Source organism: Mesorhizobium dulcispinae (genome assembly GCF_033977345.1).
Classification (GTDB): domain Bacteria; phylum Pseudomonadota; class Alphaproteobacteria; order Rhizobiales; family Rhizobiaceae; genus Mesorhizobium; species Mesorhizobium dulcispinae.
The window spans coordinates 390,119-437,939 of record NZ_JAVIIY010000004.1 but is presented as its reverse complement, the minus strand read 5'-3'; the positions used below and the strand labels follow the sequence as shown (position 1 = coordinate 437,939).

At 64.9% G+C, this 47,821-nt stretch carries 46 protein-coding genes (1 of these 46 only partly in view); 25 read left to right on the top strand and 21 right to left on the bottom strand.

Annotated features, from left to right (window positions below; all coding sequences use genetic code 11):
• Positions 1 to 80 precede the first annotated feature (80 nt).
• Positions 81 to 260: a YdcH family protein gene (locus RFN30_RS13090; protein WP_040998838.1), complete on the bottom strand. Its 180-nt coding sequence runs from the start codon at positions 258 to 260 to the stop codon at positions 81 to 83.
• 251 nt (positions 261 to 511) lie between these two features.
• Here RFN30_RS13090 and RFN30_RS13085 point away from each other — a divergent pair, with 251 nt between their 5' ends.
• A complete protein-coding gene (locus RFN30_RS13085; protein ID WP_067001951.1) occupies positions 512 to 715 on the top strand; it encodes a YdcH family protein in 204 nt (67 codons plus the stop codon).
• Between the two features lie 17 nt (positions 716 to 732).
• Here the strand turns inward: RFN30_RS13085 and RFN30_RS13080 are convergent, their stop codons facing one another.
• Entirely contained in the window at positions 733 to 1,533 is an 801-nt protein-coding gene (locus tag RFN30_RS13080) for an IclR family transcriptional regulator (protein WP_320262480.1), read from the bottom strand.
• Positions 1,534 to 1,700: 167 nt separating this feature from the next.
• Between RFN30_RS13080 and RFN30_RS13075 the strand changes: the two genes are divergently transcribed.
• From RFN30_RS13075 to RFN30_RS13040, 8 genes are all read left to right on the top strand, one after another.
• Complete coding sequence (locus RFN30_RS13075) at positions 1,701 to 2,531, top strand: transporter substrate-binding protein (RefSeq protein ID WP_320262479.1); 831 nt, start codon at positions 1,701 to 1,703, stop codon at positions 2,529 to 2,531.
• A 117-nt stretch (positions 2,532 to 2,648) separates the two neighbouring features.
• A complete protein-coding gene (locus RFN30_RS13070; RefSeq protein WP_320262478.1) occupies positions 2,649 to 3,314 on the top strand; it encodes an amino acid ABC transporter permease in 666 nt (221 codons plus the stop codon).
• Positions 3,314 to 3,964: an amino acid ABC transporter permease gene (locus RFN30_RS13065; protein ID WP_320262477.1), complete on the top strand. Its 651-nt coding sequence runs from the start codon at positions 3,314 to 3,316 to the stop codon at positions 3,962 to 3,964. Before RFN30_RS13070 ends, RFN30_RS13065 begins: the two co-directional genes overlap by 1 nt.
• 4 nt (positions 3,965 to 3,968) lie before the next feature.
• Complete coding sequence (locus RFN30_RS13060; RefSeq protein ID WP_320262476.1) at positions 3,969 to 4,763, top strand: amino acid ABC transporter ATP-binding protein; 795 nt, start codon at positions 3,969 to 3,971, stop codon at positions 4,761 to 4,763.
• Between the two features lie 69 nt (positions 4,764 to 4,832).
• Entirely contained in the window at positions 4,833 to 5,294 is a 462-nt protein-coding gene (locus RFN30_RS13055) for a RidA family protein (protein WP_067001934.1), read from the top strand.
• A gap of 16 nt (positions 5,295 to 5,310) precedes the next feature.
• Positions 5,311 to 6,516, top strand: a complete 1,206-nt coding sequence (locus RFN30_RS13050; protein ID WP_320262475.1) for an aminotransferase class V-fold PLP-dependent enzyme — start codon at positions 5,311 to 5,313, stop codon at positions 6,514 to 6,516.
• 87 nt (positions 6,517 to 6,603) lie between these two features.
• Entirely contained in the window at positions 6,604 to 7,101 is a 498-nt protein-coding gene (purE, locus tag RFN30_RS13045; protein WP_320262474.1) for a 5-(carboxyamino)imidazole ribonucleotide mutase, read from the top strand.
• Positions 7,098 to 8,174 (top strand): 5-(carboxyamino)imidazole ribonucleotide synthase, encoded by a 1,077-nt coding sequence (locus RFN30_RS13040; RefSeq protein WP_320262473.1) that lies wholly within the window; start codon positions 7,098 to 7,100, stop codon positions 8,172 to 8,174. The genes purE and RFN30_RS13040 overlap by 4 nt, the downstream gene beginning before the upstream one ends.
• An 8-nt stretch (positions 8,175 to 8,182) precedes the next feature.
• Here the strand turns inward: RFN30_RS13040 and RFN30_RS13035 are convergent, their stop codons facing one another.
• Complete coding sequence (locus RFN30_RS13035) at positions 8,183 to 8,605, bottom strand: lysozyme inhibitor LprI family protein (protein ID WP_320262472.1); 423 nt, start codon at positions 8,603 to 8,605, stop codon at positions 8,183 to 8,185.
• A gap of 243 nt (positions 8,606 to 8,848) precedes the next feature.
• Between RFN30_RS13035 and ykgO the strand changes: the two genes are divergently transcribed.
• The 3 genes from ykgO to RFN30_RS13020 all read left to right on the top strand — a co-directional run bounded on the left by ykgO (position 8,849) and on the right by RFN30_RS13020 (position 10,966).
• Positions 8,849 to 8,974: a type B 50S ribosomal protein L36 gene (gene ykgO, locus RFN30_RS13030; RefSeq protein WP_040974291.1), complete on the top strand. Its 126-nt coding sequence runs from the start codon at positions 8,849 to 8,851 to the stop codon at positions 8,972 to 8,974.
• A gap of 167 nt (positions 8,975 to 9,141) precedes the next feature.
• Complete coding sequence (locus RFN30_RS13025) at positions 9,142 to 9,759, top strand: tetratricopeptide repeat protein (RefSeq protein ID WP_320262471.1); 618 nt, start codon at positions 9,142 to 9,144, stop codon at positions 9,757 to 9,759.
• A 139-nt stretch (positions 9,760 to 9,898) separates the two neighbouring features.
• On the top strand, positions 9,899 to 10,966 hold the full coding sequence (locus RFN30_RS13020; protein ID WP_320262470.1) for an alpha/beta fold hydrolase: 1,068 nt from the start codon (positions 9,899 to 9,901) through the stop codon (positions 10,964 to 10,966).
• Positions 10,967 to 10,976: 10 nt separating this feature from the next.
• On the opposite strand, the gene pyk is transcribed toward RFN30_RS13020, so the two are convergent.
• Positions 10,977 to 12,404 (bottom strand): pyruvate kinase, encoded by a 1,428-nt coding sequence (pyk, locus tag RFN30_RS13015; protein WP_320262469.1) that lies wholly within the window; start codon positions 12,402 to 12,404, stop codon positions 10,977 to 10,979.
• Entirely contained in the window at positions 12,401 to 12,889 is a 489-nt protein-coding gene (locus RFN30_RS13010; RefSeq protein ID WP_126089678.1) for a DUF1036 domain-containing protein, read from the bottom strand. The genes pyk and RFN30_RS13010 overlap by 4 nt, the downstream gene beginning before the upstream one ends.
• 348 nt (positions 12,890 to 13,237) lie before the next feature.
• On the opposite strand from RFN30_RS13010, the gene RFN30_RS13005 reads away from it, so the two are divergent.
• Positions 13,238 to 14,035 (top strand): N-formylglutamate amidohydrolase, encoded by a 798-nt coding sequence (locus RFN30_RS13005; RefSeq protein WP_320262468.1) that lies wholly within the window; start codon positions 13,238 to 13,240, stop codon positions 14,033 to 14,035.
• Between the two features lie 28 nt (positions 14,036 to 14,063).
• Entirely contained in the window at positions 14,064 to 14,372 is a 309-nt protein-coding gene (locus tag RFN30_RS13000; protein WP_320262467.1) for a DUF1244 domain-containing protein, read from the top strand.
• A gap of 24 nt (positions 14,373 to 14,396) precedes the next feature.
• Here RFN30_RS13000 and RFN30_RS12995 read toward each other — a convergent pair whose 3' ends face one another.
• Entirely contained in the window at positions 14,397 to 14,990 is a 594-nt protein-coding gene (locus RFN30_RS12995; RefSeq protein ID WP_320262466.1) for a hypothetical protein, read from the bottom strand.
• A gap of 178 nt (positions 14,991 to 15,168) precedes the next feature.
• Here RFN30_RS12995 and RFN30_RS12990 point away from each other — a divergent pair, with 178 nt between their 5' ends.
• On the top strand, positions 15,169 to 16,350 hold the full coding sequence (locus tag RFN30_RS12990) for an MFS transporter (protein ID WP_320262465.1): 1,182 nt from the start codon (positions 15,169 to 15,171) through the stop codon (positions 16,348 to 16,350).
• On the opposite strand, the gene RFN30_RS12985 is transcribed toward RFN30_RS12990, so the two are convergent.
• Positions 16,308 to 17,222: a LysR family transcriptional regulator gene (locus RFN30_RS12985; RefSeq protein ID WP_320262464.1), complete on the bottom strand. Its 915-nt coding sequence runs from the start codon at positions 17,220 to 17,222 to the stop codon at positions 16,308 to 16,310. The two genes, RFN30_RS12990 and RFN30_RS12985, sit on opposite strands and share 43 nt — an antisense overlap.
• 96 nt (positions 17,223 to 17,318) lie before the next feature.
• Here RFN30_RS12985 and RFN30_RS12980 point away from each other — a divergent pair, with 96 nt between their 5' ends.
• The gene (locus tag RFN30_RS12980) at positions 17,319 to 18,275 is read left to right on the top strand and encodes an SDR family oxidoreductase (protein WP_320262463.1); all 957 of its coding nucleotides are present in this window, start codon (positions 17,319 to 17,321) and stop codon (positions 18,273 to 18,275) included.
• A gap of 54 nt (positions 18,276 to 18,329) precedes the next feature.
• Here RFN30_RS12980 and RFN30_RS12975 read toward each other — a convergent pair whose 3' ends face one another.
• The 6 genes from RFN30_RS12975 to RFN30_RS12950 form a co-directional block, all read right to left on the bottom strand.
• Positions 18,330 to 18,488, bottom strand: coding sequence for a DUF3309 family protein (locus RFN30_RS12975; RefSeq protein ID WP_126087157.1), 159 nt, complete (start codon positions 18,486 to 18,488; stop codon positions 18,330 to 18,332).
• Positions 18,489 to 18,587: 99 nt separating this feature from the next.
• On the bottom strand, positions 18,588 to 21,764 hold the full coding sequence (locus RFN30_RS12970) for an efflux RND transporter permease subunit (RefSeq protein ID WP_320262462.1): 3,177 nt from the start codon (positions 21,762 to 21,764) through the stop codon (positions 18,588 to 18,590).
• Positions 21,765 to 21,839: 75 nt separating this feature from the next.
• On the bottom strand, positions 21,840 to 23,012 hold the full coding sequence (locus RFN30_RS12965; RefSeq protein ID WP_320262461.1) for an efflux RND transporter periplasmic adaptor subunit: 1,173 nt from the start codon (positions 23,010 to 23,012) through the stop codon (positions 21,840 to 21,842).
• A gap of 365 nt (positions 23,013 to 23,377) precedes the next feature.
• Positions 23,378 to 24,799 carry a coniferyl aldehyde dehydrogenase gene (locus RFN30_RS12960; protein ID WP_320262460.1) on the bottom strand — a complete coding sequence of 474 codons (1,422 nt, stop codon included), beginning with the start codon at positions 24,797 to 24,799 and terminating at the stop codon, positions 23,378 to 23,380.
• 121 nt (positions 24,800 to 24,920) lie between these two features.
• Positions 24,921 to 26,051, bottom strand: a complete 1,131-nt coding sequence (locus RFN30_RS12955; RefSeq protein ID WP_320262459.1) for a patatin-like phospholipase family protein — start codon at positions 26,049 to 26,051, stop codon at positions 24,921 to 24,923.
• Positions 26,052 to 26,252: 201 nt separating this feature from the next.
• The gene (locus RFN30_RS12950) at positions 26,253 to 27,338 is read right to left on the bottom strand and encodes a citrate synthase/methylcitrate synthase (protein WP_320262458.1); all 1,086 of its coding nucleotides are present in this window, start codon (positions 27,336 to 27,338) and stop codon (positions 26,253 to 26,255) included.
• A gap of 92 nt (positions 27,339 to 27,430) precedes the next feature.
• Here RFN30_RS12950 and RFN30_RS12945 point away from each other — a divergent pair, with 92 nt between their 5' ends.
• Entirely contained in the window at positions 27,431 to 28,576 is a 1,146-nt protein-coding gene (locus RFN30_RS12945; protein WP_320262457.1) for a citrate/2-methylcitrate synthase, read from the top strand.
• Positions 28,577 to 28,588: 12 nt separating this feature from the next.
• Here the strand turns inward: RFN30_RS12945 and phaR are convergent, their stop codons facing one another.
• Positions 28,589 to 29,182 (bottom strand): polyhydroxyalkanoate synthesis repressor PhaR, encoded by a 594-nt coding sequence (gene phaR / locus RFN30_RS12940; RefSeq protein WP_320262456.1) that lies wholly within the window; start codon positions 29,180 to 29,182, stop codon positions 28,589 to 28,591.
• A 302-nt stretch (positions 29,183 to 29,484) separates the two neighbouring features.
• Here phaR and RFN30_RS12935 point away from each other — a divergent pair, with 302 nt between their 5' ends.
• From RFN30_RS12935 to RFN30_RS12910, 6 genes are all read left to right on the top strand, one after another.
• Entirely contained in the window at positions 29,485 to 30,669 is a 1,185-nt protein-coding gene (locus RFN30_RS12935) for an acetyl-CoA C-acetyltransferase (protein ID WP_320262455.1), read from the top strand.
• 125 nt (positions 30,670 to 30,794) lie between these two features.
• A complete protein-coding gene (locus RFN30_RS12930) occupies positions 30,795 to 31,517 on the top strand; it encodes a beta-ketoacyl-ACP reductase (protein ID WP_320262454.1) in 723 nt (240 codons plus the stop codon).
• A 709-nt stretch (positions 31,518 to 32,226) separates the two neighbouring features.
• A complete protein-coding gene (locus tag RFN30_RS12925) occupies positions 32,227 to 35,571 on the top strand; it encodes a helicase-related protein (protein ID WP_320262453.1) in 3,345 nt (1,114 codons plus the stop codon).
• 15 nt (positions 35,572 to 35,586) lie between these two features.
• Positions 35,587 to 35,973: an RNA-binding S4 domain-containing protein gene (locus tag RFN30_RS12920; protein WP_320262452.1), complete on the top strand. Its 387-nt coding sequence runs from the start codon at positions 35,587 to 35,589 to the stop codon at positions 35,971 to 35,973.
• Between the two features lie 149 nt (positions 35,974 to 36,122).
• Complete coding sequence (gene fdxA / locus RFN30_RS12915; protein ID WP_126087145.1) at positions 36,123 to 36,461, top strand: ferredoxin FdxA; 339 nt, start codon at positions 36,123 to 36,125, stop codon at positions 36,459 to 36,461.
• A gap of 376 nt (positions 36,462 to 36,837) precedes the next feature.
• On the top strand, positions 36,838 to 37,419 hold the full coding sequence (locus RFN30_RS12910) for a CarD family transcriptional regulator (protein WP_040974338.1): 582 nt from the start codon (positions 36,838 to 36,840) through the stop codon (positions 37,417 to 37,419).
• Between the two features lie 252 nt (positions 37,420 to 37,671).
• On the opposite strand, the gene RFN30_RS12905 is transcribed toward RFN30_RS12910, so the two are convergent.
• From RFN30_RS12905 to RFN30_RS12895, 3 genes are all read right to left on the bottom strand, one after another.
• Entirely contained in the window at positions 37,672 to 38,442 is a 771-nt protein-coding gene (locus tag RFN30_RS12905) for an amino acid ABC transporter ATP-binding protein (protein ID WP_320262451.1), read from the bottom strand.
• On the bottom strand, positions 38,439 to 39,119 hold the full coding sequence (locus tag RFN30_RS12900) for an amino acid ABC transporter permease (protein WP_320262450.1): 681 nt from the start codon (positions 39,117 to 39,119) through the stop codon (positions 38,439 to 38,441). Before RFN30_RS12900 ends, RFN30_RS12905 begins: the two co-directional genes overlap by 4 nt.
• A 125-nt stretch (positions 39,120 to 39,244) precedes the next feature.
• Positions 39,245 to 40,018 carry an amino acid ABC transporter substrate-binding protein gene (locus RFN30_RS12895; RefSeq protein WP_320262449.1) on the bottom strand — a complete coding sequence of 258 codons (774 nt, stop codon included), beginning with the start codon at positions 40,016 to 40,018 and terminating at the stop codon, positions 39,245 to 39,247.
• 306 nt (positions 40,019 to 40,324) lie between these two features.
• Between RFN30_RS12895 and RFN30_RS12890 the strand changes: the two genes are divergently transcribed.
• Positions 40,325 to 41,188 carry an RNA polymerase factor sigma-32 gene (locus RFN30_RS12890; RefSeq protein WP_320262448.1) on the top strand — a complete coding sequence of 288 codons (864 nt, stop codon included), beginning with the start codon at positions 40,325 to 40,327 and terminating at the stop codon, positions 41,186 to 41,188.
• A 156-nt stretch (positions 41,189 to 41,344) separates the two neighbouring features.
• Positions 41,345 to 43,375 carry a caspase family protein gene (locus RFN30_RS12885; protein ID WP_320262447.1) on the top strand — a complete coding sequence of 677 codons (2,031 nt, stop codon included), beginning with the start codon at positions 41,345 to 41,347 and terminating at the stop codon, positions 43,373 to 43,375.
• Between the two features lie 76 nt (positions 43,376 to 43,451).
• On the opposite strand, the gene RFN30_RS12880 is transcribed toward RFN30_RS12885, so the two are convergent.
• From RFN30_RS12880 to thiB, 4 genes are all read right to left on the bottom strand, one after another.
• The gene (locus RFN30_RS12880) at positions 43,452 to 44,858 is read right to left on the bottom strand and encodes a M48 family metalloprotease (protein ID WP_320262498.1); all 1,407 of its coding nucleotides are present in this window, start codon (positions 44,856 to 44,858) and stop codon (positions 43,452 to 43,454) included.
• A 216-nt stretch (positions 44,859 to 45,074) separates the two neighbouring features.
• On the bottom strand, positions 45,075 to 45,863 hold the full coding sequence (gene thiQ / locus RFN30_RS12875) for a thiamine ABC transporter ATP-binding protein (RefSeq protein ID WP_320262446.1): 789 nt from the start codon (positions 45,861 to 45,863) through the stop codon (positions 45,075 to 45,077).
• A complete protein-coding gene (thiP, locus tag RFN30_RS12870; RefSeq protein ID WP_320262445.1) occupies positions 45,860 to 47,482 on the bottom strand; it encodes a thiamine/thiamine pyrophosphate ABC transporter permease in 1,623 nt (540 codons plus the stop codon). Before thiP ends, thiQ begins: the two co-directional genes overlap by 4 nt.
• Before the next feature lie 233 nt (positions 47,483 to 47,715).
• Positions 47,716 to 47,821, bottom strand: the 3' portion of a protein-coding gene (thiB, locus tag RFN30_RS12865) for a thiamine ABC transporter substrate binding subunit (protein ID WP_320262444.1). It continues 905 nt past the right edge of the window; the window shows 106 of its 1,011 coding nt (coding positions 906-1,011); its start codon lies off the right edge, out of view; it ends in the stop codon at positions 47,716 to 47,718.

Sequence of the window (47,821 nt, the reverse complement as noted above, 5' to 3'; positions counted from 1 at the left end):
CAGTCAATACGAATCGGTCCATCAAAAGCTTGAATCACATCGCCAAGCTTTGGTGAATCCCCACAGGCCTTAGAGGAGCTTCAGTGTGCCGTCGGTTTCGCCTTCAGCTTTTCAATCTCGTCCTTGATTGCCAACTTGCGCCGCTTGAGAGTGGCGATCTCGAGGTCGTCTACCGATGGATGATTCATCGCGTCGATAAGTTCACGCTCGATGTCGCCATGCTTCCGCTGCAGCTCATCAAGATGGGACGCAAGAGACATGATTGGTTCTCCCTTTCATGGTTTCCTCGATTGCAGCCGTCGCAGGCACGTCCACCGCAGGTCGCTACTGTGACGGCACAATGACAGTTTGCCACCAACCAATCTCGATGTCGAATGCCGTGTGGTAGCATTCCACGACAATGTGAAATGTGATATGGGCTGCGCGCCGGTGACAAGACCGACAAGTCACAAACCCCACCGGCCCCGCCCAAAGGCCCATCCCTGGGCGACGCATACGCAGACGGTAGATAATGTCCGAACAGGAACAGGCAGAAATACGCCTAGAATATTCCCGGCTCAAACAGGAACACGCCGATTTCGACGCCGCCATCAACGCGATGATCGCCATGGGTTGCGACCCGCTGCAGATCCAGCGCATGAAGAAGAAGAAGCTGATGTTGAAGGACCGGCTGATGGCGCTCGAAGATCGCATCATCCCCGACATCATTGCCTGACCGGCAGCTTTCCTTCGCTACGAGATCGAGAGCCTGGCGGCGCGCTCGCGCAGCAGCGCGACCAGTTCGCCTGTCCGCTCTTCCGACGTGTCGATCGGAACCACCAGGCACATCGTTGCCTCGACCTTGCCGGGTGCCGAAAAGACCGGCGCCGCCAGGCACTTGGTGTAGGCGTCGACAAGGCCTGAGGTCACGCAATAGCCGGTGACGCGGGCCTTTCCGATGTCATCGATGAAGTCGTCGAGCTCGATCTTGCGGCCGTCCGGCAGCACGAGGTCGTCCTGCGAGATCATGGCTTCGATCCGGCCCCTGTCGAGGCCTGCGAGCAGCAGCCGGCCGGAAGCGGCCCAGGGAAGCGGTATCTGCAGGCCGGTGGCCGAGCTGATGCGAAACGGCCTGGTGCCCGGGCTCGAATGCACGATCGTGTAGCGGCCGCTCTGCAGCATGCAGAGCTCCGAGGTCTCCCCCGTCTCTCGCGACAGCGTGTCGACCTCCTGCCGTCCGCGCCTGAGCAGGTCGTTGCCGCGCATGTAAGCCATTCCGTAGAGATAGAGCTTCTTGCCGAAATAGACGCGGTTGCCGTCGCCGGCCATCTCCAGGAGCCCGGCATCGACCAGCTCGCGCACCAGCGTGTAGGTCGTCGAGCGCGGGGCGTTCAGCCCCTTGGCCAGCTCGCCGATGCCGATCGCGCGCTGGGTGGCGTGCAGAAACTCCAGAATGTGCAGCACGCGGTTGAGACCCTTCTCGCGTGAGTTCGCGGGCCTCTCCTCGTCCGTGCCATCGGTCGGCCACTCCGCCAGCGTCTCGCCATCTTGCATTGTCGATTCCCGGTGTTAGTATCTGTCTTGTACAGGATACATACGTCTCTTGTAAGAGACAATCGCTATGTTGATTACCGACGCGTGTATTCGTGAGGGGAACACAACACGAGAGGGAGATCGCCGTGAACGACACATCCGGAAGACGTGATTTTCTGAAATTGGGAATGGCGGGACTTGCCACCGCCGGCGCGCTCACTGCGGTCAGCGCCGAGAAGGCCGCCGCGCAGGCCGCGTCCGACAGCGTGCTGCGCACCGCGCTCGATCGCGGCAAGCTGATCGTTGGCACCGGCAGCACCAATGCGCCCTGGCATTTCGAGAATGATGCCGGCGAGCTGGTCGGCATGGACATCACCATGGGCCGCATCCTCGCCAAGGGCCTGTTCGACGATCCGACCAAGGTCGAGTTCGTCATGCAGGACCCTGCGCAGCGCATCCCGAACGTCACCACCAACAAGGTCGACATCACCATCCAGTTCATGACCATGACCGCGCAGCGCTCGCAGCTGATCCACTTCTCGCGGCCCTATTACGTCGAGGGCGTCGCACTGCTGACGCTGCCCGGCTCCGAGAATAAGACCTTCGACAAGCTGCTTGCAGGAGGCTCGGCCACGCGCGTCTCGATCCTGCAGAATGTCGATGCCGAAAGCTCGGTGCATTATGCCTTGCCGCAGGCGCAGGTGATGCAGATCGACACCCAGGCGAACGTCTTGCAGGCGCTGGAATCGAAGCGCGTCGACGCCGCCGCGGTCGACCTCTCCACCGTGCGTTGGCTCGCCTCGCGCAACCCTGACAAATATTTCGACGCCGGCAAGAGCTGGTATTCGATGCTTTACGGCGCGGCGCTCAGGCAAGGCGATCTCGACTGGCTGACCTATGTCAACCAGACCTTCACCATCGCGATGTTCGGCCACGAAACGGCGCTCTACGACGCCGCCTTCAAGGAGTATTTCGGCCAGGAGCCGCCGCCGCGCCACCCGGGCTTCCCGGTCATTTGACCAAGCCCATCTGACAAAGCCGGCGGAGGGGCACGCCCTTCCGCCTGTTTCTCCTCGACACAGGCCTGGCGAGTGGCGGATGCTCGATCCGTCACCACAGGCCATTGAGACGGACGCATGGGCTATACGCTCAATTTCAACCTCATCTGGCGGCATTTCGACAAGCTTTCGGGCGGGCTGCTGCTCAGCCTCGAGCTTGCCGTGATCTCGATCGCCATCGGCATCGTCATCGGCCTGGTGCTGGCGGTCTGGTACGTGTCGGCCGGGCGCCTCGTGCGCGGCATCATCGCGGCTTACGTCGAATTCATCCGCAACGTGCCGCTGATCCTTTTGGTCTATCTGGTCTTCTACGGCCTGCCGACCGTCGTCGACCTCGTCTACAGCGCCCAAACCTCCTTCGTGGCGACGCTTGCGCTTTACAGTGGCGCCTATCTGGTCGAGGTGTTCCGTTCCGGCCTCGAAGCCGTGCCGCGCGGCCAGATCGACGCCGGCAAGGCGATCGGCCTCACCCCCTGGCAGCGCCTTATCCATGTGCGCCTGCCGACAATGATGCGCATCACCCTGCCGGCGCTGTCGAACACCTTCATCTCGCTGTTCAAGGACACGTCCGTCGCTTCCGTCATCTCGGTGCCGGAACTGACCTATGGCGCGCAGTGGATCAACTTCAACACCTTCCGCATCGTCGAGGTCTATCTCGTCGTGACGGCGATGTATCTGGTGACGGGCTACGCCCTGCTCTTCGCGCTGCGGCTGGTCGAGCGCTGGTACAGGACGGCGCGCTGATGCTTGGCCAGATCGCCTATGCCCTGCCGTTTCTTGCCCAAGGCTTCGCGCTGACGCTTTGGGTGTCCTTGCTGGTCGTGGTGCTGTCGCTGGTCGCCGGCGTGATCCTCGGCGTCGGCCTCGTCTACGGACCGGCGCCATTGCGCTGGGCGGTGCGCATCTTCAGCGACACCATCCGCGGCATCCCGATCCTGGTGCTGATCTTCTTCGTCTATTACGGCCTGCCGGCGGTCGGCGTTCACCTGCAGTCCTTCTGGGCGGCGGTGCTGGCGCTGACCTTGTTCAAGACCGCCCAGGTCGTCGAATATCTGCGCGGCGCCGTCGCCTCGATCCCCAAGGGCCAGTCGGAGGCGGCGATGGCGATCGGCCTGACCTTTCGCCTGCGGCTTGCCTATGTAATCTTCCCGCAGGCCTTCCGGCGCTTCCTGCCGCCCTGGATCAACGGCGTCACCGATGCGGTGAAAGGCAGCGCGCTGGTCTCGCTGCTCGGCATCACCGACCTGATGCAGGCCATCAACCAGGTCATCGGCCGCACCTATGAGGCGATGCCGCTCTATATCCTCGGCGCCCTCCTCTATTTCGCCGTCAACTACGCGCTCTCGCTCGCCAGCCGCCGGCTCGAGCAGCGCTTCGCCTTCATCCGGGAATAGCACGATGGCCACCAGCTCCAACCACAGCCCGGCGCTTCTCGATATTGCCGAAGTCTCGAAATCCTTCGGCTCGGTCGAGGTGCTGCGCTCGGTCAGCCTCCAGGTGGCAAAGGGCGAGGTGGTCACCGTCATCGGCCCGTCGGGCAGCGGCAAGACCACGCTGCTGCGCTGCGTCAACTTCCTCGAAAGCTACGACAGCGGCTCGATCCGCATCGATGGCAAGGAGGTCGGTTTTCGCGACGGCGGCGCGCGCCAGCGGCGCAGCGAGCGCGATTTGGCCGCCATGCGCGCCGAAACCGGCATGGTGTTCCAAGGCTTCAACCTCTTCCCGCATCTGACCGCGGCCGGCAACATCATGCTCGGCCTCACCAAGGTGCGCGGCAAGAGCAATGCGGAAGCGCGCTCGATCGCCGAGCATTGGCTGGGTCGTGTCGGCCTCGTCCACAAGGCCGACAGCCTGCCGGCGGAGCTTTCCGGCGGCCAGCAGCAACGCGTCGGCATCGCCCGGGCGGTCGCCATGGAGCCGAAAATCCTGCTCCTCGATGAGATCACCTCGGCGCTCGATCCGGAACTCGTCGGCGAGGTGCTGGCGGTGGTGAAGAGCCTCGCCGAAGACGGCATGACCATGGTGATGGTGACGCACGAAATGGCCTTCGCCCGCGACGCCTCCAGCCGCATCGTCTTCATGGCCGATGGCGGCGTCTCGGCAGTCGGTCCGCCGAAGGCGGTCCTCGCCGCGGAGACCACCAACGAGCGCCTTCGCACCTTTCTGGCGCGCTTCCGCGCCTCGCAGTTCTGATATCGGATGGCCCCGGGCCGTTCACCTTTGACATCGGATGGCCAAGGCCATCCAAGGGAGCCTTCTTCCATGACGCCTTACACCCGGCTCGCCGAACTCGGCCTGACCTTGCCCGAGCCGCCGACGCCCATCGCCAACTTCGTCACCCATGCCGAGAGCGGCCGGTTGATCTTCCTCTCCGGCCAGGGACCGCTGCGTGCCGACGGGACGCTTTGCACCGGCAAGGTCGGCGAGGACGTAACCGTCGAGCAGGCCTATGAGCATGCCCGCCTCACCGGCCTCAACCTGCTTGCCGTCATGCATGCGGCGGCGGGAGACCTCGGCCGCATCGTGCGTGTGGTGAAACTGCTCGGCTTCGTCAACGCGACGCCGACCTTCAGCGACCACCCCAAAGTGGTCAACGGCTGCTCCGACCTCTTCGCCGATGTCTTCGACAAGATCGGCGGCCATGCGCGTTCGGCGATCGGCGTCGGCTCGCTGCCTGGAAACATCACCGTCGAAATCGAGGCGGTCGTCGAGATCGCCGCCTGACATAGGATCTGCTGCCATGAAAACCTATTCCGAGACCGGCTCCAACACCACGATCCGCGAGCGGCTGGGACTGCGTCCGATCATCAACGTCTCCGGTACGATGACGACGCTGGGCGCCTCGATCATCGTTCCGGAAGCGATCAGCGCCATGGCCGAGATCGCCTCGCAATGGGTGGAGATGGACGATCTGCAGCGCGCCGCGAGCGCGGTCGTCTCGCGCCTCACCGCCGGCGAGGCCGGCTTCATTACCGCCTGCTGCGCCTCAGGCATCACCATGACGATCGCGGGGGCGATGACCGGCACCAATCTACTGGCGATCGAGCGCCTGCCGGACGACACCGAAGGGCTGAAGTCGGAGGTCGTCATCCAGCTCGGCCATATCGTCAACTACGGCGCGCCGATCGACCAGTCGATCCGCGTTGCCGGCGCAAAGGTAATCCCAGCGGGTACTGTCAGCGTCACCCAGGATTATCACGTGCGCGAGGCGCTCAATGAGCGCACGGCGGCCGCGCTCTACGTCGTCGCGCATCACACTGTGCAGTACGGCATGCTTTCGCTCGAGGAGTTCTGCGAGATCTGCCACGCCAAGGGTGTGCCGGTGATCGTCGACGCTGCCTCGGAATATGACCTGCGCAGCTTCCTCGCGCGCGGCGCCGACATCGTCGTCTACAGCGGCCACAAATTCCTGAGCGGCCCGACCAGCGGCATCGTCACCGGGCGCAAGGACCTGGTGCGCGCCGCCTATCTGCAGAACCGCGGCGTCGCTCGCGCAATGAAGGTCGGCAAGGAAAGCATCGCCGGCACCATGGCGGCGCTCGAAGCCTGGGAGAAGCGCGACCACGCCGGCATCCGCCGGCGCGAGGAGGCTGCACTCAATCTGTGGAAGGAAGCGCTGCAAGGCATTCCAGGTATCGGCGCCCAGATCGTGCCCGACCCGACCGCCAATCCGCTCGATCGCCTGCAGGTGTTCGTGCGCCCGGAAAGCCGCTTCACCGCTGCCGGCCTCGCCTCGGCCTTGGCCGCCGGCTCGCCGCCCGTCATCGTGCGCAACCACGAGGTCGAGCGCGGCCACTTCTTCCTCGACCCGTGCAACCTCCATCCCGGCGAGGCCGAGATCGTTGCCGAGCAGCTGCGCGCCGTGCTGACCGCGAAAGAGCGTCCTGCCGACGCGATGAAAGCGGCGCGCAAGGATTCGGCCGGCGCGTTGCGCTGGCCGGATTGAACTCTCTCCGGAGCGGCAGCCGCGACAATCCTTGCGGCTCTTAGCGAATTCCGCTAAGGCGCGCCTTTGCCGCCGGGAGCGAAAACCTTGACCGATCAGCGTGCCGACGTCGCCATCATCATGGGCAGCCAGTCCGACTGGGCGACGATGCGCCAGGCGGCCGAAACGCTGGAAGCGCTGGGCATTCCCCACAAAAGGCTGATCGTCTCGGCGCACCGCACGCCAGACCGCCTCTATGAATTCGCCAAGGGCGCCAAGGCGGCCGGCTACAAGGTGATCATTGCCGGAGCCGGTGGCGCGGCGCATCTGCCCGGCATGACGGCGGCGATGACGCCGCTGCCCGTCTTCGGCGTGCCGGTGGAATCCAAGGCGCTGTCCGGGCAGGATTCGCTGCTTTCCATCGTGCAGATGCCGGCCGGCATTCCGGTCGGCACGTTGGCGATCGGCAAGGCCGGCGCCGCCAACGCGGCCCTTCTCGCCGCCGCGGTTCTCGCGCTCAACGATGAAAAACTCGCCGCCCGGCTCGACGCCTGGCGCGCCGCCCAGACCGCCAAGGTCGCCAACGAGCCGGCGGATACGCCGTGAATCTCGCCCCCGGATCGACCATCGGCATCATCGGCGGCGGCCAGCTCGGCCGCATGCTGGCGATGGCCGCCGCTCGCCTCGGTTACCGTACCATCGTGCTGGAGCCGCAGGCCGACTGCCCGGCGGCGCAGGTCGCCAACCGGCAGATCGTCGCCGCCTATGACGATCTGACAGCCCTTGCGGAACTCGCTGCCGCCAGCGCCGTCGTCACCTACGAGTTCGAGAATGTGCCGGTTCAAGCCGCGGAGACGCTCGCCGCGCGCGTTCCGGTCTATCCGCCGGCGCGCGCGCTCGAAGTCGCGCAGGATCGCGTGACCGAGAAGAGCTTCCTGAACGGCATCGGCATTCCCACAGCCGAATTCTGCCCCGTCGACAATGACGATCAGCTGACAGTGGCGCTGAAGAAATTCAGCGGCAGCGGCGTGCTGAAGACGCGTCGCCTGGGCTATGACGGCAAGGGCCAGCGCGTCTTCCGCAACATGGAGACAGGCGGCTTTGCCGGCACCTGCGAGGCGATGGGCAATGTGCCGCTGATCCTCGAATCGCTCGTCGCTTTCGAGCGCGAGATTTCGGTCATCGCCGCGCGGGCACAGGACGGCTCGACGGCCGCTTACGATCCGGCCGAGAATATCCACCGCAACGGCATCCTTCGCACCTCCACCCTGCCGGCCGGTATCAGGCCGGAAACGGCCGCGGCAGCCAAGGAGGCGGCGGCAAAAATCCTCGCGGCGCTCGACTATGTCGGCGTCATCGGCGTCGAGTTCTTCGTCCTTGCCGACGGCTCGTTGCTGGCCAACGAGCTGGCGCCGCGCGTCCACAATTCCGGTCACTGGACCGAGGCCGCCTGCCTCGTCTCGCAGTTCGAGCAGCATATCCGCGCGGTCGCCGGCCTGCCGCTCGGCTCGCCCGCGCGGCATTCCGACTGCGTGATGGAAAACCTGATCGGCGACGACATGCTGAAGGTGCCGGCGCTGCTCGCCGAGCCCGACGTGATGCTGCATCTCTACGGCAAAGCCGAGTCCCGCCCCAGCCGCAAGATGGGCCATTTCACCCGAGTTCGTCGTCGCGGTTAGTCGGCGACTTACTGCATATTCTGGTCTTCGTCCTCGTCCGGGCTGGCGCAGCTCGGATCGCCGTCCTGGCAATTGGGACCGGAAGTGAGCTGCTTGGTGCGCTCGTTGGTCAGCTCCGTCAGGCACTGCGAGACCTCCATCGGATGGATGGAGCCGCCCTCGCTGTCGGCGGTCGAATAGGCGCATTCGGCATCGCGAAAGGCGATCCAGGCGCGCTGCGCCGTCTGCAGCAATTTGTTGGCCTTCTCGTCATTGCCGCCGACGAGATCCTTGTAGGCGGCGTTGAGCTTGGCGTCGGCCGCCTCATAATCGGTGTTGGCGCAAATGGTCATCATCGACTGGCTGTCGTCGCTTCGGTCGCATTCCTGTCCCCAGGCCGCCGGGGCGGTTGCCAGGAGGATGAGACAGGCTGGCAGGAAGAGACGGCGCATGCTGGATCTCCAATCGCTTTGCGTCGTGCCAGCATTCCAGCCGCTCTTGAGTCGCGCAATGCGGCGCGATCCGGATGGCGAATATTTGATGAGCACGCCGGTTGCGGTATCAGAGTTGCGCGCTTGCGGTTGACACGGGCAAGGCTCCTCGTTTATGAGCCACGCAAGTTCAAAGGCGCGCTTTTTCCGGGCGCGCCTTTAAAATTCGGCCCGGGACCGGGCCCCGACCGAACAGGCAAGACCATGAAGATCAAGAATTCGCTCAAGGCGCTCAAGGCGCGTCACCGCGACAACCGGCTGGTTCGCCGCAAGGGACGCATCTACATCATCAACAAGACCGCTCCGCGCTACAAGGCGCGCCAGGGCTGAGACTTCGCGCGGTTTAATGCATGTCGCCCAAAAGCGCGCAGCGGTTTTGGGCTAACGATATGCATAAAACAAATAGGCCGCGCCGCGCTTGATGTCGATTGCCGGTTCGCCGGCCTCTCACGCTAAAATCATTTTGACGATCCGCCGTCCGGCATTAGATTCCGGCGATGCGGATTCTTTTTGCTTCTTTCGCCGCCCTGCTTTTCCTCGGCACAGCCATGCCCGCATGGGCGCAGGACCAGGCCTCGCCGCCCGCCGCCTCGCCTGCACCCGGCATCACGCCGCCGCCGGTCGTCTCGACCAGGCAGGGCCGGCTCGACCAGCTCTTTGCCGATCTCAAACGCGAGCGCAACGAAAAGGCCGCCGAACGCATCGCCGGCCGCATCTGGAACGAGTGGAACCAGTCCGGCAGCGCCTCGATCGACCTGATGATGCATTGGGCGCAAAAAGCGACGGAAGACCAGAAATTCGACGTCGCGCTCGATTTTCTCGACCAGGTCGTGACCTTGCAGCCCGACTATGCCGAAGGCTGGAACCGCCGCGCCACCGTGCATTTCCTGATGAAGAATTACGGGAAGTCGATGTCGGACATCGACCATACGCTGCATCTCGAACCCCGCCATTTCGGCGCGCTCTCGGGCCTCGCGCAGATCATGGCCGAAACCGGCCACAAGCAGTCGGCGCTGGAAGCCTGGCAGAAAGTGCTCGCCATCTATCCGATGATGCGCAGCGCCCAGGATCAGGTCTCGGCGCTTTCGGAAGAACTGGCCGGCGAAGGCATTTGATTCCTTAAGGGAGTAAGGGAATAGGGGAGTAAGGGAGTATGTTCTAAGCACTGTAGAACGGCACTCGGAAATGCTTCCCCTACTCCCCTACTCCCCTACTCCCCTAAACTAATTCCGCTCCGCCCCGTATCTCTCCCGCATGAACCTGATCTGCGCCGCGCTTCTCTTCCTCATCGCGTTTTTCTTCGCCCTCGCCGGCATCACCCGCACCGGCGTCTGGCTGATCGAGCGCCGCAATCCGCCGGTCGGCGCGTTCGCCGAGATCAACGGTGCCCGTATCCACTACGTCCATATCCCGGCGCCCACCGGCGCCGATCTGCCGCCGGTCGTCTTCATCCATGGCGCCAGCGCCAACCTCAGGGACCAGATGCTGCCGCTGAAGCCCCTGCTCGAAGGCCGCGCCGAGTTGCTCTTCCTCGACCGTCCGGGCTTCGGCTGGTCGGAGCGCGGAGCGGGCAACAACGAAACCCTGGCCGCGCAGGCAGACACCATCGCCGCGCTGATGGACCGCCTCGGCATCGAGAAGGCGATCATCGTCGGCCATTCCTTCGGCGGGGCGGTCACGACAGCCTTTGCGCGGACGCATCCCGGAAAGACGCTCGGCCTCGTCTTCCTCGCGCCTGTCAGCCATCCATGGCCGGGCGGCGCGACCGCCTGGTACTATAAGCTGACGGCCACGCCGATCATCGGCTGGCTGTTTTCGGAGACACTGGGCTATCCGGCGGGCATGCTGCAGATCGGCGATGCGACGACCTGCGTCTTTTCGCCGAACAAAGTGCCGGACGGCTATGTCGATGCTACTTCGATCCCGCTGGTGCTGAGGCCGCGCGCGTTCCGCGCCAACGCCCGCGATGTCGCCCAGCTCTACGACTATGTGCGCGCGGCTTCGCCCGGCTACCGTGACATCAAGGCGCCGACGGTCGTCATCTCTGGTGATCGCGACAAGGTGGTCTACGCCACCATCCATTCGGTCGGCCTCGAACGAGACATTCCCGGCGCCGAATTGGTCTGGGTCCGCAACCTCGGCCACAAGCCCGACTGGGTCGCGCCCGACCTCGTCGTCGGCGCCATCGAAAAGGCTGCCGGCGGGGCGGTCGATCTCCAGGCCATGGCAAGGGCAGTGGAAGGCCGCATCGCCGGCGACACACAAGGCGCCGGCAGATGTCCCGAACTCAAGGTTTCCGACGCGGAGCTCGCGCCGGGCTAACGTTTAGAGGTTAATGGGTCTCCGATCCGACATACGCAATACGCAGCATGTTGGTCGAGCCTGGGGTCCTCAGCGGCACGCCCGCCGTAATGATCACCCGGTCGCCCGGCTTGCCAAAGCCTTCGTCGAGCGCGATGCGGCAGGCCCGGTCGACCATGTCGTCGAGGTCGATGGCGTCTTCCGAAACCACGCAATGCGTGCCCCACAGAAGCGACAGCCGGCGCGCCGTGTTGACGATCGGCGACAGCGCCACGATCGGCACCTGCGGCCGCTCGCGCGCGGCGCGCAGGCCCGTGGTGCCGGAGGCGGTGTAGGTGATGATCGCCGACAGCTTCAGCGTCTCGGCGATCTCGCGCGCCGCGAGCGAAATCGCGTCCGCCCCCGTCGCTTCCGGCTCCGAACGCTGCGCGTTGATGATGCCGGCATAGGTCGGGTCGGTTTCGACCTTGGTTGCGATGCGGTTCATCATGGCGACCGCCTCGACCGGATAGGCGCCGGCAGCGGATTCGGCCGAAAGCATGATCGCATCCGCGCCCTCGAACACGGCGATCGATACGTCCGAGACCTCGGCGCGGGTCGGCACGGGCGCGGTGATCATCGATTCCAGCATCTGGGTGGCGATCACCACCGGTTTGCCGGCGCGCCGCGCGGCGCGCGTGATCTGCTTCTGGATGCCGGGCACCGCCTCCAGCGGCATCTCGACGCCGAGATCGCCGCGCGCGACCATCAATGCGTCCGACAGTTCGATGATCTCCGGCAGCCGGGCGACTGCCTGCGGCTTCTCGATCTTGGCCATGATCAGGGCCCGGCCGCGCGCGATCTTGCGGGCTTCGGCCAGATCCTCCGGCCGCTGCACGAAGGACAGCGCAACCCAGTCGACGCTTGCCGCCAGCACCGCGTCGAGATCGGCCCGGTCCTTTTCGGTCAGCGCGCCGACCGGCAGGTCGGTGTCGGGCAGGCTGACGCCCTTCTTGTCGGAAATGCCAGTACCGGCGACGACCGTGCAGGTGATCGACTTGCCGTCGCTCTTGACCGCCTTGAGCTCCAGCTTGCCGTCGTCGATCAAAAGACGGTGACCGGCCTCGACCGAGCTCAGGATTTCGGGATGCGGCAGGTAGACCCGTTTCGACGTGCCGGGTTCCGGATTGTCGTCGAGCGTGAAGGTCTGGCCGACAGTCAGCGCTTCCTTGACATTGGCGAACTTGCCGACCCTGAGCTTCGGCCCCTGCAGGTCGGCCAGGATGCCGATCGGCCGGCCGACGGCCGCCTCGACGGAGCGGATGCGGCCGACGAGCGTGCGCATCAGCTCGTGGTCGGTATGGCTCATATTGATGCGGAAGACATCGGCGCCCGCCTCGAAGAGCTTTCGCAGCATCTCCTCGGACGAGGAAGCCGGACCGATGGTGGCGAGGATCTTGACCTTGCGGTTGCGTCTCATTGACTGTTTGTTCCCGGAGCGGGGGTCGCTGGCGCGCCGCCCGTTGCGGGCTCGTCGGTCAGCTGGACCATCCAGCTTGCCTGCTCGCCCGTGTCATATTCCTGAAATCCGGCGCGCTGAAAGCCCCGGGCGACGCAATCATTCACGCCGGCGATCTTGAACTCTTTTTCGGCGACGCACATGTTGATCGGGCCGTCCCAACGCCCGCCGCGCTCGGCGTCTTCTGCATAAAGATAGTAAAACCTTGATGACAGCGGCCCCTCGATCAGCGTCTTGCAGGTCGACCCTTCGATGTGCCACCAGCCTTCGGTGATCCAGCCGGCCTTCGCCCGATAGCCGATGCCGACGCCGACCAGGTTCTGTGTCGCGTTGCAGACGCGGAAGTCGGCGCGCGCCGGCGAGGTCGCGCACAGCGCGCCGAGAACCGCGCCAAAGATCAGGAGCGGCAGGGTCAGGCGCTTGCGCGGCCTGCCGGCGAAACCCATTCCAAATCCCTTCGCGAACCACATCTGCATCTCTCGAAGCCCTTTTCAGCAAACTCCGGGCGCATGTCAACGCGCCGTTTTGTTCAATTCCAATCGATTTAGAAGGGCGCGCGCATGACCCCGAAAATCGGAATCGATTTTCGGAAAGGATCATGCGCCAAAATCAAAGTGCTACAGCGTCCTTTGCGCGTCCAAGATGACGCGCGGCGCTGTAGGCGCACGGTAAGTCGTCCCATTTGGGATTTTTTGCAGAAACCGTGGCCAAACAACGGCATTGCGCCTGCGTCCTCTTCGTGGAATGACGATACCACCCCGCCCGGACACCAGCGAACAGACCGTTTTCAGCCGATGACCCGATCCACAGCTTTCGCGCCCTTCGACATCGTCGAGGGCGACCGCAAGAAAGGCATCGTGCTTCTGGCCGATCACGCCCGCCGCGACTTGCCGGACGAGTATGGCAGCCTCGGCCTGCCGGCGGAGGAATTCGAGCGCCACATCGCCTATGATATCGGCGTCGAGACGGTGACGCGCGAGCTGGCGGCGGCGCTCGACGCGCCGGCCGTGCTTGCCGGCTTCTCGCGGCTGCTGATCGACCCCAACCGCGGCGAGGACGATCCGACGCTGATCCGCCAGCTCTATGACGGCACCATCGTGCCTGGAAACTATCCGATGGCCGCCGAGGAGCGGGAAAGACGGCTCGACCGCTTCTACCGGCCCTATCATGACGCCGTCGGCGCGATGATTTCCTCGGTGGCGCACGCTTCCGGCAATGCGCCGTTCATCTTCTCGGTGCACTCCTTCACCCCGCGCATGCAAGGCTTCATCCGGCCCTGGCATGTCGGCATCCTGTGGGACCGCGACGACCGCGTGGCGCGGCCGCTGATCGATATGCTGGCCGAGGACAAGGCGCTGGTGGTCGGCGACAACGAGCCTTATGACGGCGCGCTGCGCGGCGACACCATGTTCCGCCACGCCATCGTCAACGGCTATGCCCATGCGCTGATCGAGATCCGCCAGGACCTGATCGCCGACCGCGCCGGCGCGCTTGCATGGGCCGAGCGGCTGGCCCCGATCGTTGACGCCATCGACCGTCGCCCCGATATACACCAGGTGAAGATGTTCGGCTCGCGCACCGACCCGGTGTGACGGGTCCCAAGCCACGGAGCTCCATGCAATGGCCGAACTCAGCGACGAACAGAAACGCGATTTCGAGGCCGCCGCCTTCCGCCGGCTGGTCGAGCACCTGCGCGAGCGCGGCGACGTCCAGAACATCGACCTGATGAACCTCGCCGGCTTCTGCCGCAACTGCCTGTCGAACTGGTATCGTGAGGCCGCCGAGGCCGACGGCGTCGCGCTGTCGAAGGACGAGTCGCGCGAGATCATCTACGGCATGCCCTACGCCGAATGGCAGGCGCTCAACCAGACCGAGGCGTCGGACGCCAAGAAGGCGGAGTTCGAGGCGAGGCGGCCAAGGGACCATTGAGCCTTCGATCCTGCGTTGGGGTCCCTACCCAATTCGGCCCAGCGCTATGGCGGATCCCGTGAACGGCAGGACCAGATCATAGCTGCTCGGCGGCGGCGCGATCGGCGTGGCCGCGGAAGTGCCGAACTGGGTCACGCCATCGCCGATATGATGCGCCAGATCGTGGCGGCCGCCGCCGAACTCAAATGCACTGCTGGCGACAAGGCGCGCACTGAACACGTTGGTTCCGATCAGTTGCACCATCGCCGTGCCGGCGGAGACCGCGACCGTCGTGCCCACCGCGAGGCTGGCGCGGCGGAAGGTGGCGATGCATTCGCCCTGTTCGAACGAAGCCGGGTCGTCGAATGTCCCCATCGGCCGGCGCTGCAGATAGAGCGAGAACTCGCCCACCGGATCGAGCCCGAGCGACAGCACGCCGTTGTCGATTTCCTGGGCGTTGAATGGCCTTGCGGCGAAGGTGAAATGCGCGGTCACCTCGGAGCGCTTGCCGTCGAACATAGGCACGTTGGGGAAGGGCAGATGAAGGAAATATCCGTAGTCGGCCACTGCGCCGTCCTTGGCGCGGTAGAAGCGGCCGGTGGCGTACCAGGCGAGTTCAGCGGGAAGCAGAGCGGTCATGCGGGGTCCTGTGATGTCTGGGAATGGACACTGCGACTGTGCCGCGTTCTGGCGCGCGCGAGAAGCGCCCATTGTCGACGCAGCTTGGCCCAAGCACTTTCGGCTGGCAGCGCTTGACTGACGATTGAATCGATCTAATTTGCCGCCCAAAAGTTACCGGCGCACCGGATTTCAGAGCATGAGCGCGCAGAGCACAATGCAAGCCGCGACGCGCGGCCGCTGGGCCGTTGCCGGCATCTTCCTGGCCAATGGTTTCCTCACCGGCAGCTGGGCGCCGCAGATCCCGGTGTTCCTCACCCGGCTGGACATCTCCAAATTCACGCTCGGCCTGCTGATCCTGCTGTTCGGTGTCGGCGCGGTGCTGGCCATGACCTGGTGCGGCCATCTCATCTCAAGGCACGGCTCGCGCAGCGTGCTGCGCTGGTTCGGCCTTTGCGGCAGCTTCGGCCTGCTGGTCGTGGCGCTCGCCCCCAACGTGCCGCTTGCGGCCATCGCCATGCTCATCTTCGGCGGCTCGATCGGCGGCATGGATGTCGCCATGAACTCCAACGCCGTGGTGGTGGAAAGACGGCTCTCCCGCGCCTTCATGTCGTCCTCGCATGGCTTCTGGAGTCTCGGCGGCTTCGCCGGCGGCGCACTTGGCGGCTATTCCATCCAGAATTACGGCTACCTCGCGCATGCGACCGTTGTGACGGCCGTCGCTTTCGCCGTGATTGGCTTTGCTGTTCGCTACCTCGTCGCCGAAGACAGGCCGCAGGTCGCCGAGCACCAGAAAGTCGCGCTGCCGCGACACCCGATCGTCTATCTGGTCGGGGTCATGGCGCTGCTCACCATGGTCTCCGAGGGCGCGGTGCTCGACTGGGCGGCGCTCTACCTCCACCAGGAGCTCGGCGCCGACCTTGCCATTGCCGGCCTCGCCTATGCCGCCTTCTCCGGCGTCATGGCGCTGATGCGTTTCCTGGGTGACGGCGTGCGCAACCGCTTCGGCGCGGTGGCGACGCTGCGCGGCTCGGCGCTTGTCGCCGCCGCCGGCATGTTCGTGGCCGGCCTGTCGCCCTCGCCTTATCTTGCCATTGCCGCTTTCGCCTTCTGCGGCTTCGGCATCGCCAACATGGTGCCGATCCTGTTCTCGGCCGGCGGCAACCAGGAAGGCATGTCCTCCGGCACAGGCATGAGCGTGGTCACCACCATGGGTTATTCCGGCATCCTGGTGGCGCCCTCGGCGATCGGCTTCGTCGCCGAACGTTCGAGCTTCGGCCCGATCTTCATCGCGCTTTCCGGCCTGCTGGTCATCGTGCTGTTGATGGCGAGCCTCGCTCACCGGGCCGAATTCGCCGCCGATCCGGCGCCGGCGGAATAGCGTTTCAGCTCTTCATGCAGGAAATCCGCCACCCGGCGGATGCGCATGCTGGTGCGGACATCGCGATGCATGGCAAGCCACACCGGCAGGTTGGGCAAGGGCACGTCGGGTAGCAGCTTCTCCAGGTCCGGATCGCGGTCCGCCAGCGGCTCCTGGCCGATGCCGATGCCGTTTCCGGCCCGCACCGCTTCCCAAAGCACGATCTGATTGTCGGTCCTGAAACGGAAATGGCTGCGGCCGACCGCACTGCCAAACGCGGTGAAGCCGCGGATGATCTCGTCGCTGCGATCGAAGCCGACCAGTGAATGATCGGCGAGGTCCGCCGGCTTTTGCGGGCGACCGCGCCGGTCGAGATAGGACTTCGCCGCGCACAGGCAGAGCGCGATGTCGGTGACCTTACGCGCCACCAGTTCGTTCTGCGCCGGCCTGACCATGCGGATGGCAATGTCGGCATCGCGGCGCAGCAGGTTCTCGACCTGGTTCGAGGCGACGATCTCGACCTCGATGCCCGGCTCCTCCTCGCCGAGGCGCGCCGTCATTTCCGGCAGCACGCAGGCCGCGACCACCTCCGAGGCGGCAATGCGCACCGTGCCTTCGATCGCCTCGACCGATCCGAGCGCCAAAAGCGAAAAGGCATTGGCCTGCTCGCTGACCGCTTTTCCGCGCTCGTACAGCGCGCTGCCGGCTTCCGTCAGCTCATAGCCGCGCCGGCCCCGCCGAAACAAGGTGACGCCCAGCGCCTGTTCCAGCTCGGCGATGTGGCGGCCGAGCGTCGGCTGACTGGCCGCCAGCCTGCGCGCAGCGGCCGACAGGCTGCCGGTCTCTGCAACCGCGACAAAACTCTTGATCAGGTTCCAGTCGAATTCTTTCATTCATTTTTGAATAACAGATCGCCGATCTGAGTCAATTTTCATTCGTTTCCGGATGGGCCAGATTGGGTGGGCAAACGCAAGCAACGGAGACGAACAATGACCAAGATCGCAATTCTGGGCGCCAATGGTCGGCTCGGCCGCGTGGTCGCCAAGGCCTTCATCGACGCCAGCTTCGACGTCCGCACCGTCACCCGCACCGGCAAGGTGCCGGCTGAGTTCAAGGGCGCCACGGCCGTCGTCGGCGATGCGCTCGACCGCCAGTCGCTGATCCGTGCCACCGAAGGCGTCGACATCATCTTCAACGGCCTGAACCCGATCTATACCGACTGGGGCAAGTGCCTGCCGATGGCCGAGAACGTCATGGCCGCCTGCCACGCGAACAATGCGCTGCATCTCTTTCCCGGCACCGTCTACAATTACGGCTCGCCGATGCCTGAGGTGATCACCGAGGAAATCCCCTTCCATCCAACCACCGAGAAGGGCCGCATCCGCTGCGCCATGGAAGAGCTGTTCCGCCGCGAGGCTGACGCCGGCCGTGTGCGCACCATCCTGCTGCGCGCCGGCGATTTCTTCGGCGGCACCGGCAGCGGCGGCTGGTTCGACCTCGTCGTCGCCGCCAAGATGAAAAAGGACGTCTATACCGCGCCCGGCCCGGCCGACCTCGTGCATGAATGGGCCTATCTGCCGGACTTCGCGGTTGCCTTCGTCGGCCTGGCGCGCAATCTCGACAAGCTCGGCTTCTATGAGGCGTTGAATTTCCCAGGCCATGCCGTCACCGACCTCGAGATCAAGGCCGCGGCCGAGAAGGCGCTCGGCCGCAAACTGAAGCTCTCGTTCATGCCGTGGTGGGTGCTGCGCGCCGGCAGCCCGTTCGTGGCCATGTGGCGCGAGATCGTTTCGATGTCCTATCTGCGCTTCGAGGCGCACCGGCTGGTCTCGACGCGGCTGGAGGAGGTCATTGGCGAAATCCCGCACACGCCGCTCGACCGGGCCGTAGCGAAAGCCATGCAGGATATCGGCATCGCCGTCGCAGCCTCGCGCCAGGCCGCCTGATCAAGGCTGAGCAGCCAAAATCAACCTGCCGGGCCTCGGAGGCCCGGCCATGGATCAGATCCGGCCCAACAGCAACATGATCAGCAAGATGACCAGAATTACGCCGACGATCCCCGAAGGCCCGTAGCCCCAGGCACGCGAATGCGGCCATGCCGGCACGGCGCCGATCAGGATCAGGATCAGGATTATTACGAGAAGTGTGCCGATCGTCATGAAAATACCCTCGCCGTCTGGTTGAACCTTGACGGAACAATGCAAAAAGCCGCCCGGTTGTTCCCGGGCGGCTTTTTGCATTTGGATTTCGAAAACCGCCTATTCCGCGGCCTTCGGGAAGGCAATCGCCGGCTCGGCACCGGGCTCCGTGGCCGGTTGATCGGTCGACACCTTGCCCTTGCCGCGACGGAACAGGCGGCTGAACCAGCCGCGCCGCGCACCGGGCTTCACCTTGGCGCGGGTGAACACCATCAGCATCGACGGCGTCACCACCAGGGTCAGCAAGGTGGCGAAGGACAGGCCGAAGACGATCGCCGAGGACAGCGAGATCCACCATTGCGTCGACGGCGCGTTGATCGTCGTCTCGTGATGGAAGATTTCGAGGCCGAGGCCGAAGGCGATCGGCAGCACGCCGAGGATGGCCGAGACCGCCGTCAGCACCACCGGCCGGGCGCGCTCGCGGCAGGTCTGCAGCACGGCGTCCATCTTGTCCCAGCCCTCCTCGCGCAACCGGTCATAGGTGTCGATGAGAACGATGTTGTTGTTCACCACCACACCGGCGAGCGCGATGACGCCGATGCCCGACATGACGATGCCGAAGGCCTCGCCCGTCAAGAGCAGCCCCAGGAACACGCCGATGGTCGCCATGACCACGCAGGACAGAACAAGCCACACGCTGGTGAACTTGTTGAACTGCGCCAAGAGCACCAGGAAGATCAGGAAGATCGCCGCGCCGAAGGCCTTGCCGAGGAAGGCGCTGGCTTCCGCGCTGTCCTCGTTGGAGCCGGCGAGCTTCCAGCGGATGCCGCTGCCGAGGCCCATGTCGGCGACGGCCTTGGTGACTTCCGCCTGCACCGCCGCCACCTGCGCGCCGGCGCTGACATTGGCCTGCACCACCACGGTACGCGCGCTGTCGATGCGGTTGAGGATGCCGACGCTGGGCTTTGCCTTGCGGATGACGAAGTTCGAGATCGGCACCGCCCCTTGCGAGGTCTGTACCCGCAACTCGTCGAGTGTCGACAGCGTGCGCCGGTCCTCGGGCAGGCGCAGCCTTATATCGACCGCTTTGTCGGTACCGGCCGGCCGGTACTCGCTGAGCTTGAGGCCGTTCGTCACCAGCTGCACCACCGTTCCGACCGAGGTCGGGCTGATGCCGTATTGCGCCGCCTTGGCGCGATCGACTTCGAGCGCCCAGTCGACGCCGGGCGGCGGCAGGCCGTCCGAGACGTCGATGACGTTGGGGATCTTGGCGATCCGCGCCGCCACCGCACGCGCCTTGTCGTCGAGCCCGCCGGGGTCGGCGGCGGAAAGCCTGATCTGGATCGGCTTGCCGGTCGGCGGGCCGGCTTCCGGCACGCGCACCTCGACATCGACGCCCGGAATGCCGGCCATAACGCCACGCAGATCGTCGAGGATCTGGTTGGCGGACTTGCGCTCACGCCAGTCGACGAATTCGTACTGGATCACGCCGACGACGTCTTCCGGAATGTCCTGGCCGCCGCCTTGCGTCTTGCCGACGCGGGTATAGACCGACTTCACGCCCGGCCAGCCGAGCAGCCGGCTTTCCGCCGTCTTGGTGGCGGCGTCCATTTCGGCCAGCGAGAGATTGCCGCGGGCATGCACGTAGAGCAGGCCGTAATCCGGCTCGACGCTGGGGAAGAACTCGACGCCGGCGCCGTATTTCGAATAGGCGAAGCCGACGCCGACCAGCAGCCCGACGGTGAGCAGGATGACGGTGATCGGGAAGCGCACCGCCTGCTTGACCAGCGCCATGTACCAGCCGTCGCGATTGCCCTCCTCGTGATGCGCCGGCGCCTTGGCGAAGATGGCGCCGAGCGTCGGCGCGAACACCAGCGCATAGAGCATCGAGGCCGACAGCGTCACGATCAGCGTGATCGGCATGTATTTCATGAAGTCGCCGATGATGCCGGGCCAGAACAGCAGCGGCGAGAAGGCGGCGATGCGCGTCATCGTCGCCGCGATGACCGGGCCCGCCATGCGCTTGGCGGCCAACGCGAAGGCGTCCGCCTTCGGCATGCCCTCGCTCATGCGCCGTTCGGCGAATTCGGTGACGATGATGGCGTCGTCCACCAGCATGCCGACCGCCAGGATCAGGCTGAACAGCACGATCATGTTGATCGTGTAGCCCATCATGGCGAGCAGAAGGATGCCGATCAGGAAGGACGAGGGAATGGCTAGGCCGATCAGCAGCGAGGCACGTCCCGACAGCGCGTAGAGGATGACGATGAACACCAGGATCACCGCGATCATCACGTGGTTCTGCAGGTCGCCTAGAAGCTGGTTGACGAAGACGGACTTGTCCTGCGTGTAGGTGACGTGCATGCCCTCCGGCATCGACTTGATGAAGTTGTCCGACACCTCCCTGACGTGGTTCAGCGTGTCGATCAGGTTGGCGCCGATGCGCTTCTTCACTTCGATGGCGATCGCCGGCTTGCCGTCGAGGCGGGTCACCGTCTCGGCATCCTTGAAGGTCGAGCGGATGGTGGCGATGTCCTTGGCCTGGACCACGGCGTTCGGCGTGGCGACGACCGGCAGGTTGGCGACGTCCTCGGGTGTCTCGATCAGCGACGGCACCTTGACGGCGTATTTGCCCTCCGAACCTTCGAGGTTGCCGGCCGCGACCAGGCTGTTGGAGGCGCCGACGCCCTGCATCACCTGGTCGAGCTGCAGCCCGTAGGAGGAGAGTTTTACCGGATCGACGACGACTTCGACGAGATCGTCGCGCGCGCCCTGCAGCGAGCCTTCGAGCACGCCCGGCACTTCCTCGATGCGGTCGCGCAGCTCGCGCGCCGCCGCCGTCAGCACGCGCTCGGGCACGTCGCCGGAAAGCGTGACCACGAGCACCGGGAATTCCGAAACGTTGACCTCGTTGACGGTCGGCTCTTCCGCCGCCTGCGGCAGGTCGGCTTTGGCGTCCTGCACCTTGCTGCGTGTATCCTGCAGCGCCGTCGCCAGATCGGTTTGCGGCTGGAATTCGACCAGCACGTAGCCACCGCCCTGGAAGGCGGCCGATCGCATTTCCTTCAAGCCCTTGAGGCTCTTGAGCTTGCTTTCCATCGGCCTGAGCAGCAGGCGTTCGGAATCTTCCGGCGAGATGCCCTGGTAGATCAGCCTGACATACATCATCGGAATCGGAACGTCGGGCTCCGCTTCCTTCGGCGTCGACTGATAGGCGACCCAGCCTGCGACGAGCAGGAACATCAGCGCCGATATTGTGAGGCGGGCGTTGTGAATGGCGAGTCTGACGATGTCCATGACTTATGCCTGCTGTTTCCTGGGAAGCGGCGACATTGCCAGCGGCGCCGGGCGAGCCGACGCCGGGCGGTCGCGCTACTGCGTGCCGGCGGTGGCTTCGCTGATCAGCTTGTTGATGGTCGCCTGGTCGGCCTCGACAGGCTTCACCAGGTCGCCTTCCTTCACCAGCTCCTGGCCGGCGACGATGATGCGGGCGTCCTGCGGGATGCCGCCGAGCACCAGGCCATGCGGTGTATCGTCGACGAGGTCGATCGGGAAGAATGCCACCTTGTCGTCCTTGCCGACGGCGCGGATGCCGAGATCGCCCTTGTCGCCCAGCGTCACCACCGAGCGCGGCAGCATGACCGCGTCGGTCGGCTCGGCGCTGAGCGTGATCTCGGCCGTCATGCCGGCGGGGATGGAGCCGTCGCCATTGGGGATCGCCACCTCGACGCGGAAGGTGCGGGTCTGCGAGGAGGCGTCGCGGCTGATGTAGCGCACCGTGCCGGTGACCTTCTGGTCATTGACCAGGCGTACATTGGCCTCGTCGCCGATCTTGATGTAGCGCAGGTCGCGCTCGCTGATCTCGCCGCGCGCGATCACCGGATCGAGCTTGAGGATCGTCGCCACCTCGCCGCCTTGCATCACCGAGCTGCCGAGCTCGACCGGCACGCGGTCGATGACGCCGTCGAACGGCGCCTTCACTTCATTGCGGTCGAGTTCGGCCTGCGCCGTCTCCACCATCGACTGCGCCGCCGTCAGGTTCGAGCGGGCGGTGTCGAGCTGCAGCTTGGGCAAATTGCCGGTCTTGGCCAGCCGCTCGGCGGCATCGAGCTCAGCCTTGCGCTGCACCAAAAGCTGCCTGGCGTTGTCGACGTTCGAGATCTTCTCCTCGGCGGCCAGCATCAACACCAGGTCGCCGGTCTTGACGTGATCGCCCTGCTTGACCGGCAGCTTGTCGATGACGCCGGCGACGCGCGTGGCAAGCACGGCGCGTTTGTCGGCTTCGGTCAGACCCGAGATCCGTATCGCCCGCGCGAAGGTCTTGCGCGGCGGCGTCACCACCGCGACGGTGCGCAATGCTGCCTTCGGCTCGGCCTGCGCCGTCTTCGGCTTTTCAGCGCCGGACTGCGTGGCTTTGCCTGCTTCTCCTGCCTTCTGGTGGTCGGCGGCGCTGCCCACGGACGAGAACTCGCCCGTTGCCATCCAGGCAGCGAATCCGATGAGCACAGCAATGGCTGCAAGCTTGTGAAACCTGAATTTCGGCATCGTCATTTTCCGTTGCAGGCTTGGCGAGGTCGGTGTTTCGTCCCCGGGCGCGCGGCCGATATGGGTGCGCGCAAAGCCATGTTCAATTTGCCGTGATCGGCGAAGCGCGCTTCTACCGCAAAGCTGCGGCGCAATATAGTGAGAAAAATTGCAGCATCATTGCGTCTCCAGCCGCGGCGGACGGGCTTTTTTCTACTTTTTCGATGCTCGACTGCCCGGCTTTTCCCGGTCCGGGCAGATTTTTTGCTGTATCGAACAGTCGATGGCAGCAGGCGTCAGTATGATTCGGAATTTTTTCGCGCAATGACTTGCTGCATTGGTACGAGACGATGCAGAGGACGCGCCCACTCCGAAAATAAATCCTGTCAGGTGATCAGGTTCAGCAGCCGGAACAGTCGCTCGAACATCCTGCCATAAGGCGGCCTGAGCAGGCCGCCGGCGCTCAAGCGAGATTGGACGAAGATCGGCTTTTCCTTGCTGAAGGTCCGAAAACCCCATTCGCCGTGATAGGCGCCCATGCCGCTCTCGCCGACGCCGCCGAAGGGCTGCCGCTCCTGTACCAGATGCATCATGCAGTCGTTGACCGTCACGCCGCCGGCGACGGTCTCCCGCATCACCCTTTGCCGGTTGGCGCTATCCTTGCCGAACCAGTAAAGGGCGAGCGGACGCTCGCCGCGACTCACATGCTCGATGGCGTCATCGACCGTGCCGTATTCGAGGATCGGCAGCACCGGCCCGAAGATTTCCTCGCGCATCAGCCGCAAATTCTGCCCGGCATTCCTGACAAGCACAGGCGCCATCTTGCGGTCGCTCACGCCAAGCTTTTCGTTTGCCGGATTGACCTCGGTGACATCAGCGCCGCTTTCGCGCGCCTCGGCGACCATGTCGCTCAGTCGCTGATGGTGCCGCTCGCTGACGATCGCCGTGTAGTCGGGATTGTCGCCCAGACGCGGATAGAGCCGTGCCATTGCGGCGGCGAGTTTTGCGGCGATCGCGGCACCCTGCCCTTGCGGGACCATTAGATAGTCGGGCGCGATGCAGGTCTGGCCCGCATTCAGGAGCTTGCCGTAGGCGACGCTCGCGACAGCCGCATCGAGATCGCAGGACGCATCGAAGATCGCCGGCGACTTGCCGCCGAGTTCGAGCGTGACCGGCGTCAGATTGGCGGCAGCGGCCAGCGCCACCTGGCGGCCGACGGCGGTGGAGCCGGTGAACAAGAGATGATCGAAAGGCATTGACACGAATGTCTTGCCGACCTCGGCATCGCCGACCGCCACGCTCATCTCGTCGGGAGAAAAATGCTCTTCCACCAACCGCGCAAGCAGGTCCGAAAATTTCGGCGTCAACTCGGACGGCTTGAGCAGCACGCGGTTGCCGGCGGCTAAAGCGGCCGCCGCCGGCGCGATGGCGAGTTGGAACGGATAATTCCACGGCGAGACTATGCCGACGACGCCGAGCGGCTGCGGCAGAAGGCTGTTGCGCCCAGGCAGGAACGGCAGGCTGGTGGCAACGCGGCGCTCGCGCATCCAGCCGCGCAGATGACGAATGGCGTGCCTGATGCCGGCGCGAACGACGAACAGTTCCGCAAGCCGCGTTTCCTGGGCCGCCCGGCCAGAAAAATCGCTGTCGATCGCTGCGCAGATCTCGGCTTCATGCTTGTCGGTCAGCGCCAGCAGGCGCTTCAGCCGGTCCTTGCGTACCTCGAGACTCGGGAAAGGCTCCTTCTCGAAGGCCCTGCACTGCGCTTCAAACCTGACCCCGAGAGAGTTCTGTCTGGTCTGCAACATCGCCACCTCCCGTTTACGTCGAGGTAAACTACTCGCCCGTCGAAGGTGAATCCAGCGCGTGGCCGGTTCCGCAAGGTAAGGTTCAGCGCGAGCTAAAACCTGCGCGATGTCTGGGCGCGATCTACGCCCGGCGGCGGATTGCCTCCGGCTTCATGCGTGCGGCAAGGAATTCCTTGACCCTCCGCCCCGGCGCCGGCCCGCGCATAGGCTTGAAGCCGTCGTCGAGCTCGCCTGACAGGTCGAGCGTCGCCCGTTTGCCGACCGCGTCGTAATTCTCCTCCAGCCAGTCGCTGGCGGCATTTCGGCCGAGGTCGCGCAGATAGGCGAGGAAGGCCCATTCGGCATTGACCTTCGACGAGGCCGAGAGATCCTTGAACGCTTCGTCGGCATCGATCCGGTGCATGCGGATGTCGCGATATTCGCTATGTGGCAGGCGGCCGGCCGCGATCAACTCCTTGACGAAGGCGATCGAGCGGAATTCGCGCAGGAGCCCGGCGTTGAAGGTGATCTCGTCGATGCGGTTTTGGATCTCGTTGGCGCTTTTCGGCGTGCCTTCGCGCACCACCGGGTTGATCTGCACGAGCAGCACGTCCTCGGTGGCAGTTGCCTTGAAGAAGGGATAGAGCGCCGGATTGCCGCCATAGCCGCCGTCCCAATAGGGCACGCCCTTGATCTCGACCGCGCGGAACAGTTGCGGCAGGCAGGCCGACGCCATCACGGTGTCGACGTCGATCTCGCCGTCGGAAAAGACGCGCAGCTGTCCGGTCTCGACATTGGTCGCCGAGATGAAGAGTTCCATCGACTTGCAGGCGCGCACGTTGCGGAAATTGATCTCCTTCTCGACGACGTCGCGCAGCGGGTTGAGGCCGAGCGGATTGGCGACGTAAGGCGAGAAGACCCGCGACATGGTGTCGAAGAAGAAATAGCCGGGCGTGTTCTCGATCGACCAGTTGCCCCAGACGACATCCCACGGCATGCGCTGCACCGGGCTGAAGCGGCCCTTCGAGGCCACGGCCCGCCAGAAATCATCGAGCTTCTTGCGCGCGCCGTCGACGCCGCCGCGCACGAAGCCGTCGGCCAGCGCGACCGCGTTCATGGCGCCGGCGCTGGTGCCGGACACCGCCGCGATCTCCAGCCGCCCGTCCTCGAGCAGGCGGTCGAGCACGCCCCAGGAGAAGGCGCCGTGCGAACCGCCGCCCTGCAGCGCGATGTTGATCTTCTTCCTGTCCTCCGCCTTGCCGTTCTTCGCCATGGCGTTCCTTTGTCTCGATGCGCCGGCCTGCCCCGACGTCATGGGGCGAAGCGGCTGGCTGTCAGCTTATGTTGCAGTGCAGCATATAAGGGCGAACCAAGGCAAGAACACGGACACGGTCTCGTGATCGGTTGAAATCTTGGTCATGAAAAACCTCCCCGCCGGAAGCGGAGAGGCTGCATCAAGGCCTGGTCCAAAATCTCAGGCGACGAGATCCGGCACCGGCCCGACATAGCGCGACTGCGGCCGGATCAACCGTCCGGTCGCCTGCTGCTCGCGCGCATGCGCAATCCAGCCGGCGACGCGGCCGGCCGCAAAGACGTTGGAGAACGCCTCCTTGGGGAAGCCGGCGGCTTCGAGCAGCAGTGCCGTGTAGAACTCGACATTGGTCTGGATCGAGCGCTGCGGCTTGGCGACCTTGAGCACTTCGAGCGCCGCCTGCTCTACCGTCTCGGCGAAGGCCAGCCGGCTGCCAGTCTCGCTACGTGTGCCGAGCCGCCGTACGACCGCTTTCAGCACGTCGGCGCGCGGATCGCGCACACGGTAGATGCGATGGCCGAAGCCCATGATGCGCTCGCCGCGCGCGATCTCGTCGCTCAGCCAGGCGGCGGCGTCGCCGCTGGCCTCGATCGCGTCGAGCATCTCGATCACCGGTCCCGGCGCGCCGCCATGCAGCGGCCCCTTGAGCGCGCCGAGCCCGGCCAGGATCGCCGAGGCCAAGCCCGCCTGCGTCGACGCCACCACCCGCGTCGCGAAGGTGGACGCATTGAGCCCATGATCGCAGACCGTCACCAGATAGGTGTCGAGCGCCTTGGCAAGCGCCGGTGATGACGGGCCGCCGAGCATTCTCAACATGTCGGCGGCATGACCGGCGCGAGCGTCCGGCGCAACAGGCTTCTCGCCGCGGGTAAGCCGCAGCAGGGCCGGCGTCAGCACCGTCGGCGCCGCGACCAGCCTGAGCGCGTCGGCCAGTTCCTCGCCATCAGGCAAAAGGGCGATGCCGGCACGCATGGCGCTGTAGATATCGAGCGGCGCGAGTTGGCCAAGCATCGGCTGCAGTCGTTCGAAAACCTCGACGCGCGCTTTGCCGATCGCTCTCTCCAGCTCGGCGTCGCCGGGAAGCTCATCGAAAAAGCCGTCGAACAGCAGGCGGACCACCTGGCCGTAGCGCCAATGGCCGGCAAGCTCCGTCAATGAATGGCCTCGGATGGTGAGATGTCCGCCCGCGCCATCGACATCGGAAAGCACCGTGTCCGCCGCTACAACATCATCGAGCCCGTTGGCCATCGCTTGTCTCCTTGACCTTTTGTGCACTGCAATTAATGGTGCGCAATCAATGCATCAATCTTGATCAATAGAATCAATATGAGGCGCCGGGCATGTCCGAATGGCTGACACGGGAGGAAGCGCTGGCGCGGCTGAACGTCCGGCCGCAGACGCTTTATGCCTATGTCAGCCGTGGCCGCATCGGCATGCGGCCGGACGGAGCCGACCCGCGCCGCAGCCAGTATCGCGCCGACGACATAGCCGCGCTCGCCACCCGCCGGGCGCGCGGACGCAGCCCCCAGGCGATCGCCGAAAGCGCCATCGCCTGGGGCGAGCCGGCGATCACCACCGCCATCTCGACCGTGCTGCACGGCCGCCTCGTCTATCGCGGCAAGGACGCCGGCACACTTGCGGCGACGGCGACGCTGGAGGAGACGGCCGGCCTGCTATGGGCATCCCGCAGCAGGGTATCCTTCGCTTCGCTGACCCCTTCGGCCGTTCGGCAGAGCGGCACCCCGACGGCATTTGCAAGGCTATCAGCGCTGGCAGCCGAAGGCTGGCCCTCGCTCGGCCGCAGGCCGGCTATGCTGCAGCAGGATGGCGCCGCCGCCACCAGCGTGCTTGCAACGTCGCTCGGCGCAATCCCCGGATCGGAACCCGTCCATGAGAGGCTGGCGCAGGGCTGGTCGGTCGACGCCGCCGGCGCCGATCTCATCCGCAGGGCGCTGGTGCTGCTCGCCGATCACGAGCTCAACGCCTCGACCTTCGCCGCGCGCGTTGCCGCCTCCACCGGCGCGCCGATCGCGGCCTGCCTGCTTGCCGGCCTCGCCACCCTTACCGGGCCGCGCCATGGCGGCGCCGGCGCCGCGGCGATCGCGTTGATCGAGGATGCCGAGCGGCTGGGCCCGGACGAGGCGGTCGCCCGCTGGCTCGCCCACGATCGGCCATTGCCCGGCTTCGGTCACCAGCTTTATCCCGAAGGCGATCCGCGTGCCGAGGCCTTGTTCTCTGAATTCAAGATCGACGTTGGGCTCCTGCGCCTGCGCGACGCCGTCCTTGCGGCGACCGGCCTGCATCCGAACATCGATTTTGCTCTGGCTGCCCTGACGCGCGGCCTGCGCCTGCCCGCCGACGCGCCCTTCCGCCTGTTCGCGCTCGGCCGCAGCGTCGGCTGGACCGCGCATGCCGTCGAGCAGGTAACGAGCAACAGGCCGATCAGGCCGCGCGCCCGCTATGACGGGCCGATCGGCAGTAATTGACGGCTAACGCCGTCACGACATGGTGTCGAGCTTGCGCTGCATCGCGGCGATCTGCGCCTTCAATTCCTGCAGATCGTCGGATTTCTCTTCCTTCTTCGGCGGCTCGGCCGGGGCAGAGGAATTGCTGTTCGCGGACGGGAACGGCGTGAACATGCGCATGGCGTTCTGGAACATCTCGACGTTCCGGCGCGTCTGCTCTTCCAGCGCCTTCATCGGCGTCTTCATCATGTCGATCGGCGTCTTGCCGAACGCGCCCTTCAGTTGCTCGCGGAACCGCTCCTGCTCCTTGGAGAAGGCGATCATCGACTGCTCGAGGAAGCTCGGCACGATCATCTGCATCTGGTCGCCGTAGAAGGAGATCAACTGGCGCAGGAACGGGATCGGCAGCATGTTCTGCCCGTCCTTGTTCTCCAGCTCGAAGATGATCTGGGTCAGCACCGGATGCGTGATGTCGTCGCCGGTCTTGGCGTCCTGCACGGTGAACTCCTCGCCCTTCTTGACCATGTCGGCCAGATCCTCGAGCGTCACATAAGTGCTGGTGCCGGTGTTGTAGAGCCGGCGGTTGGCATATTTCTTGATGACGATCGGGTCGTCTTTTGCGGCCATCCGTATCCTCCCCAGGATACCGGCGCGTTGAGAGTAAGCAGCCGGTAACGATTGCGCCATTTGTCGAGGATATGCGCAAAAGCGTCACAATTCCAAGTGGTTTGTGCAGTGCGGCATCATTTAATGCGGAATGGAGGAGCAAATTGTGCTGCGCGGCATCGGCTGCACCGCCACGATAAGCGCTCGACCTGCTTGCCGTGCATGGCGGCCATGCCCATTTCCGGTTTGACTCAGGTCCTTGAACGGGCAAGAAAGTCTTCAAGGATAGCTAAAACACGACACCTCGAAGTCTGGAGAAGAAAATGTCCGCTTCCAATTCAATCGTCGTCGCCAGCGCAGCCCGCACAGCGGTCGGCTCCTTCAACGGCAGTTTCGCCGCCACGCCAGCGCATGAGCTCGGCGCAGTCGTCATCAAGGAATTGCTCGCGCGGGCCAAGGTCGACCCGGCGGAAGTGGACGAAGTCATCCTCGGCCAGGTGCTGACGGCGGCGCAGGGACAGAACCCCGCCCGCCAGGCCTCGATCAATGCCGGCCTGCCCAAGGAGACGACCGCCTGGGGCCTCAACCAGGTTTGCGGCTCGGGTCTGCGCGCGATCGCGCTCGGCATGCAGCAGATCGCCACCGGCGACGCCAGGGTGATCGTCGCCGGCGGCCAGGAATCGATGTCGCTGTCGCCGCACGCCCAGCACCTGCGCGCTGGCGTCAAGATGGGCGACTACAAGATGATCGACACCATGATCAAGGACGGCCTGTGGGATGCCTTCAACGGCTATCACATGGGCAATACCGCCGAGAACGTCGCCCGCCAGTTCCAGATCACCCGTGACGACCAGGACGAGTTTGCGCTGGCCTCGCAGAACAAGGCCGAAGCCGCGCAGAAGGCCGGCAAGTTCAAGGACGAGATCGTCGCCTTCACCATCAAGGGCAAGAAGGGCGACACCGTCGTCGACCAGGACGAATACATCCGTCACGGCGCGACGCTGGATGCCATGACCAAGCTGAAGCCGGCTTTCGACAAGGAAGGCACCGTTACCGCCGCCAATGCGTCGGGCATCAATGACGGCGCCGCCGGCGCGCTGCTGATGACCGAGGCCGAGGCTGCCCGGCGCGGCATCACCCCGCTGGTCCGCATCGCCTCCTGGGCGACCGCCGGCGTCGATCCGGCGATCATGGGCACCGGCCCGATCCCTGCCTCGAAAAGGGCGCTGGAGAAGGCCGGCTGGTCGGTCAAGGACCTCGATCTCGTCGAGGCCAACGAGGCTTTCGCCGCGCAGGCCTGCGCCGTCAACAAGGGCATGGGCTGGGATCCTTCGATCGTCAACGTCAATGGCGGCGCCATCGCAATCGGCCATCCGATCGGCGCCTCCGGCGCCCGCGTCTTCAACACGCTGGTCTACGAGATGCGCCGCCGCGGTGCCAAGAAGGGCCTGGCGACGCTGTGCATCGGCGGCGGCATGGGCGTCGCCATGTGCGTCGAAGCACTCTGAGCTCAGCGAATAGCGAATAGGGAGTAGCGGATAGGGAAGAATGGCGTCGGCGCGGTGGGATATCAGATCCCTACTCGCTATTCGCTACTCCCTATTCGCTCAGACGATTTTAAAGGGAGGAACACATGAGCAAGGTAGCAATCGTCACGGGCGGATCGCGCGGCATCGGTGCGGCCATATCGGTGGCTTTGAAGAATGCCGGTTATTCAGTCGCCGCGAACTATGCCGGCAACGATGAAGCGGCCGCAAAATTCAAGGCCGAGACCGGCATTCCCGTCTACAAATGGTCGGTCGCCGACTACGACGCCTGCGCCGCCGGCATCGCCCAGGTCGAGGCCGATCTCGGCCCGGTCTCGGTGCTGGTCAACAATGCCGGCATCACCCGAGACACCATGTTCCACAAGATGACGCGCGAACAGTGGAAGGAAGTCATCGACACTAACCTCTCCGGCGTCTTCAACATGACGCATCCGCTGTGGAACGGCATGCGCGACCGCAAGTTCGGCCGCGTCATCACCATTTCTTCGATCAACGGCCAGAAAGGCCAGATGGGCCAGGTCAACTATTCGGCCTCGAAAGCCGGCGACATCGGCTTCACCAAGGCGCTTGCCCAGGAAGGGGCTCGCGCCGGCATCACCGTCAACGTCGTCTGCCCAGGCTACATCGCCACCGACATGGTCATGGCCGTGCCGGAAAAAGTGCGGGAATCGATCATCGCCCAGATCCCGGTCGGCCGTCTCGGCGAACCGGAAGAGATCGCGCGCTGCGTCGTCTTCCTGGCCTCGGAGGACGCAGGCTTCATCACCGGCTCGACGATCACCGCCAATGGCGGCCAGTATTTCGCCTGAGGCTTGCTCATCCGGTTAGTGAGGGGCGGCCCGGACATCGGGCCGCCTTTTCTTGTGGCTTCAAAAGGGGTCGGCGCGACACCCTGCCTCAATTCGGCACGCAAAAGTTAACGGCGGCACCGCGCCCTGTTCGAAACCCGGTTCACAAGCTGTGAATTATCGGTGCGCAAGCTGTGGACAACACCATATCTAGGCGTGAACAAACTGGGAAAACGCGTGGATCGCTGATTCGTCGCCGATTCGTTCCGGCTTTGGCCGAAAAGTTAACGCAGAGAGCCGGAAACGGCGCCGAAAAGATTAACGGCGGTTAGGAAAGATCAACCATTTCATAATCTTGGCGACTGCCCTCGTGCCGGTTGTGATCGTTCACCGGCAAAAGTTAACGGCCGTTCGCGGCGCGCCTGAGCCAAGCATGAAACGGGCCAGTTCAAGGATTCAGCATGTGGTGAGACTCATCGTCAAAAAATCCACATATAGCCGTGAACAAAACCTGAATCAGGCCGAGTCAGTGATTCGTCGCCGATTCGTTCCAGACTCGTTCCAACGGTTAATCGGCAGCGGATTTTGACCTTGCCTGTCGTTGCGCCATCTCCTGATAGGAACATTCCGCTTTCGCTTCGCGTCTGAAATCCCTATGTGTCGCCTGTCATACGCGGCGGCACCGCCGCGTCCCCGACAACAAGCGGCAGAAAGCGTCATTTCCGAGCCGATGAATATCCAGCCGAAACACAGAGAGCCGCTGATCCTTTCGGGCCGCGACGTGACGGCCGTGCTCGGCCCCACCAACACCGGCAAGACCCATCTCGCCATCGAGCGCATGGTGGCGCACGAGACCGGCGTCATCGGCCTGCCGCTGAGGCTGCTTGCCCGCGAGGTCTATACCCGCGTCTGCGAGAAAGTCGGCGCCAACAAGGTGGCGCTGGTCACGGGCGAGGAGAAGATCGTTCCGGCGAGCGCGAAATATTCGGTCTGCACCGTCGAGGCGATGCCGCGCGAGACCGATGCCGCCTTCGTCGCCATCGACGAGGTGCAGCTCGCCGGCGACCTCGAACGCGGCCACATCTTCACCGACCGCATCCTGCATCTGCGCGGCCGCCAGGAGACGCTGCTTCTCGGCGCCGCCACCATGCACGGCATCCTCCAGCGCCTCTTGAAGGGCGTCTCGGTGGTGACGCGGCCGCGGCTGTCGCACCTTGCCTATGCCGGTTCGAAGAAGCTCACCCGCCTGCCGCGGCGCACGGCGATCGTCGCCTTCTCGGCCGACGAGGTGTACGCCATCGCCGAGCTGATCCGCCGCCAGCAGGGCGGTGCGGCCGTCGTGCTCGGCGCGCTCAGCCCGCGCACCCGCAACGCCCAGGTGGAGATATTCCAGTCCGGCGATGTCGACTACCTCGTCGCCACCGACGCCATCGGCATGGGCCTGAACCTCGACCTCGAGCATGTCGCCTTTGCCCAGAACCGCAAGTTCGACGGCTACCAGTACCGCAACCTGACCGCAGCCGAGCTCGGCCAGATCGCCGGCCGCGCCGGCCGCCATCTGCGCGACGGCACCTTCGGAGTCACCGGCCAGGTCGATCCGTTCGACGAGGATCTGGTCAAGAAGATCGAGGGGCATGATTTCGACCCGGTGAAGGTGCTGCAGTGGCGCACCGCCGATTTCGATTTTTCGAGCCTCGACGCCCTGAAGCGCTCGATCGAAGCCAATGCTCCGGTCGAAGGGCTGACCAGGGCGTTGCCGGCGGTCGACGCCCAGGCGCTGGAACACCTGTCGCGCGACGGCGACATCAGGGCGCTTGCCACGGGCAAGGAGCGCGTCGCGCTGCTCTGGGAGGCCTGCGCGCTGCCCGACTACCGCAAGATCGCGCCGGCCCAGCATGCTGACCTCATCGCCTCGATCTACATGGACCTTGCACGCCACGGCCATGTCGATGAAAATTACATGGCCGAGCAGGTGCGGCGAGCCGACACGACGGATGGCGATATCGACACGCTGTCGCACCGGATCGCCCAGATCCGCACCTGGACCTTCGTCTCCAACCGACCGGGCTGGCTGGCCGATCAGCTACACTGGCAGGAAAAGACGCGCGAAATCGAAGACAGATTGTCGGATGCGCTGCATGAGCGGTTGACGAAACGCTTCGTAGACCGCAGGACTTCCGTCCTCATGCGGCGCCTTAGAGAAAATACCATGCCTGAAGCTGAAATCAGCCCAACCGGAACCGTCCTCGTCGAAGGCCATCATGTCGGCGAGCTGCAGGGATTCCGCTTCACCGCCGACCAGAGCGCCGGCGGCGAGGATGCCAAGGCGGTGCGCACCGCTGCCCAGAAGGCGCTCAGCGCCGAATTCGAGGCACGCGCCGAGCGCTTCGCCGTCTGCGCCAACGGCGATCTGGCATTGGGCTCGGACGGCATCCTGCGCTGGATCGGCGCGCCGATCGGCACGCTGGTTGCCGGCGACGAGGCCTTGAAGCCGCGCCTTGTGCTGCTTGCCGACGAGCAGCTTACCGGCCCTGCCCGCGACAAGGTGGCGGCGCGCGCCGAGCGTTTCGTCAATTTCCAGATCGAAACGCTTTTGAAGCCGCTGGTCGATTTGAAGAATGCCGAGCAGCTCAACGGCATCGCGCGCGGCATCGCCTTCCAGCTCGTCGAGCATTTCGGCCTCATCAACCGCCGCGACATCGCCGAAGAAATGAAATCGCTCGACCAGGAAGGCCGCGCCGCGCTGCGGCGCCTTGGCGTGCGCTTCGGCGCCTACCACGTCTTCGTGCCGGCGCTGATCAAGCCGGCGCCGGCCGGCCTGGTCACGCTGCTCTGGGCGCTGAAGAACGACGGCAAGGACAAGCCCGGCTTCGGCGACGTGGTGCATGCGCTGGCGTCGGGCCGCACCTCGGTGGTCATCGATCCTGCCTTCGACAAGAGCTTCTACAAGCTCGCCGGCTACCGCAATCTCGGCCGCCGCGCGGTGCGCGTCGACATCCTCGAGCGGCTGGCCGACCTCATCCGCCCGGCGACCAACTGGAAGCCCGGCCTCGGCCAACGGCCGGACGGCGCCTATGACGGCCACGCCTTCATGGTGACGCCGCCGATGATGTCGATCCTCGGCGCCACGGCCGACGACATGGAAGAGATCCTGAAGGGTCTCGGCTATCGTCCCGAGCCGAAGCCGGCCGCCGAGGTGAAGGCCAAGCTGGACGCGCTGGACACCGCCGCCCGTGAGGCCACCGCGGCCAAGCTTGCGGCGGAAGAGGCCGCGCGAGCCGCTCAGGCGGCCGAGGTGCCGTCTGCCGATGCCGCTGGCGACACGGTCGCAGACTCGGAAACAGCAACGGAAGCAAATGCGGAGGCCGTGGCCGACACCGCAGGGGAGCCCGCTACCGAGGTCGCCGTCGAGCCCGTATCGGAACAACAGCCCCAAACCGGAACAGTCGACGAAGCCGCGCCTGCTCCAGAGCAAGCGGACGAGGCGCCTACCTCCCCCTCGATGGAGGAGGTCGCGGCGCGAAGCGACGCGGGTGACGGCGCCGGCGATGCAGCCAATGCCGACAGCGCCGACGCTCCCCACGAGGGGGAGGGTAACACCGCGGAAGCCCCAGCCGAGGAAGAACCGAAGCCGATCCTGTTGTGGCGGCAGGCCCGTTTCGATCATCAGCGCCCGCGCCATCGCCACGATAACCGCCGGGACAATCGCCCGCGCGGCCAGGCGGCACGCGATGGCCAGCCAGGCGCCACGGGCGGCCAGCCCGGCGATCGGCCAGCCCATGAGGGCCGCCGCGACCAGCGCGAGGGCGCCGGCAAGCCGCGCTTCGATCGCTCGAAGTTCAAGCCGCGCCCGGAACGTGACGGTGAGCGGCGCGACGGCAAGCCGCAAGGCGAGCGCCCCGACCGCCGCGAGGGGCGGCCGGACTGGAAGGGCAACAGGCAGGACGGCAAGGGCAATGCTTCCGCCGGCAAGCCGGCCTTCCAGGGCAAGCCGCGCGAGGAGCGCCCGCAGCGCTTCGACCCGGATTCGCCCTTCGCCAAGCTCGCCGCCTTGCGCGACCAGCTGAAGAAATAGCCCCGGCCGGTTGCGATGGTTGGAGAAGGCCGCCAGCGCATCGACAAATGGCTGTTCTTCTCGCGTGCGGTGAAATCGCGGTCGCTGGCGGCGAAGCTGGTGGTTGCCGGACGGGTCCGCATCAATCGCGACAAAGCAGCGCAGGCCTCGGATCTGATCAAGGCCGGCGATGTGCTGACCATCACGCTCGACCGCCGTATCCTGGTCTGGAAGGTCCTCAACTGCGGCACCCGGCGCGGCCCGGCGGAAGAGGCCAGGCTGCTTTACGAGGACATGTCGCCGCCACCGACGCCCAGGGGCGAGGCGGTTCCCGACGCCATTCCGGCATTGCGCGAGGCCGGCAGCGGCCGCCCCACCAAGCGTGAGCGCCGGCAAACCGATCGGCTGCTTGGCGACGACTGACGACACGCCCCGACCCTGTTGCGGCAATCAACTGGAATTCTGTTCCGCAGCACCGGCTTCCGGCCACAAGCCCTGCCCTTGCAAGCGACGGGCAAAGGCGTTACCTCACCAAAAAAGCCCAGCAAAAACGGGACGTCCCGGAGCCTGCGATGACCTATGTCGTGACCGACAATTGCATAAAATGCAAATACATGGACTGCATCGAGGTCTGTCCGGTCGACTGTTTCTATGAAGGCGAGAACATGCTCGTCATCCACCCGGACGAGTGCATCGACTGCGGCGTCTGCGAGCCAGAATGCCCAGCCGACGCGATCAAGCCGGACACGGAGCCCGGCCTCGACAAATGGTTGCAGGTCAATTCCGAATACGCCGAGAAATGGCCCAACATCACCGCCAAGAAAGAGCCGCCGGCCGACGCCAAGACATTTGACGGCGAGACCGGAAAGTTCGAGAAATATTTCTCAGCCGAGCCCGGCGAAGGCGACTGACGGCTGGGGCCGGCCAAGCCGGCATGACGCAACGTAACGGGGCCGACACAATTGCTGTCTTGACAGGCAGCGATGGCGCTTGGCGTTAGCGAATGCAGCAAAACCTTGATTCTTCCGACTTTTTGTGTTACATCTGCGGAACATGCCGGTGACACAACGTCGATTTATGGCGCTAACGCCCCAAATCACTGAAAGGTGAGCTTCTCAATCCGGACCAGAGCGATCTGGGGCAGGCGATCGCTTTATGCGGTTTGCCGGTCCAGGCTTATTCCGGTGGGTTCACTTGTTTGCGCGGCTAAAGGTCGGCTTCCGCCGATCGTCTGAGTTTCAGCCGGCGCCGCCATGCCGGCGCTACAACTAAGGAGTTCAGGGCGTAATGGCAACGATCACCCCGCAGAAGAAGTCCACCGCGGCCCGTCACGGGTTCAAGACCGGTGAGTTCATCGTCTATCCGGCGCATGGCGTCGGCCAGATCGTGGCCATCGACGAGCAGGAAGTCGCGGGTCACAAGCTGGAGTTGTTCGTCATCGATTTCCAGAAGGACAAGATGCGGCTCAAGGTGCCGGTCGCCAAGGCGACCTCGATCGGCATGCGCAAGCTGTCGGAAGAGGATTATGTCGATCGCGCGCTGAAGGTCGTGCAGGGCCGCGCCCGCATCAAGCGCACCATGTGGTCGCGCCGCGCGCAGGAATATGACGCCAAGATCAATTCCGGCGATCTGATCTCGATCTCGGAAGTGGTGCGCGACCTCTACCGCGCCGACAACCAGCCGGAGCAGTCCTATTCCGAGCGCCAGCTGTACGAAGCCGCGCTCGACCGCATGGCCCGCGAGATCGCCGCCGTCAACCGCATGTCGGAGACGGAAGCCGTGCGCCTCATCGAGGTCAACCTCAACAAGGGTCCGAAGCGCGGCGCCAAGGCCGACAACGAGGAAGCCGAGCAGGAAGAAGCTGCCTGAGCTTTTCGCTTTTGGAATTACGAAGAACCCGGCCTCGCGCCGGGTTTTTTGTCTCTGGGACCCTCGCATACGGCGCTCCCCCTCACCCAGCCTCCGCTTCGCGCGGCTGACCTCTCCCCAAGGGGAGAGGAGGCGGCCAGCGCCGGCGCCAAGCTCTTCTCCCCGTCGGGGAGAAGGTGGCCGCGAAGCGGCCGGATGATGGGGCCGGCGCTGCCATGTGCGATTGGCCTCACAAGGGGCGGGTAGAAGGGCTCAGTTGCCAGCTTCCTTCTGCGCCTCCTCCTGGCGCAGCGAGGCGATGAAGCGCTTCGTCCGCTCACGCTCCGGCCTGTCGAACACGACCGAGGCCGGACCTTCCTCGACGACGACGCCGGCATCGAGGAACACCACCTCCTGCGCGATCTTGGAGGCGAGCCTCAGATCATGCGTGGCCATCACCATGGTCGTGCCTTCGCGGGCCAGTTGTCCCAGCACATCGACCACTTCCTGCGCCAGTTCCGGATCGAGCGCCGAAGTCGGCTCGTCGCAAAGCAGCACGCGCGGCGACGGCGCCAGCGCGCGGGCGATCGCCACGCGCTGCTGCTGGCCGCCGGACAGCGTCGCTGGCCAGGCACCGGCCTTGTGCGCCATGCCGACCTTTTCGAGCAGCGCCATCGCCCGCTCGCGCGCCCTCGCCTGCGGCCATTTCAGCACCGTGACCAGCCCCTCCATGACGTTCTCGATCGCGGTGCGATGCGGAAAGAGCTGGAAGTTCTGGAACACCATGCCGGTCTGCAGGCGCACCCTCTGCACCTCCGCCGCCGGCACCTTGACGCCCGGCCGGAATTCCAGCGTCTCATCGCCGATGCGCAAAGTGCCGGAGGTCGGAATCTCCAGGAGGTTGATGCAGCGTAGCAGCGTGCTTTTTCCCCCGCCCGACGGACCGACCAGCGCCGTGACGCTGCCTTCGTCGATGCTGACGGTGACGCCCTTCAGGACAAGGTTGTCGCCGAAGCGCTTCTCGATGTTGGTGAGGCCGATCATGCATTGGCCTCCAGGAAGCCGCCATAGCGGTTGAGCCGCACCTCCAGCCGCGCCTGCAGCGCCGACAGCACCGAGCTCATCACCAGGTAAAGCGCCGCCGCCTCGACATAGAGGATCAGCGGCTCGTAGGTGGTGGCGACGATGCGCTGCGCGGCCTGGAACATTTCGGGCACGGTGATGGCGGCCGCGAGCGAGGTGTCCTTGACCAGCGAGATGAAGGTGTTGGAGAGCGGCGGCACCGCGACGCGGCCTGCTTGCGGCAGGATCGTGCGCCGCATCGCCTGGCTCCAGGTCATGCCGATCGAGTAGGAAGCCTCCCACTGCCCTTTCGGCACCGAGCCGATGACGGCGCGGATGATCTCCGAGGAGTAGGCGCCGATGTTGAGTGTGAAGCCGATCAGCGCGGCCGGAAAGGCGTTGAGCAGGATGCCGGCAGACGGCAGGCCATAGAAGATCAGGAAGAGCTGGACCAAGAGCGGCGTGCCGCGGAAGATCCAGACATAGAAACGCGCGATTGCGACCAGCGGCCTCGGGCCGAACAGCCGGATCAGCGCCGTAACCAGTCCGGCGATAAGCCCCAGGGCGAAGGACAGCAGCGTCAGCGGCACGGTGAAGATCAATGCCGCCCATAGCAGCGTCGGCAGCGATTCCAGCATCAATTGCAACCAGTGCGACACGGAGGTCTTATCCTTTCCGGATGCTGCGACCACCTCTGGCCGGCATTGCCGAACGACTATCATGCAAAAACCGGCGGGCCGTCAAAGACGGCCCGCCGGAATTCAAGCAAAAGCGATGATTGGGTTTACTGCGAGACGTCCTGGCCGAAATAGGCGTCGGCGATCTTCTTGTAGGTGCCGTCGGCCTTGATGTCGGCCAGCGCCTTGTTTATCGCCGCGACCAGTTCCGGATCGCCCTTGCGCACGATGACGCCGGAATAGTCGGCGTTCTCTTCTTGCGCGGCGATCTTCACATTGGCGTCCGGCTTGTGCTTCTTGAAGTCGAGGAAGGACAGGCTGTCGTTGATGGTGGCGTCGGCGCGGCCGGTGAGCAGCAGCTGGATCGACTGGTCGAAGCCGTCGGTGCCGACCAGCTCGGCGCCGTTCTTCTCGGCGAGCTTGCCGAAATTCGAGGTCAGCGACTGCGCCGCCTTCTTGCCCTTGAGGTCGGCGAAGGTTTTGATGTCGCTGTCGTCGCCGCGCACGATCAGCACCGCCTTGGAAGCGATATAGGGATCGGAGAAATCATACTTGGCCTTGCGGGCATCCGTGATGCCGACCTCGTTGATGACGGCGTCGTAGCGGTTGGCGTCGAGGCCAGCGATCAGGCCGTCCCACTTGCCTTCGAGGAACTGCACCTTGACGCCAAGCTTCTCGGCGATCGCCTTGGCTATCTCGACGTCGAAGCCGACCAGCGCCCCGGATTCGTCATGATAGGTGAAGGGTGCGTAGGTGCCCTCCGTGCCGACCTTGATGACCCCTGCCTGCTTGATCTGGTCGAGATTGGCGCCGGCATGACCGGCTGTAACCGCCAGAACCTGCAGCGTTCCGGCGACGAGGAGCGATTTGAGCCATTTCATTTTTCTGTGATCCCGTTTTGACCGGTGCCCCGGCGCATTGTGAGAGCCGCAAACTGACAGATAGATGTCCGCGAAATAAGGAACCAGATTTCAAAAATTGGCTCAGCCAGAAATCTGATCCTCAAAATCAACGCAACTCACGACAGGCGAGCGCCCCGGATCGATAACAAAGCCGTGCCTCGCGCACGCATACGCGCCTCCGCCGCAACGGAACCATCCATGCGCCTGACACGTTGCAGGCTGTTGTAGGGCGCGGCAGCGTCTTTTCAACCGCCATCAGCGCAACGACCTCCAAGAGGAGCCGGTATGATCGAGGATGTGGCAGGACGGACACTGGTCCGGGCGGCAATGAAGGCTCCCTATCTCGAGCGCGACGAAGAGCATCTCCTGGCTATACGCTGGAGGGAAAAGAACGACCAGGATGCGCTCCACCTGATCACCGTCGCCCATATGCGCCTGGTGATTTCGATGGCTTCCAAATTCCGCCATTACGGCCTGCCGCTCGGCGACCTGATCCAGGAAGGCCATGTCGGCCTGCTGGAGGCGGCGGCCCGCTTCGAGCCCGCCCGCGAAGTGCGCTTTTCCACCTATGCCACCTGGTGGATCCGCGCCTCGATGCAGGACTACATCCTGCGCAACTGGTCGATCGTGCGTGGCGGAACAAGCTCGGCGCAGAAGGCGCTGTTCTTCAATTTGAGAAGACTGCGCGCGCGGCTCGCCAACGGCGCCGAGCCGATCTCCAACGCCTCACTCTATCGCGAGGTTTCGGCCGCGCTCGGCGTGCCCGAAGCCGACGTGGCGATGATGGATTCGCGCCTTTCGGCCCCCGATAGCTCCCTCAACACCCCTTTAGCCGACGAGAACGGCGCCGCCGAACGGATGGATTTCCTGGTCTCGGAGGATCCGCTTCCCGACGAGGTCGTCGGCGAAACGATCGACATCGAGCGCCGCGCGATCTGGCTGAAAAGCGCGCTCGGCGCGCTCAATGCCCGCGAGCTCCGGATCATCGAGGAGCGCCGGCTGAGCGACGACGGCGCCACTTTGGAATCGCTTGGCGAGGCGCTCGGCATCTCCAAGGAACGCGTCCGCCAGATCGAAGCGCGCGCCATGGAGAAGCTGCGGGCGGCGCTGGTCAAGCAGAATCCCGAATTTCTTGCAGAAGCCGCTTGAGCAACAACTTGAAGTTGCTATGCAGATATTTATTAAATAGAAATATATTTCCATCGCAGCACTCTTCTTTGATACCTATTGTGAATTCTTTAACAGACCCGCGCGCCGGAACCGGTCTTTTGTGAAGCCGACAGACCAGCGGATGGGGGATTTGCCATGCTGCGATGCTGCGCGTTCCTTGCAGCCTTGATCCTTGCGGGCTTCACGGCGTTCGAAGCTCACGCGGACCGAAGGGTTGCCTTTGTGATCGGCAATTCCGAATACCGCGATATCCCGGCGCTCAAGAACCCGGACAAGGATGCCGAGGATGTCTCCAAGACATTTCGGCTGGCCGGTTTCCAGGTATTCATCGCCAAGGACGTCACGAAGCTTCAGTTCGAGGAGAAGTTCCGCAACTATCTCGCCGCGGTCGACGGCGCGGACCTGGCGGTCGTCTATTATTCCGGCCACGGCTTTCAGATCGGCGGCGAGAATTTCCTCATCCCGGTCGATGCCTCGCTGAAAGATGCGGCCGACATCGAAGTCCAGGCGATCAAACTGGACGACGTGCTGGAGCAGCTGCGCTCGAAGTCGAAGATCCAGGTGATCATCCTCGATGCCTGCCGCAACAATCCGTTCCCGCGCAAGGATTACTGGCTGCGCGACCAGTTGATCGTCTCTGGCGATACCGGCCTTGCGCAGGTGAAAAGCTCGCTGAACACGCTCATTGCCTTTGCCACCGAGCCGGGCGCCGTCGCCTATGACGGCACTGGTGCCCTCAGTCCGTTCTCGTCTGCCTTCTCCCGCCGCGCGCTGGCGCCGAACCAGGAGATACGCGCTGTCATGGCGGCCGTTCGCCGGGACGTCGTGAAAGCGACCAATGGCAAGCAGGTTCCGTGGGAGAATTCCTCGCTGGTCGACGAGGTGGTGCTGATGCGCCACGATGAGCCCGAGGGTCAGCAGGTCATGGTCGAGCAGACGCAGCCGGCGTCGGAGCGCGCGCTCCATATCACCGGCGCCGCCGAAGCCATCGACAACCACGGCGTCAGCATCCCGGTCGGTGTCGGCCCGGTGCCTCTGAAGCTGGATTTCCCGACCAGGGACCCCGCGGTCAGCCTGAAGCTCGCGAGCTATCCGGCAACGGGCACGCTGTCGCTGCCGGATCGGACCTTGTCTCCCGAATCAAGCCTGATGGCCGACGAGGTCGACCATTTGCGCTACGAGCCCCAGATCGGCTCGGCGGCTCCCGTCGAGGTCGGCTTTCAGATCAGTGCTGGCAAGGCGTCCAAGCGGGCGACGATGAAGCTGTCGCCAAGCGTCGACCCCTGCGATCAGGCGGCGGGCGCGCCGCTCGACCTGCAAGGGGTCGCCCCCGGCCGGCAGCCGAATGAGATCGGCGGAGGGGCGGTTGAGTCCTGCGAGACAGCGGTGAAGGCCTATCCCGATGTCACCCGTTTCCGCTACGAGCTCGGGCGGGCGCTGCTGGCGGCCGGCAAGGTAGACGAGGCCAGGAAGGCAATCCAGGAGGCTGCCGACAAGGGGCATGTGCGGGCCGTTTTCGAGCTCGGCTACATCGCCGCGTCCGGAACAGGGACGGCTGTGGATTCCACGAAAGCCAACAGCCTCTATTCGCAAGCGTCCGACAAGGGCGACCCCTACGCCATGGCCGCCTGGGGACGCGCCCTGTTCAACGGTCTCGGCGTCCAGCCCGATACCGGCAAGGGATTGGATCTGCTGCTCAAGGCGGCGGCTATGGGGCATATCAACGCCATGAACGATCTCGCGTTGATCTTCCAGGAAGGCCGCAACGGGGTGCCCGCCGATCCGGCCCGCGCCTTGGCTTTCCTCAGGGCCGGCATCGAGCGGCAAGGCGTGTATTCCATGAGCATTCTCGGTCTTGCCGGGCGCAGCACCCAGACGGTCGCGGTGTGCAAGCCCAAGGTCGTGCAGAAAATAGTCACGAAGATAAAGGTGGTCCGCATCCCCACGCCCAGGGTAACCGTTCCGGGGCCGGCCAAACCACCGCAGAACGATCCCGGGCCGGCGCCGTGGCGCGGCAGTGGCGGCGATCACGATCGCCCGTCTCGCCCCAGCGGCGGCAGCGGCGACTCCGGGGGCGACGTCGGCACCCCTGAAACCGACAACACCGGCACCCCTGAAGGTGGCAGCAGCGGCGGCTTTGACACCGTCAGCAGCGACGGGCTCTGACGGCCAGCGGCAGCGTGCCTGAATGGCAGATTCGAGCTAAATCCTGGCGCAAACCGCGTGAATGCGGACGCTGGCCCTATTTGTCGGTGACGATCTTGACCTTCTCGCCGGACGACACCGTTGCGCCCGGCGACATCGCGTTGAGCACGCGGAAGAGATCGAGCTTGCGGTCGACGCCGACCATCTGGGCGGCAAGCGTGCCCATGTTCTGGCCGGGCTGCACGGTGACGACCCGGATATGCAGCGGCTTCAGCGCCGCCTTCTCGGCAGCGCTCAGTGTGCGGAAGGAACCGCTGACAGAGCGCGCGACCGGCTCCAGCGCGGCGCTGGCCGAGGGTGCGGCGGTCAGCAGCCGGTAGACCTGGCCGCCGGCGCGGATCACCGCGATATCGAACTGCCACCCTTGCGCGCTGGCATGCGCCATCGCGGCCTCGTTGCCGTTGACCGTTTCCTGCCGCACGCTGGCGTCGTCCAGTCCGGCGACCCAGCCGCTGCGGATGTAGTCGGTCAGCGACACCGACTTGTCGATCGCCACGCCATCGAAGCGGATGGCGATGTCGCCCGGACCGGTCGCGGTCACGGCAGCGGCCGAATTGTCGATGACGAAGCCGTCCGGCACCGAAAACGACACGCCAAGGCCGGGATGCATGAAGGTCTGGCCGCGCACATAGCCCTCTTCCGGCGTGTCGCCGTAGAGCAGGCCGTCAATGCCGGCGAGGAAGGCATCGCGGTCGCGCGTGCCGACGCCCGGCGGGCCGAAGTTGCGGGCAAGGCGCTGCGCCAGATCGATGCGCTGCGGCGTGTTGGGATGCGTGGCCAGGAAGTCGAGGCTGGCATCCGTGGCGCCGCTGACCGAGCGGAAATCGGTATAGGCCGACATCGACTGCAGGAAGCGGCCGGCCGCGTAGGGATCATAGCCCGCCTCGCCGATCGACTTGATGCCGATGGCGTCGGCCTGGAGTTCCTGGTTGCGCGAGAACTGCGCGAGCCTGAGCTTGCCGCGGATGAGCGCCGCCTTGGCGGTCGGGCTGTCGCCGAGCACGTCGGAGACGACCTTGGTCGCCAGGCCTTCCTCGGCCTCGAGCTGCTGCCGCTGCAGGCCGTGATTGGCGGTGACGTGGCCCATCTCATGCGCGATGACGGCGGCAAGCTCGGAGGAGTCGTTGGCCAGCGCCAGCAGCCCGCGCGTGACATAGAGATAGCCGCCGGGCAGCGCGAAGGCGTTGACATTGGGCGAATTGAGAATGGTGATGCGGTAGGTCTGCGTCGGGTTGGCCGACACCACCGTCAAATTGCCGACGACCTTGGCCACCATGCGCTCGAGCTTCGGATCGGAATATTCGCCGCCATAGGTGGCGAGAATCCGCGGATGCTGCGCTTTCGCCATGTCGGCGAGCTTGGCGTTGGCGACGACATTGTCGACCGTGATCGGCTTGTCGGAGGGCTGGAAGCCGGATTCCTGCACGTCCGGCGGCGTGAACATCTGGCAGCTCGCCAGCGCCACGGCAAAGCCGGCCAACGCGAAAAATCGCGCCAGCGGCCTCGTCCAAACTCTCTCGATGCCGGTCGTCAGATCGGCTTCCTTTCGAAATCTTTCGGCAAATCACGGTCACTCCGGACCAGCATGGCCAGACCTAGCCACACTCCCCCGGACAAGGCAAGCAAACGCCGGATCACCCGCAACCGGTTTGGCCGCAAATTATGTCCGCTTCCGGGCAATGTGTTGTGATCCGGCAACGCTACCGCCTCGATCGCCGATATAGCGCCGGAAGGCATCCGGTCCAGAGCGGTCGAAGAAATCGGCGGCTGACCCCGTCGCCGCAACCCTGCCCTCGTCCACAAACACGATCTCCTGGCCGATGCGGCGCGCGTCCTCCGGCTGGTGCGTGACGAAAAGCACCGTCATGTGCCGCTCGGCATGGATGCCGGCCACGAGGTCGAGCATGTCGTCGCGCAGCGCCGGACCAAGCGAGGCGAAAGGCTCATCGAGCAGAAGCACCGGCCGGTCGCGCAGCAGCACCCTTGCCAGCGCGACACGTTGCCGTTCGCCGCCCGAAAGCTCGCGCGGCAGGCGCTTTTCCTTGCCGGCGAGGCCGACACGCGCCAGCGCTTCCGCAACCGCGTGGCGGTCGGCGGCAGTGAGCTTGAGCGACGGCGAGCGGCCGAGCCCGACATTGCCCTCCACCGAAAGATGGGCAAACAGATTGTTTTCCTGGAACACCATCGACACCGGCCGCGCCGAAGGCGCAGCGTCGCCGACATCGATGCCGCCGATCAGCACCTTGCCCCCATCGGGCGATTCGAAGCCGGCGACCAGATTGAGCAGCGTCGACTTGCCTGAACCGCTCGGCCCCATGATGGCGGTGATCCTGCCGGCGGCGAATTCGGCGTCGAAGCTGAACGATGCCTCGCCATAGCTGAAGGAAACGCCCTCCAGCATCACGGCCAGTGCTTTCTCCGCCGCCATGCCGTTGTTCGTCGTCCTCATGCCTTTGCTTCCCGCCCAAGCCAGTCGGCGGCGACAATCAGCATCAGGCAAACGAGGCCGAGCAGCAAGGCAAGCCCGGCGGCGTCGGCGGTCCGGTAGCTGCCCATGCGCGCGAGCAGGAGATAGGGCAAGGTCTGTACCGAATCGCTGCCGAACAGCGCGATCACGCCGAGGTCGCCGAGCGACAGCGCCATGGCGAAGGCAAAGCCTGTGGCCAAAGGCCGCCTGAGCGACGGCCAGTCGACCAGGCGCAGCCGGTTCCAGCCGCAAATGCCGAGCGCCAGGCAGAGCCGCTCATGGCGCTCGCTCGCGGCGTCGTAAGCCGGGCGAACGGCGCGGATGGCGAAAGGCATCGCCATCACCGCGTTGACGGCGACGACCATGACGGGCGCGATGGCGAACACATCGGTGGCGTTGCGCAAAGCCAGGAACCAGCCGGCGCCGACCACGATGGGCGGCACGACGAGCACGAAACCGGCACCGGTGTCGACGGCATGCTCGAGCAGCGACATGGCGCTGCCCGCCCGCCGCCGCAGGGCCAGTGCGCGCCGGGCCGCAATCAGCGAGAGCGACAGCATCACGGACAGCAGTGCCGAGAGGAAGGAGAGCGCGGCGCTGGTGAGCGTCGCCCGGCGCACGGCCTCCTCGCCGGCCAGCCGTCCGAGATCGGCCTCCAGCCCGGCCAGCACGGTCGCCGCCATCGGCCCGGCGACGAACAGCAAGGCGAGCGCGATCAGGCCGGCGTTCAGCACCGTCTCGGCCTTGCCCGCCGAAAGATAGCGGCGTGGCGCGACCGGCAGATTGGCGTCGCCGACCATGTTGGCGCCAAGCCGCGTCAGAAGGGCGACCACCACGAAGGTCAGGACGATCTGCAGCAGCGTCAGCACCACCGCGCGCGCGGGATCGAAATCGAAGCGCAGCGCCTGATAGATGGCGACCTCCAAGGTCGTTGCGGCCGGCCCGCCGCCCAGCGTCAGCACGATGGTGAAGGAGGTGATGCAGAGCATGAAGACCAGCCCGGCGACGCCCGGCAATGCCGCGCGCAGCGCCGGCCATTCGATCAACCGGAAGGCCGGCGGGGCGCCCATGCCGAGCTGGCTCGCCAGCCGCCACTGGTTGGCCGGAACCGTGCCTAGCGCCTCCAGAAACAGGCGCGTGGCCAAGGGCAAATTGAAGAAGACGTGCGCGACCAGTATGCCCGACAGGCCATAGATGCCGGGCCATTCCTGACCGCCAAGGCTGCCGAGGACGCCGGCAAAATAGCCGGCACGACCGTAGAGTGCCAACACGCCGAGCGCCGCGACGATGGCCGGCAGCGCCAGCGGCACGGTGAAGAGCTGCAGGATCAGGCGACGCCCTGGAAAGCTCGGATGCCGGGACAGGGCGCGGGCAACGAGCAAAGCCGGCGCGACCGACAGCAATGTCGAGAGCAGCGCCTGCCACAATGTGAAGCGGGCGACGCGCAAGAGATAACCGTCGAAGGCAGCGAGAGCGCCGGATAGGTTGCGCGCACCTTCGAGGATGAGCCCGGCAAAGGCGCCGCCGATGAGCAAGGTGATTGCCGCAAGGGCTATGATGCCGGCGGTGATGCGGGAGTCAGTGCGCGATGCGGGCTGCACGCTGCACCACGTCGGCTTGAGCTAGCGAGCGCCGCGTTCCGTCGCGCCCCCCTCTGTCCTGCCGGACATCTCCCCCACTAGGGGGGAGATCAGACGTCACGCCGGCCTTCGCCAATCTCCAATGCTGTATGGCTAAGCGAGGCGCCAAAGCTGCCAATCTCCCCCCTCGTGGGGGAGATGTCCGGCAGGACAGAGGGGGGTGGCTTGGCGCAGACATCGACGAGATCGAAAACCTACTTACTCATCGCCGCCAGCCACTCATCCACCCAGGCCTTGCGGTTGGCCGCGACCTCCTCGGGGCTGAACAGCAGGGTCTTGGTCGGCTTCACCAGTTTGTCG

Bases quoted from the DNA above. Each gene is read 5' to 3' on its own strand.
- RFN30_RS13070 (WP_320262478.1), top strand. From the start codon at position 2,649: ATGGGCTATACGCTCAATTTCAACCTCATCTGGCGGCATTTCGACAAG.
- RFN30_RS13065 (WP_320262477.1), top strand. From the start codon at position 3,314: ATGCTTGGCCAGATCGCCTATGCCCTGCCGTTTCTTGCCCAAGGCTTC.
- thiQ (WP_320262446.1), bottom strand. From the start codon at position 45,863: ATGAGGACGACGAACAACGGCATGGCGGCGGAGAAAGCACTGGCCGTG.
- RFN30_RS13025 (WP_320262471.1), top strand. From the start codon at position 9,142: ATGCGGATTCTTTTTGCTTCTTTCGCCGCCCTGCTTTTCCTCGGCACA.
- RFN30_RS12930 (WP_320262454.1), top strand. From the start codon at position 30,795: ATGAGCAAGGTAGCAATCGTCACGGGCGGATCGCGCGGCATCGGTGCG.
- RFN30_RS12950 (WP_320262458.1), bottom strand. From the start codon at position 27,338: ATGGCCAACGGGCTCGATGATGTTGTAGCGGCGGACACGGTGCTTTCC.
- RFN30_RS12920 (WP_320262452.1), top strand. From the start codon at position 35,587: ATGGTTGGAGAAGGCCGCCAGCGCATCGACAAATGGCTGTTCTTCTCG.
- RFN30_RS12955 (WP_320262459.1), bottom strand. From the start codon at position 26,051: ATGGCGAAGAACGGCAAGGCGGAGGACAGGAAGAAGATCAACATCGCG.
- RFN30_RS12905 (WP_320262451.1), bottom strand. From the start codon at position 38,442: ATGATCGGCCTCACCAACATCGAGAAGCGCTTCGGCGACAACCTTGTC.
- RFN30_RS12880 (WP_320262498.1), bottom strand. From the start codon at position 44,858: ATGTTCACGCCGCCGGACGTGCAGGAATCCGGCTTCCAGCCCTCCGAC.
- RFN30_RS12945 (WP_320262457.1), top strand. From the start codon at position 27,431: ATGTCCGAATGGCTGACACGGGAGGAAGCGCTGGCGCGGCTGAACGTC.
- RFN30_RS13005 (WP_320262468.1), top strand. From the start codon at position 13,238: ATGACCCGATCCACAGCTTTCGCGCCCTTCGACATCGTCGAGGGCGAC.
- RFN30_RS12990 (WP_320262465.1), top strand. From the start codon at position 15,169: ATGAGCGCGCAGAGCACAATGCAAGCCGCGACGCGCGGCCGCTGGGCC.
- RFN30_RS12960 (WP_320262460.1), bottom strand. From the start codon at position 24,799: ATGTTGCAGACCAGACAGAACTCTCTCGGGGTCAGGTTTGAAGCGCAG.
- RFN30_RS12980 (WP_320262463.1), top strand. From the start codon at position 17,319: ATGACCAAGATCGCAATTCTGGGCGCCAATGGTCGGCTCGGCCGCGTG.
- RFN30_RS12970 (WP_320262462.1), bottom strand. From the start codon at position 21,764: ATGGACATCGTCAGACTCGCCATTCACAACGCCCGCCTCACAATATCG.
- RFN30_RS12935 (WP_320262455.1), top strand. From the start codon at position 29,485: ATGTCCGCTTCCAATTCAATCGTCGTCGCCAGCGCAGCCCGCACAGCG.
- pyk (WP_320262469.1), bottom strand. From the start codon at position 12,404: ATGAGACGCAACCGCAAGGTCAAGATCCTCGCCACCATCGGTCCGGCT.
- RFN30_RS13035 (WP_320262472.1), bottom strand. From the start codon at position 8,605: ATGCGCCGTCTCTTCCTGCCAGCCTGTCTCATCCTCCTGGCAACCGCC.
- RFN30_RS13090 (WP_040998838.1), bottom strand. From the start codon at position 260: ATGTCTCTTGCGTCCCATCTTGATGAGCTGCAGCGGAAGCATGGCGAC.
- RFN30_RS12910 (WP_040974338.1), top strand. From the start codon at position 36,838: ATGGCAACGATCACCCCGCAGAAGAAGTCCACCGCGGCCCGTCACGGG.
- RFN30_RS12965 (WP_320262461.1), bottom strand. From the start codon at position 23,012: ATGCCGAAATTCAGGTTTCACAAGCTTGCAGCCATTGCTGTGCTCATC.
- RFN30_RS12885 (WP_320262447.1), top strand. From the start codon at position 41,345: ATGCTGCGATGCTGCGCGTTCCTTGCAGCCTTGATCCTTGCGGGCTTC.
- RFN30_RS13000 (WP_320262467.1), top strand. From the start codon at position 14,064: ATGGCCGAACTCAGCGACGAACAGAAACGCGATTTCGAGGCCGCCGCC.
- RFN30_RS13050 (WP_320262475.1), top strand. From the start codon at position 5,311: ATGAAAACCTATTCCGAGACCGGCTCCAACACCACGATCCGCGAGCGG.
- phaR (WP_320262456.1), bottom strand. From the start codon at position 29,182: ATGGCCGCAAAAGACGACCCGATCGTCATCAAGAAATATGCCAACCGC.
- RFN30_RS13010 (WP_126089678.1), bottom strand. From the start codon at position 12,889: ATGGGTTTCGCCGGCAGGCCGCGCAAGCGCCTGACCCTGCCGCTCCTG.
- RFN30_RS12995 (WP_320262466.1), bottom strand. From the start codon at position 14,990: ATGACCGCTCTGCTTCCCGCTGAACTCGCCTGGTACGCCACCGGCCGC.
- RFN30_RS12890 (WP_320262448.1), top strand. From the start codon at position 40,325: ATGATCGAGGATGTGGCAGGACGGACACTGGTCCGGGCGGCAATGAAG.
- RFN30_RS12925 (WP_320262453.1), top strand. From the start codon at position 32,227: ATGAATATCCAGCCGAAACACAGAGAGCCGCTGATCCTTTCGGGCCGC.
- fdxA (WP_126087145.1), top strand. From the start codon at position 36,123: ATGACCTATGTCGTGACCGACAATTGCATAAAATGCAAATACATGGAC.
- ykgO (WP_040974291.1), top strand. From the start codon at position 8,849: ATGAAGATCAAGAATTCGCTCAAGGCGCTCAAGGCGCGTCACCGCGAC.
- RFN30_RS13060 (WP_320262476.1), top strand. From the start codon at position 3,969: ATGGCCACCAGCTCCAACCACAGCCCGGCGCTTCTCGATATTGCCGAA.
- RFN30_RS13080 (WP_320262480.1), bottom strand. From the start codon at position 1,533: ATGCAAGATGGCGAGACGCTGGCGGAGTGGCCGACCGATGGCACGGAC.
- RFN30_RS12895 (WP_320262449.1), bottom strand. From the start codon at position 40,018: ATGAAATGGCTCAAATCGCTCCTCGTCGCCGGAACGCTGCAGGTTCTG.
- RFN30_RS13075 (WP_320262479.1), top strand. From the start codon at position 1,701: ATGGCGGGACTTGCCACCGCCGGCGCGCTCACTGCGGTCAGCGCCGAG.
- RFN30_RS12985 (WP_320262464.1), bottom strand. From the start codon at position 17,222: ATGAAAGAATTCGACTGGAACCTGATCAAGAGTTTTGTCGCGGTTGCA.
- RFN30_RS12975 (WP_126087157.1), bottom strand. From the start codon at position 18,488: ATGACGATCGGCACACTTCTCGTAATAATCCTGATCCTGATCCTGATC.
- RFN30_RS13055 (WP_067001934.1), top strand. From the start codon at position 4,833: ATGACGCCTTACACCCGGCTCGCCGAACTCGGCCTGACCTTGCCCGAG.
- RFN30_RS13085 (WP_067001951.1), top strand. From the start codon at position 512: ATGTCCGAACAGGAACAGGCAGAAATACGCCTAGAATATTCCCGGCTC.
- RFN30_RS13020 (WP_320262470.1), top strand. From the start codon at position 9,899: ATGAACCTGATCTGCGCCGCGCTTCTCTTCCTCATCGCGTTTTTCTTC.